This window comes from Neobacillus drentensis, assembly GCF_021560175.1.
Lineage (GTDB): Bacteria > Bacillota > Bacilli > Bacillales > Cytobacillaceae > Neobacillus > Neobacillus drentensis_A.
The window spans coordinates 2801514-2858126 of sequence record NZ_CP091110.1; the positions used below are offsets into that span (position 1 = coordinate 2801514).

Annotated in this window: 65 protein-coding genes and 2 pseudogenes (2 of these 67 running past the window's edge); 44 read left to right on the forward strand and 23 right to left on the reverse strand. The window is 36.3% G+C overall.

The window, feature by feature from the left end; all coding sequences use genetic code 11:
- Window positions 1-385, forward strand: partial view of an ATP-grasp domain-containing protein gene (locus tag L1999_RS12980; RefSeq protein WP_235743923.1) — the 3' end only. Its footprint begins 830 nt before the window's first position; the window shows 385 of its 1215 coding nt (coding positions 831-1215); its start codon lies beyond the left edge, outside the window; the stop codon is at window positions 383-385.
- 113 nt (window positions 386-498) lie between these two features.
- A complete protein-coding gene (locus L1999_RS12985) occupies window positions 499-1527 on the forward strand; it encodes a YheC/YheD family endospore coat-associated protein (RefSeq protein ID WP_235743924.1) in 1029 nt (342 codons plus the stop codon).
- Window positions 1528-1771: 244 nt separating this feature from the next.
- On the opposite strand, the gene L1999_RS12990 is transcribed toward L1999_RS12985, so the two are convergent.
- Together L1999_RS12990 and L1999_RS12995 are read right to left on the reverse strand one after the other, a co-directional pair.
- Window positions 1772-2692 carry an alpha/beta hydrolase gene (locus tag L1999_RS12990; protein WP_235743925.1) on the reverse strand — a complete coding sequence of 307 codons (921 nt, stop codon included), beginning with the start codon at window positions 2690-2692 and terminating at the stop codon, window positions 1772-1774.
- A gap of 285 nt (window positions 2693-2977) precedes the next feature.
- Window positions 2978-3634: a YczE/YyaS/YitT family protein gene (locus tag L1999_RS12995; protein WP_235743926.1), complete on the reverse strand. Its 657-nt coding sequence runs from the start codon at window positions 3632-3634 to the stop codon at window positions 2978-2980.
- A 243-nt stretch (window positions 3635-3877) separates the two neighbouring features.
- Here L1999_RS12995 and L1999_RS13000 point away from each other — a divergent pair, with 243 nt between their 5' ends.
- The 3 genes from L1999_RS13000 (at window position 3878) to L1999_RS13010 (ending at window position 5214) form a co-directional block, all read left to right on the forward strand.
- A complete protein-coding gene (locus L1999_RS13000; RefSeq protein WP_235743927.1) occupies window positions 3878-4129 on the forward strand; it encodes a hypothetical protein in 252 nt (83 codons plus the stop codon).
- 143 nt (window positions 4130-4272) lie between these two features.
- Window positions 4273-4662, forward strand: a complete 390-nt coding sequence (locus tag L1999_RS13005) for a cupredoxin domain-containing protein (protein ID WP_235743928.1) — start codon at window positions 4273-4275, stop codon at window positions 4660-4662.
- A 231-nt stretch (window positions 4663-4893) separates the two neighbouring features.
- Complete coding sequence (locus L1999_RS13010; RefSeq protein WP_235743929.1) at window positions 4894-5214, forward strand: hypothetical protein; 321 nt, start codon at window positions 4894-4896, stop codon at window positions 5212-5214.
- Window positions 5215-5812: 598 nt separating this feature from the next.
- On the opposite strand, the gene L1999_RS13015 is transcribed toward L1999_RS13010, so the two are convergent.
- Complete coding sequence (locus L1999_RS13015) at window positions 5813-6619, reverse strand: alpha/beta hydrolase (RefSeq protein WP_235743930.1); 807 nt, start codon at window positions 6617-6619, stop codon at window positions 5813-5815.
- Window positions 6604-6798, reverse strand: a complete 195-nt coding sequence (locus tag L1999_RS13020; RefSeq protein WP_235743931.1) for a hypothetical protein — start codon at window positions 6796-6798, stop codon at window positions 6604-6606. The genes L1999_RS13015 and L1999_RS13020 overlap by 16 nt, the downstream gene beginning before the upstream one ends.
- A gap of 369 nt (window positions 6799-7167) precedes the next feature.
- On the opposite strand from L1999_RS13020, the gene L1999_RS13025 reads away from it, so the two are divergent.
- Window positions 7168-7467: a hypothetical protein gene (locus L1999_RS13025; protein WP_235743932.1), complete on the forward strand. Its 300-nt coding sequence runs from the start codon at window positions 7168-7170 to the stop codon at window positions 7465-7467.
- Here L1999_RS13025 and L1999_RS13030 read toward each other — a convergent pair.
- Entirely contained in the window at window positions 7418-8767 is a 1350-nt protein-coding gene (locus L1999_RS13030) for an MFS transporter (RefSeq protein ID WP_235743933.1), read from the reverse strand. The two genes, L1999_RS13025 and L1999_RS13030, sit on opposite strands and share 50 nt — an antisense overlap.
- Before the next feature lie 436 nt (window positions 8768-9203).
- Here L1999_RS13030 and L1999_RS13035 point away from each other — a divergent pair, with 436 nt between their 5' ends.
- A complete protein-coding gene (locus tag L1999_RS13035) occupies window positions 9204-10049 on the forward strand; it encodes an STAS domain-containing protein (protein WP_235743934.1) in 846 nt (281 codons plus the stop codon).
- Window positions 10050-10228: 179 nt separating this feature from the next.
- On the opposite strand, the gene L1999_RS13040 is transcribed toward L1999_RS13035, so the two are convergent.
- Entirely contained in the window at window positions 10229-10720 is a 492-nt protein-coding gene (locus L1999_RS13040; protein ID WP_235743935.1) for a CBO0543 family protein, read from the reverse strand.
- A 1304-nt stretch (window positions 10721-12024) separates the two neighbouring features.
- Here L1999_RS13040 and L1999_RS13045 point away from each other — a divergent pair.
- Window positions 12025-12309 carry a hypothetical protein gene (locus tag L1999_RS13045; protein WP_235743936.1) on the forward strand — a complete coding sequence of 95 codons (285 nt, stop codon included), beginning with the start codon at window positions 12025-12027 and terminating at the stop codon, window positions 12307-12309.
- Between the two features lie 48 nt (window positions 12310-12357).
- Here L1999_RS13045 and L1999_RS13050 read toward each other — a convergent pair whose 3' ends face one another.
- Window positions 12358-13809, reverse strand: a complete 1452-nt coding sequence (locus L1999_RS13050) for a MocR-like pyridoxine biosynthesis transcription factor PdxR (RefSeq protein WP_235743937.1) — start codon at window positions 13807-13809, stop codon at window positions 12358-12360.
- Between the two features lie 131 nt (window positions 13810-13940).
- Between L1999_RS13050 and L1999_RS13055 the strand changes: the two genes are divergently transcribed.
- Together L1999_RS13055 and L1999_RS13060 are read left to right on the forward strand one after the other, a co-directional pair.
- Complete coding sequence (locus tag L1999_RS13055) at window positions 13941-14558, forward strand: LysE/ArgO family amino acid transporter (RefSeq protein ID WP_235743938.1); 618 nt, start codon at window positions 13941-13943, stop codon at window positions 14556-14558.
- A gap of 151 nt (window positions 14559-14709) precedes the next feature.
- The gene (locus L1999_RS13060; protein WP_235743939.1) at window positions 14710-16071 is read left to right on the forward strand and encodes an MATE family efflux transporter; all 1362 of its coding nucleotides are present in this window, start codon (window positions 14710-14712) and stop codon (window positions 16069-16071) included.
- Window positions 16072-16188: 117 nt separating this feature from the next.
- Here L1999_RS13060 and L1999_RS13065 read toward each other — a convergent pair whose 3' ends face one another.
- A complete protein-coding gene (locus tag L1999_RS13065; protein ID WP_235743940.1) occupies window positions 16189-16440 on the reverse strand; it encodes a hypothetical protein in 252 nt (83 codons plus the stop codon).
- Between the two features lie 325 nt (window positions 16441-16765).
- On the opposite strand from L1999_RS13065, the gene L1999_RS13070 reads away from it, so the two are divergent.
- Window positions 16766-17410, forward strand: coding sequence for a hypothetical protein (locus L1999_RS13070; RefSeq protein WP_235743941.1), 645 nt, complete (start codon window positions 16766-16768; stop codon window positions 17408-17410).
- A gap of 190 nt (window positions 17411-17600) precedes the next feature.
- Window positions 17601-17729: a hypothetical protein gene (locus tag L1999_RS29600; RefSeq protein WP_275677612.1), complete on the forward strand. Its 129-nt coding sequence runs from the start codon at window positions 17601-17603 to the stop codon at window positions 17727-17729.
- Between the two features lie 225 nt (window positions 17730-17954).
- Here L1999_RS29600 and L1999_RS13075 read toward each other — a convergent pair.
- Window positions 17955-18356 (reverse strand): annotated as a pseudogene (locus L1999_RS13075) (staygreen family protein); the annotation flags it as partial.
- A gap of 573 nt (window positions 18357-18929) precedes the next feature.
- Here L1999_RS13075 and L1999_RS13080 point away from each other — a divergent pair.
- The 3 genes and pseudogenes from L1999_RS13080 to L1999_RS29850 form a co-directional block, all read left to right on the forward strand.
- Window positions 18930-19163 carry a hypothetical protein gene (locus tag L1999_RS13080; protein WP_235743942.1) on the forward strand — a complete coding sequence of 78 codons (234 nt, stop codon included), beginning with the start codon at window positions 18930-18932 and terminating at the stop codon, window positions 19161-19163.
- A gap of 141 nt (window positions 19164-19304) precedes the next feature.
- The gene (locus L1999_RS13085) at window positions 19305-20222 is read left to right on the forward strand and encodes a DMT family transporter (protein ID WP_235744339.1); all 918 of its coding nucleotides are present in this window, start codon (window positions 19305-19307) and stop codon (window positions 20220-20222) included.
- A 132-nt stretch (window positions 20223-20354) separates the two neighbouring features.
- Window positions 20355-20533, forward strand: a pseudogene (locus L1999_RS29850) (IS110 family transposase); the annotation flags it as partial.
- Between the two features lie 460 nt (window positions 20534-20993).
- Here the strand turns inward: L1999_RS29850 and L1999_RS13090 are convergent.
- A complete protein-coding gene (locus L1999_RS13090) occupies window positions 20994-21419 on the reverse strand; it encodes a MarR family winged helix-turn-helix transcriptional regulator (protein ID WP_235743943.1) in 426 nt (141 codons plus the stop codon).
- Window positions 21420-21666: 247 nt separating this feature from the next.
- Between L1999_RS13090 and L1999_RS13095 the strand changes: the two genes are divergently transcribed.
- Entirely contained in the window at window positions 21667-22191 is a 525-nt protein-coding gene (locus L1999_RS13095) for a nitroreductase family protein (RefSeq protein ID WP_235743944.1), read from the forward strand.
- A 141-nt stretch (window positions 22192-22332) separates the two neighbouring features.
- Window positions 22333-22740, forward strand: coding sequence for a hypothetical protein (locus L1999_RS13100; protein WP_235743945.1), 408 nt, complete (start codon window positions 22333-22335; stop codon window positions 22738-22740).
- Window positions 22741-22846: 106 nt separating this feature from the next.
- On the opposite strand, the gene norA is transcribed toward L1999_RS13100, so the two are convergent.
- The gene (gene norA / locus L1999_RS13105) at window positions 22847-24049 is read right to left on the reverse strand and encodes a multidrug efflux MFS transporter NorA (protein WP_235743946.1); all 1203 of its coding nucleotides are present in this window, start codon (window positions 24047-24049) and stop codon (window positions 22847-22849) included.
- A gap of 119 nt (window positions 24050-24168) precedes the next feature.
- Between norA and L1999_RS13110 the strand changes: the two genes are divergently transcribed.
- Window positions 24169-25002, forward strand: coding sequence for a MerR family transcriptional regulator (locus L1999_RS13110; RefSeq protein WP_235743947.1), 834 nt, complete (start codon window positions 24169-24171; stop codon window positions 25000-25002).
- 45 nt (window positions 25003-25047) lie between these two features.
- Here the strand turns inward: L1999_RS13110 and L1999_RS13115 are convergent, their stop codons facing one another.
- Both L1999_RS13115 and L1999_RS13120 read right to left on the reverse strand, forming a co-directional pair.
- Window positions 25048-25761 (reverse strand): AAA family ATPase, encoded by a 714-nt coding sequence (locus L1999_RS13115; protein ID WP_235743948.1) that lies wholly within the window; start codon window positions 25759-25761, stop codon window positions 25048-25050.
- 237 nt (window positions 25762-25998) lie between these two features.
- Window positions 25999-26748: a hypothetical protein gene (locus L1999_RS13120; RefSeq protein ID WP_235743949.1), complete on the reverse strand. Its 750-nt coding sequence runs from the start codon at window positions 26746-26748 to the stop codon at window positions 25999-26001.
- Window positions 26749-27241: 493 nt separating this feature from the next.
- Between L1999_RS13120 and L1999_RS13125 the strand changes: the two genes are divergently transcribed.
- Window positions 27242-28030, forward strand: a complete 789-nt coding sequence (locus L1999_RS13125) for a hypothetical protein (RefSeq protein ID WP_235743950.1) — start codon at window positions 27242-27244, stop codon at window positions 28028-28030.
- Window positions 28031-28035: 5 nt separating this feature from the next.
- Window positions 28036-28494, forward strand: a complete 459-nt coding sequence (locus L1999_RS13130) for a hypothetical protein (RefSeq protein ID WP_235743951.1) — start codon at window positions 28036-28038, stop codon at window positions 28492-28494.
- A gap of 170 nt (window positions 28495-28664) precedes the next feature.
- Here L1999_RS13130 and L1999_RS13135 read toward each other — a convergent pair whose 3' ends face one another.
- Window positions 28665-29078, reverse strand: coding sequence for a VOC family protein (locus tag L1999_RS13135; protein WP_235743952.1), 414 nt, complete (start codon window positions 29076-29078; stop codon window positions 28665-28667).
- A 162-nt stretch (window positions 29079-29240) separates the two neighbouring features.
- Window positions 29241-30449, reverse strand: coding sequence for a multidrug efflux MFS transporter (locus tag L1999_RS13140; protein ID WP_235743953.1), 1209 nt, complete (start codon window positions 30447-30449; stop codon window positions 29241-29243).
- A gap of 143 nt (window positions 30450-30592) precedes the next feature.
- On the opposite strand from L1999_RS13140, the gene L1999_RS13145 reads away from it, so the two are divergent.
- The 6 genes from L1999_RS13145 (at window position 30593) to L1999_RS13170 (ending at window position 35262) form a co-directional block, all read left to right on the forward strand.
- Window positions 30593-31474: a LysR family transcriptional regulator gene (locus L1999_RS13145; RefSeq protein ID WP_235743954.1), complete on the forward strand. Its 882-nt coding sequence runs from the start codon at window positions 30593-30595 to the stop codon at window positions 31472-31474.
- A gap of 241 nt (window positions 31475-31715) precedes the next feature.
- The gene (locus tag L1999_RS13150) at window positions 31716-32678 is read left to right on the forward strand and encodes an aldo/keto reductase (protein WP_235743955.1); all 963 of its coding nucleotides are present in this window, start codon (window positions 31716-31718) and stop codon (window positions 32676-32678) included.
- A 48-nt stretch (window positions 32679-32726) separates the two neighbouring features.
- The gene (locus L1999_RS13155; RefSeq protein ID WP_235744340.1) at window positions 32727-32840 is read left to right on the forward strand and encodes a DUF3658 domain-containing protein; all 114 of its coding nucleotides are present in this window, start codon (window positions 32727-32729) and stop codon (window positions 32838-32840) included.
- Between the two features lie 221 nt (window positions 32841-33061).
- Entirely contained in the window at window positions 33062-33676 is a 615-nt protein-coding gene (locus tag L1999_RS13160; RefSeq protein WP_235743956.1) for a hypothetical protein, read from the forward strand.
- A gap of 189 nt (window positions 33677-33865) precedes the next feature.
- Window positions 33866-34408, forward strand: a complete 543-nt coding sequence (locus L1999_RS13165; RefSeq protein WP_235743957.1) for a hypothetical protein — start codon at window positions 33866-33868, stop codon at window positions 34406-34408.
- 293 nt (window positions 34409-34701) lie between these two features.
- Complete coding sequence (locus tag L1999_RS13170) at window positions 34702-35262, forward strand: CBO0543 family protein (RefSeq protein WP_235743958.1); 561 nt, start codon at window positions 34702-34704, stop codon at window positions 35260-35262.
- 154 nt (window positions 35263-35416) lie between these two features.
- On the opposite strand, the gene L1999_RS13175 is transcribed toward L1999_RS13170, so the two are convergent.
- A complete protein-coding gene (locus L1999_RS13175; RefSeq protein WP_235744508.1) occupies window positions 35417-35596 on the reverse strand; it encodes a hypothetical protein in 180 nt (59 codons plus the stop codon).
- Between L1999_RS13175 and L1999_RS29605 the strand changes: the two genes are divergently transcribed.
- Window positions 35523-35750 (forward strand): YjcZ family sporulation protein, encoded by a 228-nt coding sequence (locus tag L1999_RS29605; protein WP_275677613.1) that lies wholly within the window; start codon window positions 35523-35525, stop codon window positions 35748-35750. The genes L1999_RS13175 and L1999_RS29605 overlap by 74 nt on opposite strands.
- 447 nt (window positions 35751-36197) lie before the next feature.
- Here the strand turns inward: L1999_RS29605 and L1999_RS13185 are convergent, their stop codons facing one another.
- Window positions 36198-36851 (reverse strand): carboxymuconolactone decarboxylase family protein, encoded by a 654-nt coding sequence (locus L1999_RS13185; RefSeq protein ID WP_235743959.1) that lies wholly within the window; start codon window positions 36849-36851, stop codon window positions 36198-36200.
- Window positions 36852-37081: 230 nt separating this feature from the next.
- Here L1999_RS13185 and L1999_RS13190 point away from each other — a divergent pair, with 230 nt between their 5' ends.
- Window positions 37082-37837, forward strand: a complete 756-nt coding sequence (locus tag L1999_RS13190; RefSeq protein ID WP_235743960.1) for an alpha/beta hydrolase — start codon at window positions 37082-37084, stop codon at window positions 37835-37837.
- 201 nt (window positions 37838-38038) lie between these two features.
- On the opposite strand, the gene L1999_RS13195 is transcribed toward L1999_RS13190, so the two are convergent.
- Window positions 38039-38677 carry an NAD(P)-dependent oxidoreductase gene (locus L1999_RS13195; protein WP_235743961.1) on the reverse strand — a complete coding sequence of 213 codons (639 nt, stop codon included), beginning with the start codon at window positions 38675-38677 and terminating at the stop codon, window positions 38039-38041.
- Between the two features lie 207 nt (window positions 38678-38884).
- Between L1999_RS13195 and L1999_RS13200 the strand changes: the two genes are divergently transcribed.
- From L1999_RS13200 to L1999_RS29855, 5 genes are all read left to right on the forward strand, one after another.
- Window positions 38885-39319 (forward strand): Rrf2 family transcriptional regulator, encoded by a 435-nt coding sequence (locus L1999_RS13200; protein ID WP_235743962.1) that lies wholly within the window; start codon window positions 38885-38887, stop codon window positions 39317-39319.
- Between the two features lie 230 nt (window positions 39320-39549).
- Window positions 39550-40374, forward strand: a complete 825-nt coding sequence (locus L1999_RS13205; protein WP_235743963.1) for an ABC transporter permease family protein — start codon at window positions 39550-39552, stop codon at window positions 40372-40374.
- Window positions 40375-40408: 34 nt separating this feature from the next.
- On the forward strand, window positions 40409-41080 hold the full coding sequence (locus L1999_RS13210; RefSeq protein ID WP_235743964.1) for an ABC transporter permease subunit: 672 nt from the start codon (window positions 40409-40411) through the stop codon (window positions 41078-41080).
- Window positions 41071-41406 (forward strand): hypothetical protein, encoded by a 336-nt coding sequence (locus L1999_RS13215; protein ID WP_235743965.1) that lies wholly within the window; start codon window positions 41071-41073, stop codon window positions 41404-41406. The genes L1999_RS13210 and L1999_RS13215 overlap by 10 nt, the downstream gene beginning before the upstream one ends.
- A 283-nt stretch (window positions 41407-41689) precedes the next feature.
- Window positions 41690-42742: a hypothetical protein gene (locus L1999_RS29855; protein WP_430540019.1), complete on the forward strand. Its 1053-nt coding sequence runs from the start codon at window positions 41690-41692 to the stop codon at window positions 42740-42742.
- A gap of 144 nt (window positions 42743-42886) precedes the next feature.
- Here L1999_RS29855 and L1999_RS13225 read toward each other — a convergent pair whose 3' ends face one another.
- Together L1999_RS13225 and L1999_RS13230 are read right to left on the reverse strand one after the other, a co-directional pair.
- Window positions 42887-44371 carry an aldehyde dehydrogenase family protein gene (locus tag L1999_RS13225; RefSeq protein ID WP_235743966.1) on the reverse strand — a complete coding sequence of 495 codons (1485 nt, stop codon included), beginning with the start codon at window positions 44369-44371 and terminating at the stop codon, window positions 42887-42889.
- Between the two features lie 394 nt (window positions 44372-44765).
- Complete coding sequence (locus tag L1999_RS13230) at window positions 44766-45086, reverse strand: hypothetical protein (RefSeq protein WP_235743967.1); 321 nt, start codon at window positions 45084-45086, stop codon at window positions 44766-44768.
- 207 nt (window positions 45087-45293) lie between these two features.
- Between L1999_RS13230 and L1999_RS13235 the strand changes: the two genes are divergently transcribed.
- Window positions 45294-45743, forward strand: a complete 450-nt coding sequence (locus tag L1999_RS13235) for a hypothetical protein (RefSeq protein WP_235743968.1) — start codon at window positions 45294-45296, stop codon at window positions 45741-45743.
- A 139-nt stretch (window positions 45744-45882) separates the two neighbouring features.
- Entirely contained in the window at window positions 45883-46758 is an 876-nt protein-coding gene (locus L1999_RS13240; protein WP_235743969.1) for an MBL fold metallo-hydrolase, read from the forward strand.
- Window positions 46759-46841: 83 nt separating this feature from the next.
- Here L1999_RS13240 and L1999_RS13245 read toward each other — a convergent pair whose 3' ends face one another.
- Window positions 46842-47738: a CPBP family intramembrane glutamic endopeptidase gene (locus tag L1999_RS13245; RefSeq protein WP_235743970.1), complete on the reverse strand. Its 897-nt coding sequence runs from the start codon at window positions 47736-47738 to the stop codon at window positions 46842-46844.
- 231 nt (window positions 47739-47969) lie between these two features.
- Here L1999_RS13245 and L1999_RS13250 point away from each other — a divergent pair, with 231 nt between their 5' ends.
- Both L1999_RS13250 and L1999_RS13255 read left to right on the forward strand, forming a co-directional pair.
- A complete protein-coding gene (locus L1999_RS13250) occupies window positions 47970-48446 on the forward strand; it encodes a hypothetical protein (RefSeq protein WP_235743971.1) in 477 nt (158 codons plus the stop codon).
- A 165-nt stretch (window positions 48447-48611) separates the two neighbouring features.
- Window positions 48612-49619 (forward strand): DUF3231 family protein, encoded by a 1008-nt coding sequence (locus L1999_RS13255; RefSeq protein ID WP_235743972.1) that lies wholly within the window; start codon window positions 48612-48614, stop codon window positions 49617-49619.
- A 118-nt stretch (window positions 49620-49737) separates the two neighbouring features.
- Here L1999_RS13255 and L1999_RS13260 read toward each other — a convergent pair whose 3' ends face one another.
- Window positions 49738-50019, reverse strand: a complete 282-nt coding sequence (locus L1999_RS13260) for a DUF1450 domain-containing protein (RefSeq protein ID WP_235743973.1) — start codon at window positions 50017-50019, stop codon at window positions 49738-49740.
- 1634 nt (window positions 50020-51653) lie between these two features.
- Between L1999_RS13260 and L1999_RS13265 the strand changes: the two genes are divergently transcribed.
- On the forward strand, window positions 51654-52223 hold the full coding sequence (locus L1999_RS13265) for a dihydrofolate reductase family protein (RefSeq protein WP_235743974.1): 570 nt from the start codon (window positions 51654-51656) through the stop codon (window positions 52221-52223).
- 177 nt (window positions 52224-52400) lie between these two features.
- Here L1999_RS13265 and L1999_RS13270 read toward each other — a convergent pair whose 3' ends face one another.
- Window positions 52401-52796 (reverse strand): DUF3224 domain-containing protein, encoded by a 396-nt coding sequence (locus L1999_RS13270; RefSeq protein ID WP_235743975.1) that lies wholly within the window; start codon window positions 52794-52796, stop codon window positions 52401-52403.
- A gap of 278 nt (window positions 52797-53074) precedes the next feature.
- On the opposite strand from L1999_RS13270, the gene L1999_RS13275 reads away from it, so the two are divergent.
- From L1999_RS13275 to L1999_RS13300, 6 genes are all read left to right on the forward strand, one after another.
- Entirely contained in the window at window positions 53075-53641 is a 567-nt protein-coding gene (locus L1999_RS13275; protein ID WP_235743976.1) for a hypothetical protein, read from the forward strand.
- Between the two features lie 333 nt (window positions 53642-53974).
- Window positions 53975-54520: a signal peptidase I gene (gene lepB / locus L1999_RS13280; protein ID WP_235743977.1), complete on the forward strand. Its 546-nt coding sequence runs from the start codon at window positions 53975-53977 to the stop codon at window positions 54518-54520.
- A gap of 407 nt (window positions 54521-54927) precedes the next feature.
- Window positions 54928-55077: a hypothetical protein gene (locus L1999_RS13285; RefSeq protein ID WP_235744509.1), complete on the forward strand. Its 150-nt coding sequence runs from the start codon at window positions 54928-54930 to the stop codon at window positions 55075-55077.
- 187 nt (window positions 55078-55264) lie between these two features.
- Window positions 55265-55702, forward strand: coding sequence for a VOC family protein (locus L1999_RS13290; RefSeq protein WP_235743978.1), 438 nt, complete (start codon window positions 55265-55267; stop codon window positions 55700-55702).
- 232 nt (window positions 55703-55934) lie between these two features.
- Entirely contained in the window at window positions 55935-56357 is a 423-nt protein-coding gene (gene fosM, locus L1999_RS13295) for a FosM family fosfomycin resistance protein (RefSeq protein WP_235743979.1), read from the forward strand.
- Window positions 56358-56581: 224 nt separating this feature from the next.
- Window positions 56582-56613: the 5' portion of a MaoC family dehydratase gene (locus L1999_RS13300; RefSeq protein ID WP_235743980.1), read on the forward strand. It continues 394 nt past the right edge of the window; 32 of the gene's 426 nt are visible here — the first part of the coding sequence; it begins with the start codon at window positions 56582-56584; its stop codon lies beyond the right edge, outside the window.

The following is a 56613-nucleotide window of genomic DNA, read 5'->3' on the forward strand; positions in this document are numbered from 1 at the left end:
AATTAACCCGCGAATCTCAGGCGGAGCGATGAATCGAATCATTGAAGTGGGATATGGAATTAATTTAGTAGAGGAAACCATTCAATTAATGCTAGGAAATGAGCCTTGCCTTACTAAAAAATACAGTAAGTATGTATACGCACATTATTTTACCGTTGGTTCTAGGGGAAAATTAATAAAGGTAACGGGGAAAGAACTCAGTTCTAATTATCCAGGTGTCGAAGAGGTGTATATAAAGCCCCGAAAAGGCCAGATCGTACGACCGCCTTTATCAATGGGAGATCGCTTGGGATATATTTTGGCATCCTCAGATAATAAAATAGAGGCGGAAAAAATTGCCATGCAAGCAGCCAGCAATATCCGTTTCTACCTTGAATCTCTTTAACATTTCCGAGTGATAAATAATGTGTATGATGTTCATCGTGAGCTTTAATGAATGAACAATGATTATCGTCTTTTTATAAGAAACAGAACTTGGAGAGGTGGAGAAGAAGCAAAATGACGTTAATAGGCATGCTTCATCATCGTAAAGATCCAAGTAAAGTAAAGAAAGCATATGCATATGCCGCTGTAGCCAAAGCAGAAGGTGTAACCTTTTTTTACTTTACCCCAGGGAAGGTGAATATAAAACAAAAGAAAATCTTAGGAAAATCCTATGAAAATGGACAATGGATTGAAAAGGAATTTCCTTTCCCTGATGTCATTTATAATGCAAGTTATAAAGAAACTGAGAAAACTAGACCGATCTTTGATTATTTGTATGAGCGGATTCCGTTTACAAGTCATTCGATTGGGGACAAATTATCTGTATATAACAGAATAAAAAGAGCAAAAAAATATAAACAATATCTTATTCCTTTTTATGAATTAACAAACATTCAGATTTTTACAGACATGATCAATCGTTATCAAAAGGTGATCATCAAGCCATTATCTGGCCATCAAGGCGGCGGCGTTGTTTTTATTGAAAAAGATGGTTCTAATCATTATAAAATCAATGAAGCCGGAGAGGAATCATCTATTAATGAAAAACAAATGCTAGACTGGTTATCGCCAAAAATAAGAGAACAAGATTACGTCGTTCAACAGTTTATTACGAGTCAAACAAAATCTGGACATGTTTTTGATTTCCGGTTGCATGTACAAAAAAATGGAGAAGGAAAATGGGTGATTACTTCTATTTATCCAAGGATCGGGCGTTTAGGGACGATCACTTCTAATATGGGGAGTGGAGGTTATAGTACTTACCTGGATATTTTTTTAAAACAAGAGTTTGGTGACTCCTGGTATGATATGAAAAAGTATCTTGAACAGTTTGCAATCAGTTTTTCAAATCATTTTGATTCTTTATATGACAGTGAATTGGATGAATTAGGGATTGACGTCGGAATAGATGCAAATCAAAAACTATGGCTTTTTGAAGTGAATTGGAGACCAGGCCCACCTAATATATATAGTCTTGAATTAGATGTAGCCAAAAATACAATTTTGTATGCTAAATATTTAGCTGATAGAAATAAACTCTAAGTGGAAAAATTCCCGAAAAGTTTCATGGGATCAAAGGTTTCTAGTGCAACTGGGCAGGTAGACACGAATTGTAATAAGTAGGGATGATGATAAGCAAAAGAAAAGCGATGACAGACAGTGGTGTCATCGCTCTTTTTACATCTGTATCGTCACAAGAGAGAGAAGGAGAAAATTAGATAACGCTAAATTTGGAAAATCTAAGAAAAGCTTGATGTTTAAAAGAGATCCCTCTGCTGTTTACTGCCTAGCCAAGTTTTAAGTGATTTTCCAGGAATCGGAGTACACGGTGTGTATATTCTTTTTTATTTAAAAGATAGGAATTAATGTGCTGACAATCTTTCGTCAGCCACAATTCTTTATGGTTATCAGATGAGATCGTTTGCACGATTTTTTCACTCTCTGCATAAGGAATCGCTTCATCCGTTTTACTATGAATAAGGAAAAACGATTTTCCTTTCGTATTTCTTACATGTTCAATGGGTGATACTTCAGTGGGGTCGATTTTGAGGAGTATTCGCATCGAGTGATAGATTATCGATGTAAAAGGTCTTTTGGGCAGCTTGGTCCAGTGAGAAAGATTTTCTTTTAAAAAAGGTCCTAATTCACTAAAGGGACTATCGGCAATGATGGCGGAAACAGCAGGATGTTCACATCCGGCAATAAGAGCAGCAGCAGCTCCCATACTCCAGCCGAGGAGAGCAATCTTTTCCTGATTTTTTTCTTGAATGGCATAGTCAATCGCTGAATACAAATCGTGTCTTTCGAAATATCCAATCCCTGTGGTTCTTCCCTTCGACTTGCCTGCATTACGAAAGTCAAACATCAGGACATTATATCCATGTTCCGCGAGAACTTTGGCGAGTTGTAGTCCTTCAATTCCTTCCATGGCTCGTTCGTTCATATATCCGTGAGCCGTGATGACCGTTTTCTTGCTTTGGTTGGAAGCTGCTGGAATCCACCAGCCAGAAAGCTTAACTTGATCTTTTCGGCTGAAAAATTCAATCTCTTCGAATTCAAGACCGTATTCCTTCGGTGTTTTCAGGGTTTTTGCCGGGAAGGGATGTGTTAGATACAATCCGATGGAAACAGGCGCAAGAAAAAATAAAGCAGGTGCTGCCAATAAGGGGCGCCAAATTGATTTTCCTTTTTTCTCCTTGCTCAACATCCACTCCTCCTTTCCGTTTATGCAACCGATACTTTATGGTATGCGGATGAGCACAAAAACGGAAAAGTTCTAGAGTCCCATTTTACGTACTTTTTTAAAATGGTCAACGGCAGATGTATTGAAGAAATGCATTTAAATAAAAATGCAATTTAAACTCGAGCAGGACTGGCTTGGATCAAGATAAGTCCCGCATTCGCCGATATTGTCAAATCATGCGCTTGCCTAGGAAATGAGGGCCTTGCATCCCAAAAAAACCTCTATTTTGAAATAGAGGTTTTTCAGCCATTATTTAGGAAGGTCAACTGACGCTGGTAAGGCTGCGTGATTATTTCGTAACAATGGTTCTGCAAGCTGCTTCCGGAAGTATTGGACAAGAGGGCCGGTTCCAAATGCCATGATGACGGTGGCAATCCCCACAATGGCCCCGAAGGAAAAACCAATCACTACGCTTATTACATCTGCCATCATTCGAGCGAGGACAAATGGTATTTTGTTACGCGATAATTTTTGAATGACTAGCGGCATAGCATCCCATGGAGAAATGCCCAAATCGGAAGTCATATAAAGGGCAACACCGATTCCAATCAAGACTACAGCAATAAGGAGGAATATAATTTTTGTAATGAACAGCGGAGAAGGGCCGAGTAGCACATGGTAACCATTTACAAAAAAATCGGAAATGAAACCAATTCCAACCATGTTAACAATGGTACCAAACCCAATGGCATTCCGAACAAAAATAAATTGAATAATAAGTATGAATAAATTAAAGATTAATTGATAAACACCAAACGAAATATGTAAAAATCCACTTACCCCTAAATTCATCGTGCTAAAAGGGTCAGTTCCAAAATGACTTAAACGTAATAGGGAAACGGCAATTCCGATACATAAGTTTCCAATCACCGTCATAAAAATTCTTCTTATAGTAAATACATGCATAATTATTCCTCGCCTTCAACGCACTGTTAAAATTTTACCTACCTTGTAATAATAGTCTTTTCATAGAAGAGCTTTCAACCTATTTATTTTTCCTAAATAACTTGACGATACGTTGAAGTACCGAAATAAGTAATGAGTATGGGACAATAGCCAATAAACCTATTTAGAGAATACTTCCAGTTATTTATTATATACTATATAAGAACATTTGTTCTATAATAATTAAGAAAGAGGTGTTCGGATATGGAGTTTAACTTAGAAGTACATTTAAAAATTGAAGGAACAGGGCTATTTGTTAGAGGAAGATTTTCAGCACGGAACAAACAAGACATCCCAGCTGTTGCCCATCAATACATTCAAAGCATTAAACATGAAACGGGGTATCGGAGAACATTAATTGAAGAGGTAATGGTGAACGGATCAATTGACATAACAGAGGAAGTAAAAGAAATCGAAAATCAACCGATTCCACCTATGGACGATATCTTTTGGTAAGAATTTGACTGATGCTTGTGCATAAGAAACGGTGTATAGCTGTTTTAGATACCTGCTGCTGCTAGTTTTTATTGTGAACCCAACCTTATCTAATAATATTTTATAAATAGGAAAAAAATAGTCTTAGGAAAGGAGGGATAGAAATGTTTTTGAAAAAGTGGGTAACTGGCTTGGTCGTTTTGTTCGCGATGATGGTGGGTGTGACAACTACAAGCTCACTCCGTGTAACTGCGGAATCTGAGGTCGTAATACAGCCTGCTCAACCAGTAACAGCGGTTCAGGTCGAGTTGAACGATGATTACTTTAATCCAAAATCGATCACCATTCCGAATGGAAAAACGACAACGTTGATATTGAAGAACAATGGTAGGAAAGAGCACACCTTCACTGTGGAAAAGCTCCGAATTGACGAAGAAATCCAGCCTGGAAAAGAAAAAACCATTTCCGTGAGCCCGACAAATTCTGGTACATATGATCTGATATGTCGGTACCATTTCCAAGAGGGGATGGTTGGGAAAGTAATAGTCAAATAAGAAGTGGGCCGATTGGCCTTGCTTATAGTTTGTTCATTTTCCTTTTAATGACCTCAAAATTTGATGGTATTTGGTTCATTTTTTGAACTGAAAAAGCAGATGGCTCAGTCCGGATACTGAGCCATTTGCTTTGAACTTTGAAACTGCCTGGCTTGGATTTGCTTTGTGGTGGTATAAATCCCAACTATCTTTAATAGATTCTAGTAAAGAACTACTTAAGGGGTTGGTAGAATGTATCCGGATAAGGTAGTAAGGGAAATGACTGGTGTCAGCAAATCATTATTAGCGGATCTTAGAGACGAGTACAGAAAATATGGTTTAATAAAGGAATTTGAATATTTAAATGATACTCATATTGCTGATTTAGAAAGAGTCCAGCAGATGAGACAAGATGGGAGATTAGTTAGTCAAGCCATAAGAAGAGTAGTCAGGGAAAGAGCATTGAAAACTCTACTACAGGAATGTAAGCATGGGTTTGAGGAATTACATGAAATGATTAATAGATTTGAAGTGAAGTTGGAAAGATTGGAAAAATTCGCTGATAGAGAGTAGATAGAAAGGGTAATGGTTTAGCCATTACCCTCTTTTGATGGAAACTGACTGCATGGTAGAACAGTCCATTACTTTACGACGATTTTATTGGATACTGTTGGGGGAAGATAAAGAGAGTTTATAACCCATGTACGGTCTAAGAAGGAAGAGCTCCGACAGATAAGAAGGGTTCATAACCCCTGTAAGGACTAAGAAGGAAGAGCTCCGACGGATAAGAAGGGTTTATAACCCCTGAACAACTCAAGAAAGAAGAGCTCCGACAGATAAGAAGGGTTCATAACCCATGTACGCAACAGAAAGGAAGAGCTCCGACAGATAAGAAGGGTTCATAACCCCTGAACAACTCAAGAAAGAAGAGCTCCGACAGATAAGAAGGGTTCATAACCCCTGTACGGTCTAAGAAGGAGGAGCTCTGACAGATAAGAAAGGTTCATAACCCCTGTACGCAACAAGAAGGGGGAGCTCCGACAGATAAGAAGGGTTCATAACCCCTGTACGCAACAAGAATGATGAGCTCCGACAGATAAAAAAGGTCTATAACCCCAGATTTACAGATTTGTAATTAAGACTTTAGTCAAAACCATGATAAATAGTCTCTCTATTTGCCAACAATCTGCTTGCTGTCAATATCTCTACCCATAATATGGTCGCCCAGCCACGCGGACAAGCAATTCCTAAATTCTTCTGGAAGAGGCTCTTCTAATAACTGCTTATAAATTTTCAAAGGGTTAGAGGCGTCCATGATGCCGGACCAGCTTTTTAGAATATGAGTCATATCTTTGATGACATGAAGTTCCACCTCACCTGACACAGAAGGAATGACTTGTTCACAGGCAGCGAGCGGTACCTGGCAATCCTTTTCACCGGCTATAACAAGAACAGGGCAGGTGATTTTACGGAGGTCTGCAAATACATCATATTGGTAAAACTCTCGCAGCCATTTAGCGGGAAATTTCTTTCCGAATACCCTCATGGTCTCCGCAGTGCTGTTCAATACTTTTCTATCAAATTTAGCATTTGTCTTTTTTGCTTTTTCTGTTGCATGTAATGTTCGAATCATCCATCCCTTAAATCCGCCAAGTTGATTTAAGGCATCATACGCCTGTTGGCGCTGCCAGTTTATGATTTCCTGCATAGGCATCGCCCCACCACATAAAAGGATCACTCCGGCAGAAGGCTCCTGGGCGTAAACCGCTGGTGAAAGCTGTGCCCCTTCACTGTGGCCAAGGATAATGGTTTGGTTTTCATTTACTTTTGGATGCTGTTTAAGATAGCGAAGGGCAGCGGTTGCATCGTTTGCCAAGTCCCGGAATCCACGTGTATAGGCGTCACCCTCACTCTGGTGGGTGCCGCGTTTATCATAGCGGAGTGTAACAAAACCGAGGCCTGTTAGGAAATCAGCCAAATCTTTATAGATCCCCATTTTGAATTTTGGGACGTTCCCATCACGGTCACTCCACCACTTCCGGGGATAATCAGGACAGCAGGATAAACTTCCTCTGTTCCAATCGGTATGGTAAGTGTACCTGAAAGTTTTACTTCACTGTGAATTACAGCATTCTCTTCTTTGATTTTATAACTCATGAAATCTGCTCCTTTTCTACGCATCCGGAATCTTAAATGTTGTAATCGTCCGTATTTAGCCTTTACCCGGTGTATTATAAATGTATTTCTGAAACAAAACTACAAGTCCTTTCAAATCAGATGCAGGATTAAATTTGCCTTTTTGTTCTTATCATCACTTAGTGCTTAATTTATTATCATTATTAATAATGATAATAAAATATTTGTGGATAAATGTAAACTGGTTTTTAAAAAATTTACGATTCTAGAACGTAACTTATTTCAATGAGGTGTTGAATGCTTATTATTTTATAGTTTCAACAAAAAGACCGAATAGTTTCTTAGTCAAATTATCTTGTATTGGAATTTAATTCCGGCTTTAGCTTTAGCATGTTAGGCACAATTCCGATTAATTTTGACCGTTCCGGCTTCTGGTTTAGCGTGATAGGCACAATTCCAATTAATTTTGACCATTCACGTTTCAGCTTTACCATATTGGGAACAATACCTGTTTATTTTGACCGTTCCGGCTTCTGGTTTACCGTGTTGGGAACAAATCCTGTTTATTTAAACCGTTCCGGCATCCGCTTTTCCATGAATTCAGTTATCCAAAAGGGGACACAATTCGGTGTCCCTGTTGCTATTGCCTCTGCTTCTGTAACTGTGGCATCCGTAGTGTTAACAGCATAATCAAAATTCCAATGATCACACAGATGACCGCCATTACATGAAAATGGCTTGTTGAAAAATCCTTCCCAAACAGAATACCCAATAAACTAGAAGAAAAAATCGTTCCTATGTATCGTGACGTCATAAAAAGCCCCGAAGCCGCACCGGTTTCGGCAGGAGGAACAAAGGAGTAAAGGGCCGTCTGCAAACCAAGATTGTTGAAGCCGTTGCTTAAGCCAAGGACCGATAATGAAAAGAAGATCCATGCCGCCGTCGATGAACCGTGAATAGTAAGAAGAAGCAAGGAACCTGCAATCATGCAGGATGTCCCTGTGATTAAAGCAGGTTTTGAACCACGTTTGTCAATCCATCGGCCAGCAAGTGGCGACACGATAATTCCGAAACCGGCAATGGAAAGCATAATAAGACCCGTCGTCTTGGAATCGAAATGGCGAACATTTTGCAGATAGAGCGGCACCCCAAAGAAGATCGAGTAGAAAATCACATTGACCAGGATAAACTGCACATACACAAAACTCATATTCCGGTTTTCTTTAAGAGCTACTACATTGATAAATGGGTGCGATTGTTTGCTTTCGTATTTATAAAAAACGAAGATAAAAATCAGGCTTACCAAAAGTTCACCCCAGTTAACTCCAATTTCCCATGACAGCAAAAACAAGAGCAAACTTAAAATGGACAAGGCAAACAGAAGGATTCCGACATAATCAATGGTGACTTTCCGGCTTTGATCTCTTTTATCTTTTGGAAGAATAAAAAGCCCCAGAAAAAAGGCTGCCAAAATAAATGGAAAGTTAACCAAAAAGATTGCTTGCCAATCCCAGTAGTGGGTGAGAAACCCACCGATAGAGGGACCCAATGCAGCCGACACGGATGAAAAAATCGAAAGGACCCCCAGTGCCTGTGCTTGGTTTTCCGTGATGGATTTGCGGATAATTCCCATTCCTGCCGGGAAAAGAGCTGAACTTCCGATGGCCTGGATAATCCTGATTCCAATCAGCCAGCCAAAACTCGGGGAAAAAGGAGCCGCACAGGATGCGGCGGCAATCATAATCAGACCGAGTAAATACATTTTCTTAAGGCCGAACGCATCGCCGAGCTTCCCCATTACCGGCTGACCGATACCACTGGCAAGATAATAAGTGGAGATCAGCCAAGATGCATCCGTAAACGAAAGAGAAAATTGATTTTGGATGCGGGAAAGCGCAACGGCAATCATCGACGAATTCAATGGATTCAACAATATTCCCAAAGCAACAGCAGTAATAAAAAGAAAGCGATTTTTGTTAGGGTGAGACATAGTTTCTCCTCCAGTGTATTTCTTCCTTGCAATTTTCCCTACTCATTGGTTTGAGTTGTACATTTGTATCTAAATAAGTATAAAAAGAGACGGACTTCCCCGTCTAACTATTATGTTTGTTTTGGGTGTCTGATTCATAGAAAATGCTTTAGATTACATCATATTTGGGATAAATACGTTTGTAAAGAAATAATAACCAAGTGCACCGACTACTACACCAACAAGAAATAAAAGTATGGCGAAATTATTTTTCTTCACCATCGCTCTCCTTTTTCCTGAATACTAAAATAAGAGGCTTGGACAAGGTTAGAAAGAGAAATTTTATACGAACATAGTAGGTAAGTACAACAAACAGATGCATGCAGCAAGACTTAAATGATAAGATAAGGTAAAATTTACTTACTATTAGATTGAATTGATGGAGGGGGTATTGAAGTTGCATAAAAATAAAGAATTACACTCGTTTCTATTGGCTAAGGCAAGAGATCTAACAGAGGAATGGTATAATTCTCTAGATAAAAAAGACTCTTCAGGAGTATATGCCTCGGATGACCCTAAAGTAATCAATACTTTAAAAAAACAAAACTTTGATTTCCATTTACATCTTTGTGAGGTTTTTATTAAAGAAGAAACAGAGTTCCTAGAAGAATTTCAAAAATGGATCCTTTCGATTGCGCAAGATCCGCAGCATTTAAAGACCCCCATCCATTTTATGTTAAGAGAATTTTTCAGGGTGCGGGAACAGTACCTCGATTATATTAAAGATTTTGTCGTTTTACATATGGATGAGTATTCCAATGAAGTGATCGATAGCTGGAATCGAGTGATTTTAAAAGCATTTGATAAAGTTATGTTAGGATTTGTTGAAGAGCATCAATACTATCTACAAAGAAAACTATCTGCGCAAGGGGAACTTATACAGGAGTTGAGTTCACCAGTTATTTCTCTCGATAACGAGGTAGCGTTACTTCCTTTGGTAGGTGAAATAGATACTAGACGGGCAAGGGTAATGCTTGAAAAAACATTGAGCCAGTGTGCCCATCTGGGAGTGGATTTTCTTGTTATTGATTTATCAGGCGTCCCCATGATTGATACAATGGTAGCACAACAGATTTTTCAACTGATAAAAGGATTGGAATTAATGGGGGTAACATCTACTCTTTCAGGAGTTAGACCTGAGATCGCACAAACAGCAGTACGGCTAGGACTCGAATTTAATGGTGTTTCTACCTATTCCACTTTACGCCAAGCACTGAATTCGATGGGAATCGTCAAAAGATAGATTTTTTTGTTTGTCGATTAGCTACCACAAAACGGTAGCTTTTTTATTTAAATTGGCTATGTTAAAGAACAATGTTGATTTCTTATTGAACTTACGGAGCAGGTTAGCTGAAGAAGGAATTGCATTTGAAAGAAAAGAAGGCATAAATATGAAGCGTTGAATAACGCTTCGGATGTAAACTATTGTGTGTTTTCTGTTTGTTTCTTTGATAATTTCCTAATTAACCCCATAAGATACCTGACCATAATAAAGGTTGTGGCAATTGAAAAAAAACTATGTATTGATGTCCATGATTTTTTATAGCTAATTAACTTTGTGTTTTTTTCAATCCAATCCTCTGCTAATGCAGATGGGGCACTAAATAATAACGCCTTAATAATAATACCTAAGTTACTTGATTTTCTGGTCAATTGATTAAAGTAAATACAGCTTACAGGGAAAAGTAAGTAACTAAATAAAACACTAATGTCAAAAGTTTTAAATAAATTAACTGGATATTTAAGGTAGCCTTTTTTTACTAGAAGATTATCCAATATTGAAGCAATGTAGCTTTTTAATAAAAAAATGATCAACCAATCTTTTAATGGTGGCTTTCTAACTAAATTTATAAATGTGGCGATTCCAAAAACAAATAATATCCTTAAAACCTTTTTTTCAAATCGGTTAGCCATATTTTGTTCTCCTGTTTCAGTTTATAGTAGTTTAATCCAAATTCATAAATTTATTATTACGTCATCTTTCGATGATATTGTGAATCAATGTACTTAGGCTAAATGGCAGTTTAGTTGAAGAAAAAAATTTTAACTTGTTCCACAATCGGGCCAGATTGTGGAGTAACTCTTTTATTACGTAGTAGACCTATACAGCGCAGCAAGGATATCTCATTTTTAGAGAACATTGTGAAGGAATGAACTTGAACTATTGAAGTTAGTTGAATAATCATTAAAAAAAGGACGGTACTCATTTACATTAATTTTGGTACTGTCCTTTTTCATGTCGCTGGCAGCTTTATTGTTGAAAGGGCAAAATAGGAGAAAATTTACCCGCTATTAGTGATTGCACAGGGACTACCACATCTTTTGCTGGGATGTTTTTTCTATACTGATACCAGTGTGTTAGGACCCTAACATGCCTGTAATATAAAATTCAAAATGAATTCAAACTCTTGACTATCAGGAGAAAACGTCAGATTTTCTCGCACTATAGGCTTTAATGTGTCTTTGGTTTTTTGTAGAAACATGGGGTTCCCGCTAGAACTTAATAAGACGGACACATATTCTCTCTCCTTTCACTTCATAAAAGATGCGATTGCATCGAGAAATTCTTCGAAAGTATAACTTTACACATTCTCTACAATTTCTTTTTTACAATATTGAAGTACATCATTCTCCAATTGCTCGAGTACGTCATAAACATCTATAATTCAATAAAAAACAAAACACAAAATCAAAATTTAGAGGGTTAACAATAAACAAGCCGTTTCCTTTTGGGAAACGGCTTGTTTTGGCACAACTTGGTGAAAAAACGCACTTAAAGTAACTGAGGCAGGATGGTTGAAGAAAGAAGGTAAAAATATATTGGAAACCGAATAGGATAATTAGGAAATCATACCAAAAAGTTAGGGGTTAGCCTATGCCTATCGTTCTGTTCTTTTTATGGTTTGTACTACCTATGTTAGGAGTTCTGTGGTTTTTAAATCTCGTTTCCTTGTTAAAGAAAATAAAAGAAGAAAGAAATACTAGGAACCAGACAATATTTGGTGCGGTTCTGACCTTCTTTTTTGTTTTTACATTTATGTATGTCTTTGCTGACTTACATTAATAATTATGTCTTGTAAAGCTAACGGGGTATGTTATGACAACAAGTGAGACACTAATTTCTTTTGAGGTAACGTACAGTTGAGTTGAGCAAGGATTGGGCTTTCTGGTAATTATTTTTTTACTTCGGAAGGGAACGGATTCAATTGAGAGTAATCTTGGAATTTATTCGTATTATAGCAATACTTCTTATTCTTGGTGGTTTAATGGGCGATATCGTAAAGTTAAAATATGCAAGTTTTGGAGTAAATGTAGATAATACCAATGGCGCTTTGTTAGTTGGATTTTCAATCCTGATTTTACTTTTTGTATTGTATAGAAATAAACTCCAATTTTCAGGATTTTACAAATCAGCAGGGAGGGAAAAGCTCCCGAAAAAAGTGGGTATTTCTCTGGTTTTTTGTTCATTCATCATGCTAATTTTAGCACCCATCTTCCACTAACGGGGGGCAACGGGTGCTTTACTGAAATAAGGGCTTCAAATGAAGCCCTTATTTGGCTATTAATTTGATTATTTTTGATAAGCGTTTAAGACCATCTTCTATACTTGTAAGAGATGCAAATGCATAGGAAATACGAAGAAACTGTTCGGCTTTATGATCATAAACATTTCCTGGATTCAGTAAAATTCCTTCTGTAAGGGCCATTTCAAATAATTTTCTCATCGAAATGGACGGTAACAACCGCAGCCAAATATAAAATCCTCCAGTTGGTTTATCCCAAACGGCAAGATCAGAAAAATACTTATTCAAAGTATTTAATGTAAAATCTCGTCGAGTTTTCAGTTGTTTTCTTACTTCTTGAAGATGTTCATGGTAAAGTCCACTGGAAAACCATTCAGCAGCTGCCCATTGTGATAAAGAACTAGACCCATAATCAGTTTGCATTTTAATATCTGCTAAGTGCTCCACTACTGGTTCTGGACCCACAATCCAGCCGATACGAAGACCGGGACTTAACGACTTCGATAAACTTCCCAAATAAAGGACAAGTCCATGTTTGTCAAAAGCCTTAATGGGTTTAGGCGGATTCTCATCCAGCCATAATTCTCTGTACACATCATCTTCAATCAGGGGCAGTTGTTCTTGTTGGCAAGTATCTAGTAATTGTTTACGTCTTTCGAAAGTCATTAAGGTCCCAGTTGGATTATGAAATGTTGGGATGGTATAGAGTAAAGCAGCATTTTGTTGTTTTTTATATGCTGGAATTAGCTTGGTTTGAATTCCTTCTTTGTCCATAGGAATCCCCATTAAACGCATACCTGCTGACTGAAAGACATTTAAAGAATGAAGATAGGATGGCTTTTCTGTTAGTACGGTAGAACCCCTATGTAATAAACCCACACTTATAAGCTGTAGTGCCTGTAATGCACCTGACACGATTAAAATGGAAGAAGGAGAAGCATGGACCCCTATGCTCTTCAAATAAATTGCGATTTGTTCTCGTAAGGGCAGCAATCCCTTTGGTTCTTCATAGCCATAAGAAATTTCTTTATTTGACAATTGCTGAAAAATTTTTTTCATAAATTGACTAGGGATTAGATTTGGAGATAATTCTCCAGTTCCTAGACGAATAATGTTCGGAGTAAATTCTGCATGATTTATTTCCTGAATTGTTGGCAAGTTTGGCTGGTGAGTTCCGAACTTTACATACGAATTCCAATCAGGAGGCGGGGTAGTAGCTAACAGGTTCCACGTGTTGTTTATGACTCTTGTGCCACTGCCGCTTTTTCCCTCGATAAGTCCTTCGGCTATTAATTCGTCATATGCCGTTACAATGGTGCTTCGATTGACTTCTAAACGTTTGGCCCACGTCCGCTGGGGAGGGAGCTTATAGCCGATTGTCCACTCACCATTGGCTATTTTTTCTTTCATAAAGTCTGTTATTTGTTTATGTAGTGGTACTGGTGATGATTTATTTGGTTTCCAATCGGTGTTAAACATAAGATGGTTCTCCTTTTTGTTTTTATTATATAACTTGGTTGGTTTGAATTCCATCCAATTGGTTGGAGACAAAAGCAAAATTTCCTACTAAAATAAGACTCGTTGATCGATATAAGAAAGGGCGAAATTATATGTTAGAACCATTTTTTCATGGATTTATTCTTGCGCTAGGGCTGATACTTCCTCTTGGTGTGCAAAATGTGTTTGTTTTTAATCAAGGGGCCCTACAGCCGCGATTTGTTCAGGTGCTACCAGTTATCCTAACAGCTTCTTTGTGTGATACGCTATTAATCTTGGTATCTGTTTTGGGTGTTTCATTTCTGATTTTAGGTTCATTTTGGATCAAAATGATCTTAATTGGGGCAGGTTGTATTTTTTTACTCTATATGGGATGGATTACATGGAATAGTAAACCAAGTAATGAAAGAGAAGGAAGCAGGGATAAATTTTCCTTAAAGAAACAAGTAGTGTTTGCAGCATCGGTTTCCTTACTGAACCCTCATGCCATCATGGACACTGTGGGTGTTATTGGCACAAGTTCATTAAGGTATCAAGGGGAAGAGAAAGTAATCTTTGCTTTTGCTTGTATTTTGGTTTCATGGCTTTGGTTTTTTGGACTTTCACTGATGGGACGTTTGACTGGAAAGCTTGATCAATCAGGTAACTTTTTACTGATGTTAAATAAACTATCAGCCCTAGTCATGTGGGGGGCAGCAGTCTTTCTTTTGTACACTTTAGTGAGTAAATAGAACAAGTTAATAGGAACCGTGTATAGAAGGAATTATGGATACATTATAGAATATCTATTATATAGGGAGTGGATCATCGCTTAAATGGAAAGAGCAAGATGGTTTCCCTAAATTGTAAAGTTCATCTAAAAAAACATAGGGGATTAACAACATGTTGAAAGAATGGAAAAAGATATTATTGCTTGCCATACCTTCGATTGCTTCATTTGCTTCCTCGACACTTACCGGGACCATCAATCTGATATTAGTTGGTCAATTAAGTGCTCTGGCGATTGCGATCGTGGGGGTTTCGAACATTATTATGTATAATGCCTGGGCATTATTTTCAGGCATAGGACATACGACCAATTATTTAGTGGCTCAAAATTACGGATCCAACACTATGAAAAAAGGTGTGGAACGGACCTATATCGCTTTTTATCTTTGTATAGTGGCTGCGACACTGGTGTTAGTGGTTGGTTTACTATTTCCAGAAGCGATTTTTAAGCTGTTGGGCAGTTCACCTGAGATGATTAGACAAGGGAAAAGTTATCTTGAATTTCGTTTTTTTGCGATGGTATTTTCGATCTTCACTTTTGTTATTCATGGCTTTCTCCGCGGGATTGGGGATACCAAAATTCCGATGATCAGTACCATATTCGGTGGAGCCGTCATGATTTTTCTTACTTATGGGCTAACCTATGGACATTTTGCTCTTCCAAAATTAGGTTTAATTGGGGCAGGGATTGCCTTTTTTACGGGTGAATTGGTTACGTTTCTTATTTGCGCTTACTTCTATTTCATAAAATTACACCAAAAATATGAAACTCGCACAAGAATTGCCTTCGACCGAGCAGAAGGAAAGTTAATTTTCGGAGAAAGTGCCAAATTAGGGATACAGGAATTTTCGATGGCTATGGCCATGTTTGTTTTTACAGCATTTGTGACGAGATTAGGGACCAATGCGTTAGCAGCCAATGAAGTGGCCTTAAGTGTCATGAGTCTTGGATTTATGCCCGCTTTTGCTTTTGGATCAACTGCAACCATTCTGGTTGGTCAAGAAGTCGGGCGAGGTAATCCACAATTAGGAAGAAAAGCAGGGACAAACACGGCCATTTTAGGGTGTATTTTTCTGATGATTTTAGGTGTGATTGAATTCTTTTGGGCAGTACCGATCGCGAAGATTTATACCCACGATGCCCAAGTCTATAAAGTAGCCGCAGAATTAGTGATGATATCGGCATTTTTACAATTGTTTGATGGATTATTAAATTTTTATGCCGGTGGTCTTAGAGGAATTGGGGACACATCGTTTTTATTAAAAATCTCTTTGTTATTGGGATGGTTATTTTTTGTTCCACTCAGTTATATTTTCACGTTTATGCTCGATTGGGGCAGTATGGGCGCATGGATCGCCTTATACTCGTATCTCACGGTATTTGGAGTAAGCGTGATGATTCGCTTTTATCGAACCAATTGGGATTCGATTCAGTTAAAATCGGTTAAAAAGGAATACCAGGACAATGTAATTTAAAATCGGAAGAGTTTTTCCTTCAAGCAATAGCCAAATAGGGAGTTGATAAAATATGTCAGCTCCCTTTATGGACCATAACTTCACTGAACCATCAACGATATCCGTTACCATGATTTACTAACAGGCAACACCCTTATAACGAAGTAAATAATTCTTAAAGCTAGGATGATTAAATTCTACCTCAAAAGCCTTTTCACTAATTGCTTTTCCTCCAAATTCTCTAATACTGCATTCAATATTTAATGCTTCGGAATAATTCTTTTTTGTCACCAATTCAATTGTTATTTCCTGTCGTTTTTCCTTTTCCCAAACCTTATGTTCCCACACTTGAACAGGACTGATTAATTCTTCGAATCCGAAATGATTCAATTTTAGTTGGTCAACTAATTCTTGTTAAGCATCTAAGTTATAAATATAGAATCTGGGTATCTGCGGCTTGTGCCATTGATAGCCCAAGTAAAAGCCTGGTGGTTTTTGAAAGTCATTCGGGTCTACCAGGCTTTTTTAAAATAATTAAAATTTTCTTATTTTATTTTGCTTGTTTAATTGACTAAGTATTACTGATATATGTAAAATACATATATAGTAATTTCGTTAAATAAAAGCATAACCAAGATTATTGGACTCTACATACCTTCGTTTCATAGGAGGAAAAAATAGAGAAATTTAACAAAGAACATGAGGAGGAATGAAAATGGCACAAAAGGTAATGGAACCAAAAGAAGAAGTTCAAAAAAAGGAAGTAAAAAAAGTAGAGGTTACAATAGTAGAGGGGCCAAAAGTTGAGTTCCAAGAAGTAGAGTCGCAAGGAGAAACAAGCTATGTTTCAGAGTCATTTATTGAAACATTTTGGGATCAATTTGAAGGTGCAATATCTCGTAATAGAGAATTTAGAGCACAAGGCCAAGATCTTTTCCTAAAAGCTATAAAGGAAACAACAAAGTTCAATGGTGTATACCGAAATACGTTAAAGGGCCTTTTTGAGCAAACGACAGAAATTAATAACGATTTGCGGAATGGCTTAGTCCAAAACTCAATGGTTAAAACAAATGAATTAATTCAAGAAGTGACTGAATCTTTTAATGGTCAAGTAAACGAGGTAGCTAAAAAATTAGAGGAGTTGTATTTAACTCCAATTAACACTGCCTTTGACTTAATGGAACAATCCGAGCAGCTTGTTGAACAAAGTAGTGAGTCATTCATTGAATCTACAAATGAGGCATGGAACGCTTGGGAAGCTATCACAGACAATTATTTAAAGCAAACTAGAAACATTCATCAAAATATTGCTCAACGATTCGAAGATAGTTTACGTATACTGATTCCTGGAAATAAATAATGTACTAATTTAAAGAAAAACAATTCTTAAGTAGATGAATTCTTCCTGTTAAGTAATATTCTTTTGGCACAAAAAAAGCAGCTTTACCTTCACTGGCACGCTGCTTTTTTTGATACATTAGAAAGTCTTAAAAATAAAATCAGTTGGATTAGGTTAAGACAGATAGAATAGTATATTGGAGGTTTTTGTTGTGAATGAGCAAGAAGAAATGTTGATTAATAAAACATCTATAATACTAAATAAAGATACAAGTAAGATGTCCTTGAATGATATTATTGAGGAATTGGTTACTATCATTGAACAAAAAGTGAATGGGTAATGGAGTGGATTTGAAGAATAATCCTATTCATCATGTCCATTGCTACCATGATAAAAACATCTATAAAAACAAATTTAAAAGCAGTGGGTTTCGAGAGTGAAATCGCACTGCTTTTAACAATTTATTAGGAATTAATATATCAATTGGGTAGATAAAAGGCACGAATAGGGAGCCTTTGAGATGGATAAAGTGCCTTTGTTAGGTGTAACATACGATCTTAGATAATTATCTGTATGAGTAATGGTGGAAGGTTCCCCAACTTTCTTGTCTAGCAACCTGAGGATAGGCGGACATAAAGTTAATTATGAGTAAATATTTTTCTAGATTAGGGTATGTGTCGAATAAGAACCTGTCGCCGTATCGAATAGCTGTTAATGCAAGTGGTATTTCACGTTTAAATATTTCATTGAGTCTTGCAGATCCATCTATAGAATATTCCCCTTGATCAATATATAAATAAACATAAAAATGCAGGGAACTTCCATCTTGTTTCCATGTCCCTAATACTTCATCTCGATTAGGGTTGATATTTTTCCAGGCATAATGAATTTCAATTGTTAAAAATAAATCTTCAGTAAAATCAGAGTGAGTGAGCGTGTAGCATCTTGGTATAATAGGTTCCGTAGCCGTAACCCTACTGCTGTATTAAAGGCTAGTTTTGCAAAGATTGTTGTTTATCGTATAAGGTTATCAAACCGTATAAATAGATGCTTCGTGGCATCTTTTAGTAAGAACTTTTTCGAAAATTGCCTAGAAAATTAGTAAGTGACCCTTAACTTTATACCAGAAGCAACAAAGATTACGAAAAGAGCCTTATAAAAAAACTGGCCGATAAGAGTTGGTGGCCTGAGCAATTTTAAACCAGAGAAACTATTTGTGGCATAAATATGTTCATTTTCTTTTGTTCATGCTGCTATGTAAATAGGAACTTTAAAAAACTGCCGGTTAAGAGGAAACGGTGAGCCGTATTATAAATAGAGGCAGCTTAAATATCGGTTCAACATCGGACAAGGGAATGCTAAAAAGGCAAGATTATGTCCAAAGTAGAGCCAACTTCAGACAAGGATGAGTCAAAAGAGCTAGGTTGTGTCCGAAGATGAGCCAACATCGGACAAGGAAGAGCCAAAAGAGCGGGGGTGTGTCTGAAGTTGAGCCAACATCGGACAAGGAAGAGCCAAAAGAGCGAGGTTGTGTCCTAAGTTGAACCAACTTCAGACAAGAAAGAGCCAAAAGAGCGAAGGTGTGTCCGAAGTAGAGCCAACATCAGACAAGGCAAAGCCACAAAGTGCGATGATGTCCGAAGAAATACCAAATAACGCTGAAACCCATGAATTTAATCGTGGGAGGTTCATAAAGAAGAATTATTTGGGAGAGACGAAAACATATGTTATTATGAAAGAACAATGCTTCTTAAAAACTGCCAAAACCTATTAAAGGTATGTCGGAAAATTAATTCCGTTACTAATTATCGTTGAATGATCAATGAAAACTGTATAGAGTAAATCGTTCCCGTCTCTTTACTTTTTAAGAGGCGGGATTTTTTATTTAAAAGAAAAGGGGAAACAACTTTTGAAAATGACAAAATCCATGGCAAACCTGCTCCTATTGATTACCTCGGCACTTTGGGGATCTGGGTTTGTTGTTACAAAAATAGCTCTAGATGCACATGCGTCTGCTGGATTCATCAATTTTTTCAGAGGCTTTCTCTTTGTTGTGATGGTCCTTATGTTTTTTTATAAAAAGATAGTTAAAATGACCTTTAAGGACTTTAAGATTGGGCTAATTGCGGGATTGCTTAATTTTGGCGGCTTTATCACACAAACGATTGGCATAGAGTACACGACTCCATCCAATAACGCCTTTATTTCATCCATATATGTGGTCATTATACCTTTCTTGGCTTGGGGTATTTATCAAAAGAAACTTCCTGTAAAAAGCTTTGTTTCCATTGCCTTTTGTTTACTTGGAATGATGATCTTAGCTGGAATATTTAACCACGCAATAACCATTAATATCGGCGACGTATATTCTTTTATTTGTGCGTTTTTCTATGCAGCCTCTATTGTATATCTCAGCTACGGAGCAAGAGAGACCGATGGAAGCATTCTAGCTTTTATGCTTGCAGTTGTGCAAGGTATAGGGGGGATGTTTTTTTTCTTCTTTGTAGAGAAAGGACAGCTTACAACTATCCATTGGTCTGTTGCCATTGTGCCATTGTTATATATGGGAATAATTTGTTCGTTTGTTGGTCAGACTGTTCAGGTTTTAGCTCAAAAGCATACTACTGCAACTACTGCGGGATTAATAATGATGCTTGAAGGAGTTTTTGGAAGTATTTTTTCAGTAGCGTTTGGTTTTGAAGCTGTTACGGTAGAGCTATTTGTTGGAGGGATGCTGATTATGTTATCGCTTATTCTGTTAGAAGTGGACTTTAAGCAGATATTCCTCAGACCACGCAACAGCTCAGAGAGCAATAATATCACCAATTCATAATGAAAAACAAAACGGGTCTGCATCATAATTCGAATGCAGACCTTTTTAGTTTACTCAGAAATTATAGTTAACTAAAGTATTATTATGTAAACTAAAGAAGAGTGGGGAAAAAGGACGACTTTCTTCGTGATTAAAGCAATACATAATTATTTTACTAAACTTCCAAATAAAAAAAGATGCAATCGCTGATTGCAATATGTAACAAGCTTATACGAATTTTGTTTACCATTGGTACAAAACAATGTGAATTTAGTGAAGAACGAATGTTAAGGGTCATTCCTCATATGGCAGTATTACAGGTAGCAGCTTAATTATTCTTGAGATGATTTATTTTATTCGGTAACTTGCCTCCGCCAATATGAAAATGCAATTGTTGTTCATTTTAACATGGATAGTGAAGATTCAGATGAGATACCTGGTGATTTTCAAGCTCGTAAACACACCTGGTTTGAACTTTCTGTAGACGACGGGAAAGGGCTAAATACGACTGTTGGAACGAAGGAGGTGGAGGCTCCCGACTGGTTTTGAATGTATCATATAAATGGACAACAATTTTACTTATAATGCTATTTTCCACGTTTTGTAAGTACAGATGCTTTACTAAAGCAATGAGTGGAGTAGAGGTCATTTTATCAGCTAATTATAAACTAGATGCATTTCCAGCAAGTTACCCATAAAGTGAACAGGATAAAAAAAGTACATTAATCGTGGATTAATGCACTTTTTTTAATCTTAAGCCATTTAGGTAATCAACGAACCATCGGTGTAACCTCAATTTATCTCTTCCTGTTGTTCTAAGAAACCATCCCGTTTTTCGATTAAAAATCCAATCTTCCTGATTTCTTCTAAATGAATCTCAGACAACCTTTGCAAAATTTCTTCTCCATGTATGGTCAATGTAATCAATACACTCCGTCCATCATCAGGGTTACTCATCCTTGTTACTAGGCCAAGCTGCGAACAGCGGTCGATCAGTCCTACACAGGCATTATGCGTAATGAATAAGCGCTCAGCAAGCTCACGGGGTGTAACCGTATTACGTCCAGGGAACCCTTTAATGGCTAATAAAAGTTGGTGCTGCTGAGGTGTCATCCCCACTTTCCGTGCCTCGGAATCACTAAAATGAAGAAACTTCTTCAATTGATATCTGAATTCAGCCAATAATTCATAGGTTTCTTTATTTAAATTTTCTGACATAAAAGTCCGCCTTTCATGTTGATATTTATATCTTAACACGATATAATTTAAATACAATAAATATATCCTAATACGATATATCACAACTAATTTTAAAGTGGGGGATTATAATGGAATGGATTGATTACTTATCACCGAACACGGTTTCTGGCATTGTATTTTATAGCCTTTCATTTGTCGGGGTCATATTTTTAAACATAAAGGTTTACAAGTTTAAGAATTAACTACATAAACTGGAGGTTCCTTTATGGACGTAGTAAAAGCCATTCAAACACGACGTGAGATTACTAGTTTCCAAGACAAACCCGTTCCGAATGACATACTGGAAAGTATTCTTGATGCAGGCTACCTGGCTCCTACTGGCAATAATCTTCCGTCAAGAGAATTAATTTTAGTGACAAATAAGCAGAACCTCGAGACGCTGGAAAAAACAACCCCCTACATGGAGTGGTTAAAAGAAGCTTCTGCCGCAATTGTCATTACAGGTCGCCCAGACGTAAGTAAATACTGGATTCAAGATGGGTCCATTTCTTCCTCTTTTATCTGGTTGCGAGCAACAGAGCTTGAAGTGGGTGTTGGCTTTGGGGCGGTTTACAATTTTGAAGATGCGAAAGAATCGGCCAAACGTGAGGAATGGGTTCGAAACGCACTACATATCCCTAACGATCGGCGCGTATTAGCGATACTCGGGATTGGATACCCAGAAAATAAGCCTAATGCTAAGAAACTTCCTTCTAAAGAAGAAATTATCTATTATGAATCCTTTAAATAAATGACAGATTGCCTTTCTTCATTTGGCGAATAGTAAGCACTATTCGCTTTTCTTATACACACCCGGTGATGCCAAGCACCAACCCTTTTTTTTCTCATATACATGAAAAGATTTAATGAAGAAAGAAAGGGGGAGGCTGCATTGTACCCAAATGATCCTTACCAGTCTTTCTATCCATATTACTATGACTACAGACAAGGACTATTTCAAAAAATTCTTGCTTGTTATCAGCAGAAGCGGTGGATTCGATTATCTTTTCGAGATGGAACAACTGTGGAAGGTTTTATAAGGACCTATGACCTTGCAAGGGGAGTATTAATTTATGTACCAATGCAAAGTTATATGATTTCATGTGAAGGTGTAAGGGTGGATTCTCTTCAAAAAGCACAGAACTGCATAGGTAAAAGGGCCACTTTGACACTTCCCAACCATATTGGCCTGTCTTTTACCATAGAAGATGTCGACCAATCACAAAATATTGGTGGATGGGTGAACATAAATGAACTAATGTCGGTATCCGGACAGGTAGTGGACACGAATTGTATTTAGTTGGCACGGTCTTGCAACACAGAAAATTCAAACATAGCACAAAAGGAAGCACATCGAACGTGTGCTTCCTTTTGTTTTCGGATCATTTAAAAACTGTTTCATGAGTTTAATTTGACTTATTCAGTAGACTAGCCTTCACTTTGATAGAAGAATCACTTGCCTGCTTCTTCCAAAACAAGGTAATCGCGATTCCAAGTGTTAGGATCACCGATGCAAAATAGTAAGGGTAGTTAATATCGATATCAAATAATATCCCCCCTAGAATGGGTCCGCTAATGTTTGCTAAACTTGTAAACATGGAGTTCATCCCACCAACGAAACCTTGTTCGTTCCCGGCTATATTGGAAAGATAGGATGTTATGGCTGGACGGAATAAATCAAATCCAACAAAAACAATAAATGTGACGAGTAAAATAGAGAAATAGGAATGAACAACCGTCATTAAAAAGACAAGTAAGGTTGATAAAATTAAGCAATATCGAAGCAACTTAATTTCACCCCAAATTCGTGTAAGCCGATCAAATAATAGGACTTGTGCAACTGCGCCAAAAATGCCACCGCCTGTGATAACAATCGCTATATCGGATGGTTTAAATTGAAATTTATGGTCCACAAATAGACTGAAGAAAGATTCAAAAGCGGCTAAGCCAAATGAGGCGATAAAAATTAAAATAAACGCAAGGAAATATTTAGGGGCAATAATACGCTTAAAGCCAAACTTACCATTGGAGACTTGTTCATTTTCATCTTCGTTACGATTCGGCTCAGATAATAAAATAATAGAAAGTATAGACGCAATCGTTCCAAGTGCCCCTGCAAAGAAGAAAGGTATACGTGTTCCAAACTCCGCTAAAAATCCACCAATGCCTGGACCAATAATAAATCCTGTACTAATGGCAGCTGACATAAACCCGAGTGCCTTTGGGCGCGAATCCAAATCGGTAATATCAGCAATAAAGGCAGTAACAGCCGGCATGATGAACGCAGCACTAATTCCACCCAAAATACGGGAAATAAATAGCATTTCAATTCCTTTTCCAATCCCAAATAAAAATTCTGACATACCGAAAATAAATAAGCCAATAACAATCATGATTTTCCTGCCGAATTGATCTGCTGCTTTCCCTGCAAGTGGTGAAACAAGCAATTGAGCGAATGCAAAAGCTGCTGTTAAATAACCTACTGTTTTCCCCGTGATCCCTAATTCATCCATCAGTGTAGGTAAGACTGGGATGACGAGACCAATTCCCAAAAAAGCAATGAATAAATTCATTAATAATAATCCTAAAGTGACGTTACGAGTCTTCATCTTTCTACTGCTCCTTACTAAAACTAAAATTGAAAACAAATCTGGGGAATTTATCAGTTGTTTACAATTTCTATCCTAGTGTATATAGTTACTATATAGTCAAGGGCGGTGTTGGAAAAATGAATAAAAAAAATGAAAAATATTTAACCACAGGCGAATTTGCTAAGCTTTGCAAAGTAAACAAACAGACACTTTTTTATTATGATCAAATTGGGCTTTTGTCTCCAGAATTGAAAAATGACAAAGGGTACCGCTATTACTCCATTCATCAAATAGAACTTTTCTTTGTGATTGATTTATTAAAAGAACTTGGGATGTCGCTGAACGATATTCAACAATACATGGGAAATAAATCTCCGGAAAGTTTTTTATCGTTAATGTATCAAAAAAAAGAAGAGATTGTGAAAATGCGACAGGAAATTGATCAGAAGGAAAAAATGATCAAGGCAAAAATCACCTTAATGGAAGAGGCGTCACAAATTGATTTTCAGCAAATTACGTTTGAACCATTACCAGAGGCAACACTTTATTTAAGTAGAAACATCGAAAATATAACAGATGAAGAATTTGTAGAGGTCATTTCGGATTTTATTAATGAATTGAGCGTTTCTCAATTGGATTCAGGCTATCCAATAGGTGGTATAACCAAACGGGAGCAGGTAATAAAAGGAGAATTCTCTAATTATAGCTATTTATACATTGAGCAACCGAATCCAAAGGTAGGATATCCGTATTTTCAGGCTGTAAAGGGTGATTTTCTGATTGGCTATCATGTTGGAGATGAGAAAACAATTAGTGAAACGTATCAGCGACTTTTTAAAGAAATGGAACGTTTAAATTTAGCCTTAAGTGAGTATGTTTTTGAAGAGTATATTTACGATACGGTAGTAATGAATCATAAGGAACATTATGTTACTAAAATTATGATACAAGTCTCTCCAATAGATCGTTAATTTTAGAAATTCTTGTATAGAGGAGCTAGGGGGAAATTCTAGCTCTTATTCCAGAAGATGTCGAAGCATTCGTTTCGGATCATTTAAAAACTGTTTCATGATCTGAAAATGATTGGTTTCTTCAAGCTTTTTCTCTTGTATTCCATCGTCACTTAATTCATATATAATGGAATCTGGATACGACATAATGATGGGGGAATGGGTAGCAATAATGAGTTGGGAGTGTTCATTCACTAAGTCATGTATTCTCGTAACCATTGACATTTGCCGTAAAGGAGAAAGAGCAGCTTCAGGTTCATCCAGTATATAAATCCCATTTCCTCCAAACCGATGAATAAAGGTTGAGAAAAAAGCCTCTCCATGTGATTGTTCATGAAGGGATTGTCCGCCAAAAGAGTTAATAATTTTCGGAGCCCCGCCACCCTGGTCCAATTCCTCAATATTGGAAGCCACATTATAAAAGCTTTCAGCACGTAAGAAGAAACCATCCCTTGGCTTATCAATACCCTTTATCAATTTAAGATAGTTTGTTAATTCAGAGTGGGAATCAAAGGTTGAGAAGTTGAAGTTAAAAGACCCTCCTTCTGGATTAAATCCTAAGGAAACCGCAATGGCCTCTAATAAGGTGGATTTTCCCATTCCGTTCTCACCGACCAGGTAGGTAACCTTGGGATGCAAGGTAAGCTCAGTCAGCGTTTTTATACTTGGGAGATTAAATGGATAGGTAGAAAATGCAGGCACATCTTCTCGGTTCAACATGACACTTCTAACAAACGGGGAATCTATCACAATTGATCAGCTGCCTTATTTTAATATTTTATTGATTTCCAATGAGCAAGTGCAGGAAGCGTATTTAGCTTAGAAGGTTCATCAAGTTTGGCAAAAATCATCGTACAAATAGGTTTATGGCGGTTTTAGATTTGTTATCAGACAAAAAAGTTTGAGGAAGAAGGGATCATCCTCAAACTTTACTATGTCTTTAACAAAGAGCTGTTATTAAGCAGTTTGCCTTTTATTTCTTTTTGGTTGGTCTTCCGTTTTATTTTTGTTCGATTTTTTTGACTTTGACACTCTAAAGAATAGAATTAACCCGGCATTAAACATGAGCGTCCACACGAGTGCAAATTTATTACCGTTAAAATAGATTCCTGCTATAGGGATCAATAGTAAGATGATACTTTTCAAATAGTAATTTACCTTAGGGTTTACCGCCATCAATACGGAAAGAAGAACAAGAATCGAAGGGATGAGGTTATCCCCCAAAAAGGTAAGATTCGGATAATTCACATAGAAATAATAAGCAAATGATCCGATAATGGCCATTAAAGAAAGATAAAATCGGATAATTGGATTCTTATAAAAGAGGATCCAAACGGCCATAAAATTTATTGCTGCACGAAATACAACGACAGATACTATCTTTGTAAAATCACTAAACGGATTTTTCGCAAAGTCTAACATATAGTAGATGTTGTAACAAACAATGGCTACTACAATGATTTTAAAAAGAAGTTTTACCCAAGACAGCTCCAATTTCTTTTTCTTTTTTGACGAGCGGAACCTAGAGGGTGAGCTACCTCTCCCTTTGGCCTCATGACCTGTATTTTTCCGATTCTTAAACCACTTTTGAAATCCGCTATCATCTATTTCCTGTTCGGCTTCTAATCTAGTAGTAGATTCGCTTGTTTTATATTCTTGGTCATTGCCTTGTTCACTATGTTGTTCTGACTCAGATTGAAAATCCAATTTATCTTCACCTCATGCATTTTTTATCATTATATCTTATTTTGATAGAAGTAGTTACTAGAAACTCTTTTTAATAGAATCACTGTAAGGAAATTTTTTGTTTGGACAAATTGAAAAATTAGCAGAAGAAACTTCAAGCGGTCTAATATATCTTGGACTTTTATATTCCTCTTCAAAGGGATATGAAAAGGCTTCTAATCTTTTTAATAAGGCATTGGAATAATGAAAAATGAAAAGTTTAAGTACAGAGGAAACTTTAAAAAGATATTCGAGACGTTTATCAAAAATGCAAATCAACAAAAGGCACAATATTGGCTGGATAATCTGCTTCAACGCCAGAGTTATGATAAAAAATTCAAAAAACTAGATGACCTCCAAAGAAAAATCGAACAGAACATTTATTGAGTTAGCGGGGCAGGTTCGCATAATAGGACTTGAATAAATATATCCCACATTAGGAAATATATAATAAATCATTTCTGAAGGGGATTAGATGAACAACTATACAAATGATAATACTGCCAGACGGTATAAAGCACATGTTAGTATTTTAGGAACAACCCAATTGCATTTAAGAAATCCTTACATCATCGCATGGTGGTCTGCTGCGTTTCCTGGATTCGGGCATTTGCTATTATCTAAATATCTTAGAGGATATGCATTATTTATTTGGGAAGTTGTTGTAAATGTTAAATCAAATGTTAATTCTTCCATGGTGTATTCCTTTCAGGGGAATATTGATATGGCAAAAGAGGTATTAGATCCAAGATGGCTTCTTATGTATATCCCTGTTTACCTTTTCGGTATTTGGGACAGTTACCGGACAACAGTAGATATGAATAAGGTCTATCTATTGACCGAGCGAGAAGAACATCGTTTTAGTTCATTTTCATTAGGATCGTTAGAGATTAACTACTTAGATAAGCGAAATCCCATTCTTTCCCTTATGTGGTCGTTGTTTATCCCTGGGCTTGGGCAGCTTTATATACATAGGATTTTAACTGCTTTCTTTGTAATCATATGGTTAGTGGTGTTTTTTTATTATTCTCATGCACAAGAAGCTGTTATACTTTTGTTTTTAGGAAAAGTAAAGGAAGCAACATCTGTTTTAAAGTCAGAATGGCTTCTTTTTATCCCTTCACACTATGGGTTTGCAGCTTATGATTCGTATATGAATACAGTTGAGAATAACAAACTATTTGAAAAAGAGTTAAGGAATCATTTAATCGAGAATTATCAATCAGAGGGTTTTAAAATTCTAAAAGGACAAAAAGTGAAGTGATAGATTTGCAGTTATTTTCAACATTTGAAACCACTGGATTTTTAGAACTCGCAATTTCTACGTTAGAAAATAAGGGGATCAAAAAAGATAGTATATTTGCTGTCCCTCTGGATAATAGAGCGGAAGAACGTAAAATTTTTGATACCCTACATCGGTCAGACGGAACAAGCCTGATTGATATTGGAATGGGGATTGGTACTGCATTTTCTGTTATTGGAGCAAGTATTGGGTTTAAATTAGCTTGGGGACCGATTTATTGTGGACTGATAGGTGCGTTTGTTGGATTTGTTCTGGGATTTGCTATTCGTCTTTTTATGGAATTGGTTATAAAGAAAAAGAAAAGAGTTTTAAAAGGAAAACATTCTGAAGTAATCTTAATAGTTGATTGCAAAGAATCACAAGCTGAATTAGTAGAAGATATACTTTGGAGCCACTTTGCATTAGGAGTAGCAAAAGTAAAATGATTCATTATTTCATGTATAAGTACCACTTGTCAGGGAGTTTGTAATTGTTTCACTAACTGTCTTCAAAGTATGGGTAGCATTTCTAACAAAAACGTTCGGCTGCTTAAAAAAGCAGCCGAACGGGAGAGGTTAATCAAAGAAGCGAAGGTTGTGGACTTCATTTGAATAGACTAGGCTTCTGTGGACGGATGTTCACACAGGAGCATCCAGGATGTTCCAAATTTGTCTCTCAGTTGAGCATAACGCAATGCAAAAAAGGTTTCTTCCATGGGCATAAAGATTTCTCCACCTTCAGAAAGCAAGCTATAAAGCCTCTCCGCCTCTTCTGCACTGTCAACTCGGAGTGTCAGATAGACACTCCTTATTGGTTCAGCGTTAGGGATGTCAGCTCCTCTAAGCACCGTTTCCCCAATCTCGATAGTAGCATGCAAAATGTCATTTTCCCGACCTTTCGGAACGTTCGTCGAATCTGGCAGTTGGTTGAAAGCCATCATCGATGTGATTTTGCCTCCGATATGCTGTTCATAGAACCGAAAAGCCTGTTCGCAGACTCCTCGATAGTTAACGTAGATATCAAGTTTCATTAAATAATCACTCCCTTTTTATTTTGGTTGCTGGTCTTGATAGATATCTTATCATTCAGTATAAACGGCATATGAATGCCTATACAATGATGGATTTTATGAAGTCGATATTTAAATATAAATATAGAAAAAAAGAAACACGCTGAAATTTCAGTGTGCTTCTTAATGACTATGTGACATGTTCCTTCTACTAATACCAATAGGATTAATACTGTAAACCCATAAAGCATTTAGCAGTAATAAAGCACTTGTAGTAAAGAACACATAATGAATGCCATAGAACGCGGCCATTTGCCCGCCTAATACCGATCCTCCGAGCGTACCAATATACTGTGCAGATTGATTATACCCGAAAATACGACCAACAATATCATCTGGGGCACTTTTTCGGACAAGGTTGTTAATGGATGGCAATAATCCGGCTGTAGCAAGTCCAAGACAGAAGCGCAGTCCCATGAGTTCCCATGGTGTTTTGACAAATGCTTGAGGAATAAAGATAATTCCGGCAGCAATAAGTGCTCCGATCAATATTTTTCTAGAACCAATCCGGTCAGCAAGCTTACCTAATCGTGGAGCAGCAATAATATTGGCAAAGCCGGCAGCAGCCACCACCATTCCTGCGATCATCGATAAATGGGCTGCATGTGGTGATAATTCTTTTACATAAACCGTAATTAATGGCTGAATGGACATATTGGCAATTTGCAAAATAAAGGTGCTAGCAAACAATGAAATAAGCAATCTCGTATCAGGAACTCGCTTCCAAACTTGGCTGAAGGCTAACGGTGTCTTATGAACAGGTGTAAATTCTTCTTTTACCAAAATAAGAACGGCAATGAAGCCGATTAACAATAACACGCTTGTTACCACAAAACAGCTTCGAATTCCAAAGAATTCTGTAATGAACCCTCCCATTAAAGGACCTAGAAGTCCGCCACTGACGGAGCCTGTTGAAAGTGTTCCGAGTGCCCAGCCTGAATTTTTCTTCGGTGTTTGGGTTGCAACTAATGTAACCGCTGCAGAAATGTAACCGGAAACGGCTCCCATTAACATCCGTAACGCGAGCAATTCATAAACATTTTGGACAAATGCCATCATAAAAACGACAATGGCCATACCAAGGCTTGCACGGAGTAACATGAGTTTTCTGCCCTTTTTATCTGCAAGTTTTCCCCATATAGGTGAAACAATGGCTGAGATTAAAAAAGTTGAACCAAAAATCAATCCAGACCATTTTTCAATATCTGTAGTTGCGTGTACCCCTAGCTGATCGATATATAGTGGCAGCATAGGGGAGATTTGACTCATCCCAGCGGCAGTCACAAATGAACCGAACCAACAAACAAATAAATTTCTTTTCCAAATCTCCATATAAACACCTTTCTTATCCGTTAAAATTTATTTCGACTTCCAAAATAATTGATTTCCTCAATCATACTCCAAATTATTGATAACGACTAATATATATATTACTATTTACTAATAGGTTAAGGACTATCAATAGAGGTGAACAAATGGATTTCTTACAATTAAGGTATTTTCAAACGGTTGCCAAGTTTGAACATATGACAAGGGCTGCCAAGGAGCTTACGATTGCACAGCCATCACTAAGCCAAACCATTTCTCGTTTAGAGGAAGAGCTGGGTTTTTCCCTTTTTGATCGTGAGGGAAGGAATATTAAACTCAATCAATTTGGGAAAATTTTTTTAAAAGGAGTAGATCGGGCTTTTTCTGAATTAGAATCTGCCCAGCAAGAGATGGCGGAACTCGCAGGAGAGAGCAGAAACCAAATTTCCCTTTCGGTCATGCATATCCCCTTATTGCCGAATATGATTAGTCAATTTCGTAAGACCTATCCATTCGTCAGTTTTCAAGTAAGTTTGCATTCTCCTTTGCGACTTGTCGAACAATTGGAAAAAGGGGAAATTGATTTATGTGTAACTTACTTTCCTATTGAGAAAGAAGGAATCAGTTGGATTGATCTTATGGAAGATGAAGTATTCATCGTAGTCCCGGAAACCCATCATTTGGCTAAGAGGGACAGCATTCAGTTAAAGGAAGTGGCAGATGAACAATTTATTCACAGAGAGCCGACAAATCCATTCCGAATGCTAACGGATGGTTTTTGTGAAAAAGCAGGATTCACACCAAAAATCGCCTTTGAACTCGAAGAACCAGGATCCATTCATCACTATGTAGAGGAGGGATTAGGGATATCCTTTTTAACCGAACATACCCTTCGCTATTCACACTACGAAAAATTGGTTCCATTGCATATTGAACAGCCTGTCTGTAAACGAACGATCGGAATGGCATGGAAAACGGAGCGGTATACGTCAAAGGTCGTTCGGGATTTCCGGGAATTTATGATTGGTTATTTTAAGGAATTAAGCTAAATGAAGCATGTGTATACGAAGGGGAATTGAAGTCAAGAAGTACTGACGGTCCCTGTATGTATCACTCTGCTATTTTGGTATAATCTAAAACATCTTTATATAGAAAAATGATAGAGACAACGGATTGGATGACAGTTTGATTTTTGATAAATAAATAGTTGGGTAAACAAGTATCAGGTGAATAACACGTTAGCAAGAGGAAATAAATAGAGTATTCAAGTTTTAAGAGGAGTGAAACTTTATGAATTATATCAAATTGCAAAATGAGAAAATCCCTCCGATTGCCCTTGGTACATGGTCTTGGGGGACAGGTGCGAACGGTGGGGATGCTGTTTTTGGAAATTATATGACAGAAACGGACTTAAAGCCGATATTTGACGCGGCGATGGATGCTGGATTTAATTTATGGGATACAGCGGCTGTTTATGGGATGAACGCTTCAGAAAATATTTTGGGAAGTTTCATTAAAGGCAGGGAGGATGTGCTAATCTCCACTAAATTCACTCCACAAATGGCAGGAGACAATGACAACGCCGTTGAGGAACACTTGAACGGAAGCCTAAACCGGCTCGGCGTGGATCATGCTGATATTTATTGGATCCACAGCCCGGCAGATGTGCAAAGATGGACCCCAAAATTGATCCCTTTAATGAAAAGCGGAAAAGTAAAACATGTAGGGGTTTCCAATCATAATCTCGACGAAATTAAATTAGCAGCCAGCATCTTGGCGGAAGCAGGACTAAAAATTTCTGCTGTCCAAAATCATTACAGCTTACTTTATCGTTCATCGGAAGAAGCCGGAATTATTGATTATTGCAATGACAATCATATCGTTTTCTTTTCTTATATGGTATTGGAACAAGGTGCATTAACGGACAAATACAATCCGAAAAATCCTATGCCAAGTGGCACCAGAAGAGGCGATGCATTTAGTCCCGACGTACTTGCCAAGATCGAAAGCTTAATCCACGTAATGAGAGAAATTGGCAGCAAACATGATGCATCAACTGCACAAATTGCGACTGCTTGGTCCATTGCAAAAGGGACAGTACCGATTATTGGTGTTACGAAAATCTCCCATATTGAGGATGCTATTAAAGCTGCTGAGGTAAATTTGTCAGCCCAGGAAATCCTCGAACTTGAAAAAGCGGCAAAGGAAACCGGCGTTGAGGTCAAAGGCGCATGGGAAAAGCCCATGCATTAACATAACTCAGTCGCATAAGTGGCATTTTGGTTATCAGGGACAAATGAAGTGATTAACGCTTTCTTCTTAGAATATAGGATTCGGTATTTAATATATAGTCGATTCCTTGAACTAAAAGGAATACCAAAATCAATGAGACATTATAGTGTTAAACCACGGTGAGGAGTAATGATTGATTGATCTCTTCCATAAATCGGGCGTTTTCCTGCAATAAGGAAAATGCCTTTTCCATTTTAGGGCCATAATCTTGCATAACAAGCAAAAAGAAATTTTAAATTATAATGTTTTTCACTTGCACTAACCTGGCATGTTAGTACAACAAGGAATTCTGATTTTTTGTATCGAATAGATAATCAAAATATTTTTTTAAAAAAGGAGACCTTATGCTTTTTCATTATCATTTTTGGACCCCTTATGTAGAAGAAACAGAAAAATTTTATTTAGAAAATGGATTCCGTATTTCTCAACGTATAGGAAAATACAATGGCGATTTTCAGGCCTTTAATCCTCCATTAAATTGGAATGATTTTCGTGAAAAAAAGATTCTTTTTCGTATTATAGAGGCAAGAAAAGGGGCAGTAAATATTACTTTTGGTTTTGGAAAGAAGATTATGTTTGACCATATTGGCTTTTTAGTTTCAAAAGAAGAACAAGGTGATTTATGTGAAAATGCAGCAAAAATGAATTGGGAGGTTGATAAAGGGGAACGTCGAACCTTTATTGCAACACCATACAATTTTAGAATTGAACTTCAAACCAATGAAGATGCAGTAGATGCCTTTAACCACCAGGTAAAAATCCAGGAATTAAAATTAACAACAAAAAAAGCAGGATTAGAAAGCGACCTTTACTCTATATTCGGTAATTCTGCATCTAACATTAGTTCCGAAGTTGGAGAAGTGGTTACAATCAAACAAGTGGTAATAAAAAACCTCATTTCATCACCTATTGTAGACCCTAATGGAGTTGAAATTATTACAAGTGACCAAGGTTTTTAGTTTGTGAAAATATGTACTTAAACAGACTGGGTGCTTTCCTTAAATAAAAGTTACATGGGATAAAGAGAGGAGATTACGATGGTTAAAAGTAAATTGGCACTGACTAGTTCAGTGATTATTTTAGGTAAATGTATGTATTTATATTTCCCGTTTCCTAACAATATAATGGTAGGAGCACGTTCTACATTCATGTCGTTTCCAATTAGCAATCAAGATGGCTATATTTTCCTTGGGATAATTGGGTCCGTTTTGTTTATAATCGCCATGATTTTACTTGTCATTGGTATGAAGAAATATCAATTTCGAACAATAATAGTAGTTGTAATCGTATATGGACTTTTACCCAATCTTCTAATTATGATATATCAAGAAACGTTAGCAAGTGGCATTGCAGCAATTTCATACGATGGGAATGGCAAGTGCAAATTTGAGTCTGTGAATAAAGACTTATTGAATGGGGAATGCAATCTTGTATTACATAATCGAAGTAATAAGGCAGTGTCATTTGAACTAGAATTTATAGATTCTTTTTTCATGGAAGACGAAGTCCGAATGGAGTCACTTATGAATCTAGCTGGTCCGAAAAGTATTACGATAGAAGCTAATCGTAAAAAGTCTATCCATTTGAAGGAATTACTCGAATTATCAGATGTTCCAAAACATATTGAAGAAGGAACATCTGAAAATATTCATTTTAAGTTAATTGACGGGGAAACTACACGCACTTTATAGTAGATGTTTCACTCTTCTTAAATAGAGAAACTCACGCCTATTGAAAATTTAAAATAAAGTGAACGGTGTAAAGCTTAGAACGATTGGGTGTTTGTGTGAAAGATCGATTTTAGGAAATGATCGCTGCGGCGGTCATTTTTCCTTGTTGAGCAACTTTTAGCCTTATCAGAAATATTAACCAACCTAAAATAACGTATGGTATGCTCGTTCCCGATATAAATAGTCCCCCTACGCTAACATCATAATAAGAAGGAAAGAGGGAATTATAAGGAAAAAATAAGGAGTCCCTAATAATGATACATCCTTCCAATCATGTACAGAAATTAATAAATGAACAATATAAAGCACTTGATGTTGCGCATTCTCGATTAAGCGGAATTTGGCAAAAGGATATTCTATTCTCTTTCGGGTGGATGACAACATTGCTTTTAACAATAGTTCCATGGATTGTATGGTTTATTTTTCGGAATAAAGAAAGTTCAACCCGCTTAATGTTGGGTGGGTTGTGGGCAATGCTTATATCTTCTTGGCTGGATTACGTTGGGGTAACTCTAGGACTTTGGCGGTACTATAACAAATTAATTCCGTTAATCCCAGACTATATTGCATGGGATTTCGCACTTATGCCAGTTACCATTATGTTTTTTTTGCAAATCAAGCCTCAGGTAAGTTCAATCATTAAAGGGCTAATCTTTGCGGGCATGACAGCATTTCTGGCCGAACCACTTTTCTTATGGTTAGGTTACTATAAGTATCCTGGGTGGAACTCGGTTTTGTCATTTCCATTCTTTTTTGTCATTTATCTTATAGCACATAAATTGGTTCACAGTCCGGCAATTAAACCCCTTTTATAGCTGAAGGGAATATTTGTATTACTACAGAAGATATACAATAAGACTGATTTCTTCACAATGTTGACACTGTTCATTTAGAAATAAAAAGCTTCATTTGAAATCCATCGCCTGCCACTATATGGTCCTTCCATTACAAAAGGTAACCTTCACTGTTTCATGCCCATATATCATATAGACGGGCTCCAATTTCCTCTCTGAGTGTAATATATAGTGTACTGTCATAATAGGACTTCTTACATTCGAAAGGAAGTGTTAAAAAAATGAATAATGCTATACCAAATGCAATACCGAATGCAATACCGAATGCAATACCAAATGCTTTGCCAAATGCCATACCAATTACTCCTCTTCCCCAGCCATTGTCTTACTCCTATGCGGCTCCTGTTTATGCAGAGTGTTTTCCTACACATGGGTGCGGTGATTTTATTCTCATAGTAGTGTTGTTTATTTTGTTAATCATAGTTGGGGCAGTTTGTTTCTGTGGTTAAGAGAAGTGACTGGATTCGATTAGATAATCCTCATTCTATTCCTGATGAGGGTTATTTTTCTTAGATCTTCCTTAAGACTAAAATAAAAATCTATCTTTATATTTAACTGAGCCTAAAATTTAATTTCTATCCCGTTTTCGATATAGATTGTGTTTTGTAATTCGGTTTGGTTTAGTAAATAGTCAGCTGTTAAAATCGAAGTAATCAAATCAGTGAATAAATATAATATTAGTACTCAAAAAGACCTACTAACCGTTCGTTAGTAGGTCTATTCTTTATTTTTTTATCTTTAATATAAATTATACTGTTGGTAATGGTAAAACTGTCCTTTTTCTATATGAATAGCTGCCATAATATCGGAACTGATGTCGTCTGATAGCCTTGAGTGTATGAGTTTTCTAGCTATTCGTATGTTTCCTTTTTTGGAAGACTTAATACTATATACCCTCAGTCTTGGTAACTTTGAATCATATTGGCCATGTGTGCAAAGCAACCACCTGCGCGTAATGCGGAAGTAACCATGATCGCTTCAGCAAGTTCTTCACTTGTAGCACCGAGTTTTTCGGCTTTTTTCGTATGAACATCGATGCAATATGGACATTGACTGGCTACTCCAGAAGCAGTTGCGATAATTTCTTTAAATTTAGCAGTGAGTCTTCCTTCTTTAGTGCTGGCAGCACTAAATGCTGAATATCTCTTGAACCCCTCAGGAGCAAATTTACCCAGTTTGCTTAAATTTTTTAAATTGGAACGAGCATATAGAACATCTGATGCATCGACATTTTTTGCGTTATGTACATGCGTACTATGAGTAACCGCACCACCTGCTTCCACAGCGGTAGCAACAAATACAGCTTCAACAAGTTCTTCTAATGAAGCTCCTGCACTTTTTGCTTTCTTAGTATGAGAGTCAATGCAATACGGGCACTGAGTAATATGAGCAATTGCCACAGCAACGATTTCTTTCTCTCTTACAGTAAGAGCACCTTCTTTAAATACTGCAACATTAAAATCATTAAAAGCTTTTAATTGTTCAGATGCTAAATCTTTTAATTGAGCTAAATTTTGAGTGTTTTCTTTTGCATATAGATTGGATGGCATTTTCAAAACTCCTTTTAAACTTTTAGGGTTAGTTTAACCTTAATTAAATAAAATAATTTTACCAAGCGTTCGGTATAGGTATGGGATCACTGAGGTTAAAATTACTCACGATCTGCAAATCGTTTTCTCAATCTACATTTTTGGAGGCTAGTTTAACACTCAAGAATTGTAATAGATGAACTATATGGTAAATTTAAAAATATAGGAGTAAACGCAAAGGGGGAATCATTTTGTTAGAAATATTTCCTGTATATATCACTTCCTTCAAACAAGATAGGCAGATAAGAGTCTATTTACCTAAGAATTACAACGAAGGAAGTAAAAAATACCCCGTCCTATATATGCATGATGGACAAAATATTTTTAATGATGACGATGCGATTGGTGGCGCATCTTTAGAACTAGAAAACTACTTAGATAAAAATGAAATAGAAGTTATTGTTGTGGGAATAGACCAAAATACAAATGACCGAATAAATGAATATTGTCCTTGGGTAAATGGGGAATATTGCAAAAAAATACTAGGATACGTTAGTACATCTGGGGGAAGAGGGAGGGAGTATGTTGACTTTATTGTGAATGAACTAAAGCCATTTATAGACAATAAATACCGTACCTTAAAGGACAATACTGCAATGGCAGGTATCTCTTTAGGGGGACTTATTACCACATATGCTATGTGTCGTTATCCTCAAGTATTCAAAAAAATATTCGTATTATCTTCTGCTTTTTACCGGAACCAAGAGGAAATTGAAAAGCTGATAAAGGATTCTGATTTGTCTTTAATTGAAAAGATTTACTTAGACTGTGGAGATAAAGAATCTGGATATACTGAAAACATAAATAAGGAATTTATAGCTTCAAATAAAGCCATCTTTGATAGGTTAAAAGAGAAAGTAACGAGTACAGAGTTTGCTATTATTATAGATGCTGAACATAACTATTCATTTTTTAGAGAAAGAGTATCAAAAATTTTTTCTTTTTAATTAATAATTTATGTCAGATGGTGAAGGTTGGTACTTAAACAAACCGGTTTTTCTTAAAGACGGAATAGCTGCTTAATTGGCATTGCATAATTCCTATTTTGCAAACCCGACCTTTTTAAGGGAAGAAGGTCGGGTTAAGCTAAGTTGAATGATGCTGATTAAAAAATGGTTGCTTTCAAACCTTTTTTACACCGTCACTACTTATTCTGATTCGCCAACGACAGTAAACCGTTCGTTTATGTGCTGTGGATGTTCAATTTCATCTAAAACTGCAATGGCGTAATCGGCATAACTGATATAGCTTTCACCTTTTGAATTTACAAGAAGATGATCTTTTCCTGACTTATACGTTCCAGTTCTTTTTCCTTCCGCATCAAATACAGCAGAAGGACTAATAAATGTCCATTTAACGTCAGTTGTTGTCTGTAATTCTTGCAAATTTCGCCCTTGACCTTTTGCTGTTGGCTTCACAATATCTGGGAATTCTGGTGTATCAATTAACTGAACCGTTTTATTTTCATCGACATAAAGGCTTCCAGCGCCACCGACAATGATACCTCTTGTAGTAGTTCCTTTTAAAGCCTCAATTAATGCATGCCCAGCATCCACATGTGATTGCTCTTCTCCAAGTGGAGCACCAAAAGCATTTACTACTACTTCAAACTGCGTAATATCATCCTGTGTAAGGTCTAAGATGTTTCTTTCAATCACCGCCACATTCGTGTCTTTCAGTTTTGACTTATCTCTTATAATAGCTGTCACTTCGTGTCCTCGACTAACTGCCTCTTTTAAAATAACACTTCCTGCTTTACCACTTGCTCCAATAATTCCGATCTTCATTTTATGTTCCTCCTGTTATTTAAGTTTAATCTGTAACTAATATGATTACATGTATTCATATTAGTTACTTGTACTCTATTTGTCAACAGGTAGAATACTATTTATTATTTTGGTTGTAATTTGGTATAATAAACTTGTAATCAAATTAATTACATGGTGAAGAAATAAAATTAAATAACGCATCGTTAATAGGGGTGGTGACTGAACATGTCCATCAGCAGCCGATTCGCTGTCGGAATTCATATATTGACTCTAATTGAAATAAATAAAGAAGGAATAACCTCTTCTGAATTTTTAGCTTCAAGTGTTAACACGAACCCAGCCGTAATAAGAAAACTAATGGGGATGCTAAAAAAAGCTGGTTTGATCGAGGTACATCCAGGTATTGCAGGAGCTAAACTCGCAAAGGAATTAACTGATATTACCATGTTTGACGTTTATAAGGCAGTTAATGTTGTACAGGAGAAAGAATTGTTTAGCATACATGAAAATCCAAATCCTGATTGTCTTGTAGGGAGGAACATCCAGAATACAATAGAACAAGTATTCACAGCAGCACAATTTGCAATGGAGAAGGTTTTAAGAAATGTTACTTTAGAAGAAATTGTGAAGGATATTGCTACTAGAGAAAATATCTGTTAAAAAGGGCATTCTAAAGGAATGTCTTTTTTCTTTGTTGTTCAACTAACGCACCCATTAACACAATAGGTGTATTTGTCTAAACATATATCTGAGGAATATTTACTCTTTAGACAATAAATTTGTTCTATAAAAATAATGATTATTGAGAATATAATGCTAAAATGGAGAAAAAAGGAGAAGATATTATTTTACAAATAATTTAAAACGAGGTAAAAGAAATAAAACGTTTTTTGGAATGGCCGATCAGGCTTGCACTCATATTAGCAGGTTTTCTATTTATTATTAATCTTCCATTTTTATTAGGCATAGGAAAAACAACGATTTTAGTAAACTTCGAACCGTTTTGGGCTTCAGTAATAACAGATTTTCAACGATTGTTAGACATCAAGAATTCACAGGCTTTCGATCTTTTAAGGGAATTAACTTTATTTGAAAGTTATAGCTACACAATGAAGATATTACTAGGATGTCTATTGGTTGTAATGATTCTTTCAACTGTCCTATCGATTTTGGTTATGATGGCACCAAGTAGAATCAGGACTGTTTTAAAAAGGATGATTGATTTTTTTGAGGCAGTACCTGATTTACTGATGATCTTCTTTATTCAATTTTTCGTTATTATGCTCTTTAAGACAACTGGGGTTAAGTTAATGCAACTCTATGGGGTTTTCGGAGCTAGACCATATTTTGTTCCAATTGTTACTATATCCTTTCTGCCTCTTTTTTTATTAACACAATTTCTTGTGAAAATTTTGGCGGAGGAGCAGACACAATTGTATGCATTGTTCGGTACGGCAAAAGGTTTAAGTCGTATGAGAATTTTACTGGTACATATTTTTTGGAATGTTCTCCCACTTTTTGTTTTGCAGCTGAGGACAATTGTTTGGGTAATCCTATCAACTATTTATCTTGTAGAATATATGTTCAATCTTCCAGGTTTTACGAGATTTTTCGAACTTATTCTATTCCGAGGTGGAGATATTGTTTCACTTATCATCTGTTTACTGATGTTTATGTTTCCACTCCTTATTATTGAAGTGCAGGCTAGTTCGTAACTAAACTCATCCGGGGAAAGGTAGATTTGAATATATGAGAAATTACAAAAAAACAATAATCGGCTCTGCCATCCTACTCGTGCTATTATTAGCTAGTTTGTTATACACTAAATTTGCCCCTTTGGATTTTAATCAACTAACACTTATTACTGACTCCAAAGGAAAGGTAATTGGTAGAGCACCTTTTCCACCTTCTAAGCATTTTTGGATAGGAACGGATCGAAACGGTAAAGATATCCTTTTACTACTATTATATGGTGCTAAGTTTACTCTAATAACAGCCTCTGGAGTAGCGCTGTTAAGAGTGCTGTTTGGTGGTGTTTTTGGGATTTTTTTGTCCCTGTGGGCACCATTTCTAAAAAAATATTTCAGTGACTTTTTTTTGATTTTTCGTTATATACCATCTGTTTTGATTGGGATTATTTTGATGCTGCCAATTGTCGGTGGATTTACTGATGTTGCCATTTCTTCGATCGTAACCTATCAAATTATTATTTTAGTGTTCATTGGATTTCCTTCGGTGACGATATTTACCGCAGATTTAATGGACGAATTACTGAGAACAACCTTTGTGAAGAGCTCTTTACTAATGGGTGCCAGCAAATTGCATATCGTTAGAAAACAATTAATGCCATACATTCGATCCTATGGGATATTATTTTTCGTTCAGCAGATATTGGCACCCTACAGATTACTATGCATCTAGGGATTTTTGGCTATTTTTTAGGAGGACTAAATAGAGGGGGAGTACTGGGATTCGATCGACCAGAAAAGAGAGCAACGTTATCAAATGAGTGGGCAGGATTAATCGGTCAAAATTTTCACGATTTTGTTCTTATAACATGGTCTGTATTTGGTCCAGTTTTGGGATTTTTCTTTGTCATTTTTATCGTGAATATGATCAAGAAGGAATTGGAAGAAAATATTTCTGGAATGCAAGTTAGGAAGAAGAAACGAGAGAAAAACAGGGAGGCGATGACTTCAGTTTCTCCCATGAAGCAAGGTATGTTTGATTTCGTTCACAAGTTATAAGGTAAAATTTATGAAACTTCATTTCCTTTCCAAAAAAAGAGGTTTAAAAACGCCAGTCATGTTATTCCATTAGAGGGCACAATTCTTGAAAAGGAATTGTGCCTTTTTCAATAATAGGGCTAGGTTATAGAGCAGCTTTCTTTAAAGAAAGTTGTTTTTTTTATAACCATGAACCCATTCTTTTAAATATGGGCTTGTAGATCTAGTTATTAAACCAGCCACAAATAGGAATATTACATAGGTTAAGTCTAACATTACGTTTTAAAAATGAGGAGAATAAGCTATGCACCAGTATTGGTATGTGAATTCAAGAGGGAGCGAAAAGCTATATCATAACCAAATTTCAGTACCATTATATTCACAGCCCCAATTACCCAATCTTGGAGGAATAATGGGTCTTGGTATTCCCGAAGGTTGGAGTGGTCACGTCTATCATGCTGGGTGGAAGAGGCCTGGGGTTTTAAAGGGTTTTGATCATATGGAAATGCCAGATAATTGGACTTCTAGCGTCCGCCAGGTGAGTTTAGTACAAGAGTCTTCTTCTAGTTGGACAACACCGGCCGACCATAAGGGCTTAACACCCCATGTACACACCGGGAAATCGGTGCCGCTGGTGGATGATGACGATTGGGAGGTGAAGTTGCAGCCAACAAAATGGTCGCAAACGGCGGACACTGAAGGTTCCACGTCTCAAAAACAACTCGGAAATTGGTTGCCGCTGGTCAATCATGACGATTGGGAGTCACATGAACAGTCTGACGATTGGCCGCAGCTTCCCAAACATGCAGGTGTTATGTCTCAAGAACACAAAGGAAATTGGCTGCAGCAGGTCAATCCTAAACTATGGGAGTCACAAGTTCAGCCGGCCAACTGGCCGCATTTTCCCGGAAATCCAGGTTTTATGTCTCAAGGGCCTTCTACTCCATGGGCGCAGCCGATTAACCATGCAGGGATGTTCGCACAAGGGCAGCCTCATGGTTGGCCGCCATCAGCCAACCATGCGGGTTACAATTTCCAAAAACAGCTTTTCCCTTGGGCAAAGCAGGTCAATCATGCGGGGATGTTCGCACAAGGACCTCTCGCCGCTTTGCTGCCGCCGTCCGTCAATCCTTTTGGCTTTAAAGCCGGTGGGCAGCAGGCGAAGTGGGGCGGTTTTGGAAACCCTGGGGGCTGGGGTGGACATGTAAATCCCCTGGGATGGGGGAATAACAATAGCAATGGTAATGGTAATGGCCAGCCGGGCATCCTTGGAAGCTTACTTAAAGCGGGAAAAGGCACCATGAATGGAATAGGAATTATTAGTAGTCTAATCGGTGTGGGAAAGTTCCTATTTTAGTGAAATAGGTCGAAATATTGTAAGTGTGATTAGCACAATATAAATTTTCCTGCTTCAATAACGGTGCGATGCTTTAATAATAAGGATATAAAAAAGAAGGTTACTGGATTCAGCACCTTCTTTTAGTGTGACTAATAAATATTTTTATTGCATTGAAATCCAGACACTCTTAACCTCTGTATAGTTATTAAGGGCATAGGATCCCATTTCACGTCCAATACCTGATTGCTTATATCCGCCAAACGGTGAAGCAGCATCAAATGCATTGTAGCAGTTTACCCAAACAGTTCCAGCGCGGAGCTTGTTTGCAATATAATGGGCATTAGCAACATCGCGCGTCCACACACCTGCTGCCAACCCATATTCGCTATTGTTAGCACGATTAATTAATTCATCTAAATCATCATATGGCATAGCAGAAATAACAGGTCCAAAGATTTCTTCTTTGGCAATCGTCATTTCATCACGTACATCTGCAAAAATAGTAGGGGAAACAAAGTAACCTTGTTCCTGAGGCTTATTTCCGCCCACCACAAGCTGTGCACCTTCATTTAGTCCTTTCTCAATATAACCTAATACACGGTTTTGTTGCTCGACTGAAACAAGAGGTCCAATTTCTGTATCAGCATGAAGTCCGGCACCTTGTCTAATCGATTTTGCATGTGTAGCCATATCTGCAACTACATTATCAAAGTGTTTCTTTTGAATGAACACGCGTGAACCTGCACAGCAAACCTGACCTTGGTTAAACATAACACCGTTAAGCGCACCAGGAACTGCCTTTGTTAAATCAGCATCAGGAAGGATGATGTTTGGTGATTTTCCTCCAAGCTCAAGTGTCACTCGCTTCAATGTTTTAGAGGCATTGGCCATGATCATTTTTCCAACTTCAGTGGAACCAGTGAAAGCAATCTTATCAACTAAAGGATGGTCAACAAGCGGTTGACCTGCCGTTTCTCCAAAACCAGGAACGATGTTGACAACACCTGCTGGGAATCCGGCTTCCTGAATTAATTCAGCCAAGTAGAGCGCTGATAGTGGGGTTTGCTCAGCTGGCTTTAGAACAATGGTACAGCCAGTTGCAAGAGCAGCTCCTAGTTTCCACATTGCCATCAATAGTGGGAAATTCCAAGGGATAATTTGCCCAACTACGCCCACAGCCTCGTGACGTGTATAGTTTAAGAATGGTCCATTGACAGGAATTGTCTGTCCAACAATCTTCGTAGACCAGCCTGCATAATATCGCATATGCTCGATTGCCAAAGGAATATCGGCATTGGTTGTTTCTCGGATCGGCTTGCCGTTATCCAAAGTCTCTAGCTGGGCTAGTTCCTCACTGTTTTCCTCCATCAAATCAGCAAGCTTGTACATCAGCCGGCTCCTAGTAGAAGCGCTCATTTTTGACCATGGACCTTCATCAAATGCTTTACGTGCAGCTTTAACAGCCAAATCAATATCTTCTACACCTGCTTCATAAACACATGCTAATACCTCACCTGTTGCTGGATTATATGTATCGAAGGTTTTTTGTGACTTACTCTCCACGAATTCACCATTAATAAATAATTTTTTCTTCCCACTTAGGAACCTTTCAACCTTTTCTTTTAAAACTACTGTTAATTGAGTCATCTAATTCCTCCTAAAATATAGTTTTTTTTGTTTATAGGAAAGCCCTGGTAGCGCTTTCCATAAAGATGATAACATTATGAAAATATGAAAACAATAACTAGTAATACAAATATTCTGATAATATTCGCCATAAACTGTCAATTTCGCTTGATTAAACTTCTAAAACTTTCAAAAGACAAATAGGTATCAACAAAACTTAATAAAACTTTACGAAATCCAACAAACTAAATAAGACGTACTAAAGTCAAGGGGCGCCACTTTTCTAAGCAGGTTAGTTCAAGTACAATTCTTCACAAAAATTCAAAGTGGAGAAATAAACATCTATTTTCAAACCAACCAGATGAATAGTAACCATCTAGTTGGTTTGCATCGTTTGTGAACGATTGAGGGTAACCTAACATGTAATTTCTTTCCCGTTTTCGATATAGATAGTGATTTGTAATCCGGTTTGGTTTACTACATAGTAAAATACATCTTTTGCCGTGCCTCGGACTATCTCGCTTAGACCTAAGTTGTCAAACAGGCGTGCATAGCAGCGGATGATCAACGTATCCTTTTCTTTAAACAGATGATAATAGACTGTTTCCTTATGTATTTTCGAATAACAATGGATAAATAGATATTCATCTGTTGGTTCGAGCCCTTTTATAAAAAGTTCTTTTTGAATGATTCGTTTTATTTCCGCGATTTGTTGCTCGGATAATTTTACCCTCATACCAGCACACCTTCTTAGCTATTGATTGGAAGTTCATATTAATTATTATACGAACAAGCGGGGACACCTGTCACAAAAGAAATGGATGCCACAGATGATCTCTATAAAAGATTTACAGCTCTTTCTTATTGAAATAACGAGGAAGTATAATGGGAGAAGTAGTAATAGTATATTCCATTCGATTTAATAGTTAGAGGAAGTGATAACATGTTTTTTTATTATTTTATGCTCATACTTGGAGCCTTATTTGCAATTGGTGCTGTAATTGCCTTAATGGTTATGTATGGTACGACAGACTTTCGATTCTTAAATATAATGAAATGCCTTGGAATCTTATGTATTGGTGTTTTACTTTTAGGGTTTACTCTCCCAAGTCTGAAATATGTAGTGCTAAAAAAATATGATGTCGTAAGTGGAAAATGTGTGATCGATATCGATTCATCAGGTCGTTCTTCTGAAGCGGACATTAATATGCTAGATACCGATGAAATGTTTACCTTTAAAGATATTCCTAAACTTGATGCTTATGGAAAGTCCATCCCATATTATTGTGAGGTAACAGTTACAAAAGACCATATGTTTGAAATTAGTTATAAAATATATGAAGCCAAAACACGAAAGCTAATCGTAACAAGTAAAAATCATATCATTCCATGATAGGATATTTATTGAGGCGACTATTTGCAATGCCATTCCATTTTTATAGGAAATAATTTATCTACTATGATTTTGTTATATATCATTGTGTAAAAAGGGATTATAAAACATAGATGAATGAAGAACAAGGGGGAGTACCATGCAAACAATAAACAAAATTGGAAATTCCTTTTGGTATATGACACCAGTATCGGAGACCGATCGACCGATAGTAGGAATGGTAGTGGGAAAAGAAAAAACATTAATGATTGATGCAGGTAATTCAGAAGCCCATGCCCAACTGTTTTTAGAAATGCTGGGAGAACAAAATGTCGCAAAACCGGATATGGTTGTGTTAACACATTGGCATTGGGACCATATTTTTGGACTTTCTTCCTTAACGGAAGCGGTGTCCATTTCTTCAAAAGCAACAAAGCAAGAAATGGAAAAACTAATCCCTTTATCTTGGACGGATAAGGCTTTAGATGAGCGGGTAAGGGAAGGTACAGAAATCGAATTTTGTTCGAGCTGTATAAAAAAGGAGTTTAAGGATCATCGGGATATTCAAATCACTCTCCCTACAGTTGTATTTGAAGGTGAACTCGAGATTGACCTTGGTGGAGTAACTTGCTTGTTAAAGCATGTTGGCGGGGACCATGCCGCAGATTCTGTGGTCATCTATCTTAAAGAAGAAAAATTATTATTTTTAGGCGATAGCATCTATCCAGATATTTTTTCTCCCAAACCGAACTACACAACAAAACGAACAAAGGAACTGACAGCCATTCTCGAACAGTTTGATGCGGAGACGTATATCCTTTCCCATTCGAAGCCAATATCCAAGGATGAGTTTAACGCTGAAATGCAGTTACTAAAGGCGGCAGCCTATTACATAGAAAAATGTAATGGGAATGCAGACCAAATAAAATTGGAATTTGCACGAGAATTAAACCGGGAGTTAAATGAAGAGGAATTGGAAACGATTGAGTATTTTGTAAATGGATACATGGCGGAGTTGGACAATCGAGTGTTGTAACTTCATTTTCCATTTTTTAAAATTTCGTTTCATTAAAAAAAGATGTCAGTTACCTTGCAAAAATAGCAAGGTGGCTGGCATCTTTAGTTAAGTCTCGTCAATTTGTATTTTCTCAACGAAATAAATAAGAAAATGCCAAGAGAAACAATTGTCCACATGAGTGAGACAGCCGGATTAATATTGGTGACAACAAATAAAGAGGGAAGGTCACCTAAGGCAGAATCATTCATCGTGAGGAACCATCCCAACAGCATATTATTTGCTGCGTGCGCTCCGATCGACAATTCAGCACTGTTCGTTTTTGCTGTGATATAACACCAAATAAATCCAGTTAGCAAATAATCCGCTCCAACCAATATAGGGGAGTATCCCATTTCGGGATTGGTGAAATGGAGGGCACCAAATATGGACCCTGCAATAAGAGATAAAAGAAAAGGAATACGAATCCATTTTCCAATCATCTGCATGAGATATCCTCTGAAAAATAATTCCTCACAGGTCGTTTGAATGGGAGTTAAAACCAGCACCAGCACAAATAAAATCAAAAAATCAGAAACTTTGACATCGTTTAAGGAGTAATCCCCAGGGTTTACCAGGAAATCAATGATCGTAGTCAGAGCTAAGATGACAAAATAGGTTATAAATCCAAAGCCTATTTTCTTCCAATCTATTTTTCTATTTGGTGTAATGAGCGATGTGAATTTCCGTTTATGAATAAATCGAATCGCGACATAAAGCCCCAAAAGCCAAAACAAAAATGGTGAATTCATCAGGGTAAAATAGAGTAACGGGTTGATCCCCACATAATCCTCTTTAACACTATCATAATAGGTATGGGGGTTTCCATCCGTATTCACAATCCATTCACTAATGATGGTATAAGGCAGCGCCCCAACAACAATAAATAAAATAATGACAATCAAGGAACATAAATACCTCTTCCAGCTATTCTTGCCTTTTACTACTCTTATAAAGTCCAATTATATTTACACCAACATTCTAGTAGATTTAGATGATGCGTACAAATTCGTACATTATTGATTATATTAGTCAATTACTTACATTATTACCAGGTACTTTTTCATATAAATTGTTTATAAAAATACCGAGAAAACGGAAAGATCCACTTGAATCGCTTGTAAACTTTTATATGAGTATAAAAAGTGTCATATTATGGATAATAAATTTATAACAAGCGGTTGGAGGACTATATGATAAACAAGAGAAAAACACTTTCATTTTGCACATTGGTCATACCTTGGTTGACAATCCCTTTAATTGGTAAGAATACTTTTATCCGCTTTATGCCAGTTGCGACTTTTATTGGTTATTTTTTCGGACTTTTAAGTGAGACCGCTGACAATAATAAATGGTGGAAGGTTAAAAATCCTTTATTCCCAAAAAATCGGCTGGATATTTCTTATTTACTTGGGCTTTTTTTTATTACAACCATTTGGGTATTTAAATTAACCTTCGGAAACTTTTTTAAATATCTTGCAACCAATATTATGATCGATTTAGTCTTTTCATTTCCTATTGCAAAATTGTTCACCAAGGTTGGGGTTTTTGAGTTTAAAAAAATGAGACCTAAACATTTTTTCATTTTGTCTGTTTTTATGGCAATCATTATTTATTTGTATCAATTATTAGTAGAGCAAGCTATCTCAAAAGAATCTAACCAAAATTAATAAGATTGTGAATATTTGTACGTAAGCTCTAACGGGCAGAAATGGTTAGGAAGTAAATTGTTTAGCTTACTGTATAAAGCAGCAGGCTTTTTCATTTACATATTGTTAGGAAAAATAGGGAAAATTGTAAATATAAGGATTGTTTGGTAAGATGGGGGTTTATTTATGGAGGAAAGCAATCATGTACAGCTTACATCAGCAGAGATAACAGCTCTTTGGACATCCTATATGAATGATACTGCCATTGCTTGTCAGTTTAAATACTTTTTAACCATAGTTGAGGATGAAGAGATTAAAGCATTAGTCAAACATGCTTTTGAAATTGCTCAAGGAAATCTTAAAACACTAACTGAGATTTTCAACAAAGAAAAATACCCAATACCTTATGGATTTAATCTAAATGAGGATGTAAATGTAAATGCTCCTAGGCTGTATTCAGACACATATTTTTTGAATTACCTCCATCAAGCATCACAAATAGCTCTGCAAGGATACAGTATCCATCTGCCAGTATCAGTTAGGGCAGATGTTTACAGTCATTTTAGTGAATGTATTTCACAATTAATAAATTTTCTTAGGGATGTAAAAGAGCTTTTATTATCTAAAGGTCTTTATATCAGATCTCCTTATTTACCTATACCGGATGATATTGATTTTGTTAAAAAACAAAGTTTCCTTAAAGGCTTTTTTGGGGAAAAGAGACCATTACTAGGTACAGAAATAACAAACCTCTATGTTAATTTTCAAAGAAATGCTTTTGGAGTTGCAACCTTAATAGGATTTAGTCAAGTTGCACAGTCAAAAGAGGTAGCTAAGTTTTTATTTAGAGGTGTAGAAATTGCAAAAAAGCATTGTGAAGTTTTTGGAGCTATCCTTAGAAAGGATTACCTTCCAGTACCTATGTCATGGGATTCAGATGTAACTGAGTCTACAGCTTATACTTTTTCAGATAAACTTATGATGTACTATACTACATCCCTTATTGCTCTAAGTATTGGATTTTATGGTACAAGTATGGCGATGAGTCCTAGAAAAGATTTAGCTCTGCATTATGTAGGACTAACTGCTGAAATAGCTATGTATGCTGAGGATGGGGCTAATATAATGATTAAAAATGGATGGCTAGAACAGCCTCCTATGGCTCCTGATAGAGATGAATTAATCAAAAAATAAAATCCATTATAATCCATATTCAAGTCCTTCTGCATTAAAACAGAAAGGGCTTATTTTATTATGTAAGGGTATAATGGAGGAATCTTTAACAAACAGATAGCTAGATTTAAGGTTCAGCCTATTCTTTCCTTTTACGTTCAATGAATTGTTGAAGAGCTTCTAATAATTCCTTTGAATTTTCTTTTGAGATAAACTGACCATCGATTATCGCATATGGAGACTGCTTACATTCTTTACATCGACTTTGACACTCATACTCTTTATAGTTGATGTACTTTGATTGTAAGAAAGAATCGTAATCAGAATAGTTTTCCTCTGTTAGAAATATGTCAAGATTTTTTTGACAAAATTCTATATCTATCTTGAATTGTTTGTTAAATAATTTATTTAATAGCTTCATTATTGATACATCCTTTTTTACTTAAGTCCATTGATGAAATAACTATATCCTAAAAACAAAGCTTTAATTGTAATAAAACGTATGTACAAAGGGATTTCAATTTGAGATAAACTTACACCCCCCATGTTTATCCTTTTTTGATGGAGAAAGGCATTTAAATGAACAATCTAATCTAAAATCTCCCAATAGCTAATAGTCAATTTAGACAACTTTGCTTGTTTTTCTAGGGATGATCTTACTTGGTATAACAGCATCCAACTATTATTTAATCTTTTTTCTATTTGCATTGGTTGCGGTTCCTGATGGATGTGCCAATCCCGATAAGAATGACATTGATTCCGCATTATGTAACTTCTGAAGAGTTAATAAAAGCTAATGGAATTGCCGAAACAGTGACTCAAATCATTCAAGCAGCAATGTAGTTCGTGGGTAGTTTGCTGTTGCTTATTTTAAGTCCTCAGCAACTTATTTGGATAGTTGGATGTTAGTTTGCAATATCTAGTACTTTACTATGTTTTTTAGAGAATGTTATCGACCTGTGTGGGGGTTATTGGGCAAACAAAACATATTCCTCAACAAACGGGAGCGTTGCTAAAAATATAGACTTCAAAGAAGGAGTTATAAATGTTGAACAAAATATTTTTAACTTAATCCATAAACGGCTTTGACAACCTCTTCTAAAGATGGATATTGATGGAGAAGTTTTATATAATATTTTGAAATATATTGTAAGGAGGCTTTAGTTTATTACTAACAAAATAAGAGAGTGGGAAATTGCTATTATATTAAAGCGAAAAATATTAACTGCTATTCTTAGTAGTTTGTTATTTGCACTTGTTTTTTCAGTACTTGGTGGCATTGAAGTGAACCGATTTTTTAATTTATATTTAAATTTATATTTTTTAAACTTTATGTTTGTAATTACGTGCGGAGTTATTGCTTCCTTTTTTAGTGACTGGCTTAGTAGGAAGATCTCTAAAAGAGCTTATATTCGCGAAATTACCTCCTTTATAATTCATTGTTGCTGTGGAGGAGTATTACAAGTTTTTGGTCTTGGTTCTGCTATCTTATTCTTTATTATTGATCGTTTATTAGGTAGGGTGAAGATTGGATGGCTGTCAGTAATAATAGCATTATTAATCGTAGTCCTAGTATTTATAATTATGATTAATAGGTAGGGAAAATAAGCCAATTTAACTTAACTGTTAGAGATTGGAATTATGTAATTAAAGTAATGAAAGTTTTAGTTGAATAGCAAGCGATTGTGGAATATGTGTCCTTTTTCTTATTTAAATATGGGTGCGATTGTACAATAAGAGCAGCCCCATCTATTGTTCCTCTAACGGAACTGGTTACTTTAGAAAGGATTTTTAATGCTTATTGAAGAATAGAATCCCAAAGATATATTGGTGGTATTTTTGTGAATAAGAACAAATTGAGGGTATAAAGGCTGGCAATCATTAAGAAAATGTCTTCAATAAAGAAAAGCGTTTCCGCAAAGTGGAGACGCTTTTCTTTATTGAAGTAACGGGGCTAGTTAATTTAATAAACACCAGTAACTTTATTTAGAAATTAATACTGTTGATAATAAATATTAGCGGAACAATGTCTTAATAAAAAAGGAGCAAGAATTTATGTCCGATAACGTAAGACCAAGAAGAATAATTTTAGATTTAGCGGTTACTTTAGATGGCTTAATTGAAGGTAAAAATGGAGAAGTTGATTGGTGCATTATGGACGCTGAGATGGGGTTTATTAATTTTTTAAATGAAATTGATACTATTTTATATGGAAGAAAAAGCTACGATTTATGGGGACAATATACTCCAGAAAATGATGCAACTGATACGGAAAAAGAAATGTGGGAATTAGTTCATAGTAAAGAAAAATATGTGTTTTCTAGAAAGCAAAAACAGACTGAAAATAAAACAATTTTCATAAATGATAATATTATTGAAGAAGTAAATAAATTAAAGAATAAGCCTGGCAAAGACATCTGGTTATATGGCGGAGCAAGTCTTATTACAACTTTTATCAATTTAGGGCTTATTGATGAATTTAGATTATCTGTTCACCCAATTATTTTGGGAGAAGGAAAACCTTTATTTATTGACATAAAACAGAGAACAAATCTAAAAATGGTTAAAACAAGAAAGTTTTCTTCTGGCGTTGTTCAACTAATATACCGTTTGAACGGAAGTTAATAATATTGTATTCCAAAGATAATATTGTTACTTTGTTCTACTAACTGGTGCAAGAGTTAAAGATTGGGATGGCTGCGATCCCTTTTTTATTGCACTAGCGGGGCAGGATAGTTGAAGAAGATCTTTCGACGAAAAGGACATTCCTGGTAGTACAGAAATGCCCTTTTTACTGCTTTGTTAGAATTTAAAGTCTAGAACCATCTTACTGGTTTCACCTGTAAACTTATAGTTATAGGACCCTTTCAAGCTCTCTAAGTCACCGGTAGCTTTGATGATTGTTGCTGGACAATCTAGATTTCCTTTATCAAATATTCCTTGCTCTAAAGCAGTAAATGTCCCCTGTTTTCCCTTGTAAGTTCCTTCAAAATGCAGAAATCCGGAAATTTTAGAAGTGGCTAAGTGACCATCAACTATAGTAGAGTCTATATAAAATAATAAATATTCAACAAAAGCTTTTCCTGTTAATTCACCCTCAATATCATATTCGACATGGGCAATATTTATAGGGAATTCTTTTCTAGTGTCGTCTACTGGATTTTCATCCCATTTGCTAACTGTAAATGTTACCTCCATGGTAAATCTCCCTTCATTATTAAATGGTAATTCACCTCTAGTATAATATCCAAAAAGTACCATTATCAATAATAGAATTGGATTACTTTTATTAATTTTTCTTTACTAACTTTGTGAAATATTACACTTAAAGTAACGCGTGCGAGTGTTAAACAAATGATTGCTGCGACGTTCTTTTTCTTGTTGAACTACCGGGCAGGTTACTTGAAGGAAAAAACGCTTTAATCCGAATCTTAAATGTATTGCAAACGTATTATCTTTAAAAGGGAGAGGGTGTAATGTCAACAAATAATAACAAGACAATATCCATTATTTTTTTAAGTTTAATGTTGTTAATGTTAGGGTTCTTAATAGTTGCTTGCTCAAAGGCTGCAGATGCAGAAGACACAAATAAAGAGGCAATTAAAAAAGTTCTTGAGCATCAGTTTACTGGTCCAGATGAGGAGTTTATGGATCTAATGTGGAATCCTAAATATAGGACTGTTGTGAATAATAAAGAAGAGAACAAAGAGTTTGATAAGTATGTAGCAGAGGTATACGGACCTTACTTTACAGATTCTGGGCTCGATTCATTCATAGATGCATTTGGTACTCAATACCCAACCTTTGCTTACAACACTGGTTATAAGTTAAGCTTTAAGGGTGTCACGATTAAGAAAAGTGAGAAAATTCCTTATCGTTATACCTTCATAGCAAAGGTCGGTTATCAGAAAAATGGAGACGAAGAAAAAACTGCAAATGTAGAAGGTGAAGTTCTCTTCTCTACAAAAGAAGAAGGAAAAATCGGGCGATTCGAATACGGAGACGACCACGGTTTGTCGGATATTTTAAGAACAAGCAATTGAACAATTGAACAAGCAAGCACAAAAAGGACCTAATTCGGTTCTTTTTTTATGATTGAAATTACAACACTTTTATTATATTGCCATTCCAAAAAAAAGTTTGTGAACAAATGTACTTAAATTATCGGTTGCATTACCAGAACAGCGGTAATGCTTTTTTCCTATTCAAGTAACAGGGAAGTTTAGTAAAAAAAGGAATTTCCACCAACTTTGTGGTATATATTCCTTGAAGCAGCTTTCCTAAGTATTCTAATTACAGGAGGAATCTAGTTATAAGTCCACAATATGAGGTTGAAAATGCAGAAGTAAATGACCATTTTGAGAGGATGAAAGTAAATGGCAAAAGATAGAAATGAAAGTTGGGAATGGATTAAGGCACTTCTTATTGCACTATTATTTGCTTTTATTATCCGAACCTTTTTCCTTACACCAATTGTAGTAGAGGGTGCATCTATGATGCCTACATTACGAGACCAAGACCGAATGGTTGTATCAAAAGTAGGAGAACCCAAAAGATTTGATATTGTTGTTTTTCACGCTACAGAAAATACAGATTATATCAAACGCGTAATCGGTTTGCCTGGAGATCGTATTGAGTATAAAGATGATACTCTATTTGTAAATGGTAAGGCATATAAAGAGCCTTATCTGGACGAATACAAAAGAGAAATCGAGACAGGTCCACTTACAGCGTCTTTTAAACTGGAGGAAACGGCAGTCGGCAGTGCGACTGTTCCTAAAGGGCAGTTGTTTGTGATGGGTGATAATAGAAGAAAAAGCAAGGACAGCCGCCGAATAGGGGCTATTCCAATGGATAAGGTAATAGGAACAACGAAAATAGTTTATTATCCTATTAAGGAGATAAAAATTATTGGTAAATAAATATTCTCGATGACAGATTAGCATAATCATTGTTCAACTAACATGGTGCTTTTATTGATGAAGAAATAGAGGTGAAATGGTGCCAACGCCAATTATATTACTCTTGTTACTCATATCAATTTTAGTTTTTAGAGGCGTACAAAACGGAAGGATAAAATTTACTGTTAAGAAGTTTATATTGGGTTTGATTATAACGATCCTATTCATTAACGTGATAATGTTTTTCATCTTATAAAATACGATGAAAATTACTGTACTTGAACTAACAGGTAGTAATTCTTCCATAGCGAAAGATCGCTTTTTCCTTCTTTAAGGAATGGATAGTTTAGTTTAATATAGAACAATATGATAATAAAGAATTACCTAAATCTGGTTATTGTTAATTTATTATTTTAAGTGAAGTTGGTGTGAAAATGGATTTGCTGGTGGGATTCCTAATATTGGCGGCAATTTTTTCAGTTTTTGATGCTCTACGAAAAGTGAATAATAATATCTTAGACCAAACAGAAGAGATAAAAAAATTACGTGAAGAATTAGCAAAAGGTACTAAAAATTAGAAGTTCCTCTTCAACTATCGGATGCTTGAGTTTAACAAAGAGTAGTAGCTGCACTCTTTTTCTTGTTCCACGAAAGGGTTCGGTTTGTCGAGGAAGGATATTTTCTTTTTTAAGCGAATTATAAATTCAAACAAACCTTACATAAATACAGGTATCGAAAATAACAGGAATATAGGTGGTATGAGAAATGAAGATCAATAGAATTGATCATGTGAGTATAAACGTAAATGATCTTTCAGAGGCTAAAGCGTTTTTTCTTGATTTAGGACTTGAAGTGCAAGCAGAATGGGAATTGGATGGAGAACAATTGGACAGAATAGTTGGGCTTAAAGATGTTAAAACGGCATGTGTAGGAATGGGGATGCCAGATGGTCAGGCATGGATAGAGCTAGTCAAATTTTATACGCCGTCAGATGAAAGAAATAATCAGAAACCTTTTGCAAATACGCTGGGGATCCGACATATTTGCTTTGCTGTTGAAGATCTTGAAGCTATTGTTGCAAAATTGAAAAAGAGGGGTACAGAAATTTTTAGTGAGATAGAGCAATATGGAGAAAGTTATAAATTATGCTATGTTCGCGGTCCAGAGGGAATTATTTTAGAGTTGGCCGAGAAAATCAGTTAAATATTGAATCGGACTTGAAATGATTTAGACCTCCAACTTTAAAGACATCATCTTAAACGATTGGTACTTATGTTAAAGATGGGATATCTATGTGTATCCCGTTTTTTTGTGCTAATGGTAAGGCTAGTTAGAGAATTACACTGATATTAAAGATACACCTATACTAATGGGAAAAAGGTAGAGATAAATGGTTAAGGGAAGTTTGTGAAGTATTACACTAAGAGGTGTTATTATGTCGATAAAAGGTCTTAATCATTTTTTATTTTCAGTATCAAATTTAGAGAAATCGATAGAGTTTTATAAAAAAGTGTTTGATGCAAAGTTGTTAGTCAGGGGCAGAAGTACAGCTTATTTTGATTTGAAAGGTATATGGCTTGCTCTAAATGAAGAAACAGATATTCCCCGCAATGAAATCAGACAGTCATACACTCATATTGCTTTTTCAATAGAAGAAGTTGAGTTTAATGATATGTACCGTAAACTTGAGGGATTGAATGTAAACATCCTTTCAGGTCGTCCCAGAGACGAAAGAGATAAAAAATCCATTTATTTTACTGACCCTGATGGTCATAAGTTTGAGTTTCATACAGGTACTTTACAAGATAGGCTCGATTATTATAAAAAGGAAAAAAAACACCTGGAGTTTTACACTTAATAATTTCTGTTCAGATAAATACTTACTATCGAAAGGAAACAGGTGAGAATCTTCAAGAAGAGGTCGCCTTTTATCTTTTTATACAAGAAATAGTGTGATATTTGTACTTGAACTATCTGGTGGGTTAGCTTAAGAAAACTTTGAAATTTTCCACTGGTTGAGTACCTAGTGCTATAATAAACATGGACAACAACGACTACAACAACTAAATTGAGGGTGTAAGAATGAAGTTAGATAAGTTTACAATTGGACAGAA

Coding starts and splice junctions, on each gene's coding strand:
- L1999_RS12985 (WP_235743924.1), top strand. CDS start 499: ATGACGTTAATAGGCATGCTTCATCATCGTAAAGATCCAAGTAAAGTA.
- L1999_RS12990 (WP_235743925.1), bottom strand. CDS start 2,692: ATGTTGAGCAAGGAGAAAAAAGGAAAATCAATTTGGCGCCCCTTATTG.
- L1999_RS12995 (WP_235743926.1), bottom strand. CDS start 3,634: ATGCATGTATTTACTATAAGAAGAATTTTTATGACGGTGATTGGAAAC.
- L1999_RS13000 (WP_235743927.1), top strand. CDS start 3,878: ATGGAGTTTAACTTAGAAGTACATTTAAAAATTGAAGGAACAGGGCTA.
- L1999_RS13005 (WP_235743928.1), top strand. CDS start 4,273: ATGTTTTTGAAAAAGTGGGTAACTGGCTTGGTCGTTTTGTTCGCGATG.
- L1999_RS13010 (WP_235743929.1), top strand. CDS start 4,894: ATGTATCCGGATAAGGTAGTAAGGGAAATGACTGGTGTCAGCAAATCA.
- L1999_RS13020 (WP_235743931.1), bottom strand. CDS start 6,798: ATGAGTTATAAAATCAAAGAAGAGAATGCTGTAATTCACAGTGAAGTA.
- L1999_RS13025 (WP_235743932.1), top strand. CDS start 7,168: ATGTTAGGCACAATTCCGATTAATTTTGACCGTTCCGGCTTCTGGTTT.
- L1999_RS13030 (WP_235743933.1), bottom strand. CDS start 8,767: ATGTCTCACCCTAACAAAAATCGCTTTCTTTTTATTACTGCTGTTGCT.
- L1999_RS13040 (WP_235743935.1), bottom strand. CDS start 10,720: ATGGCTAACCGATTTGAAAAAAAGGTTTTAAGGATATTATTTGTTTTT.
- L1999_RS13050 (WP_235743937.1), bottom strand. CDS start 13,809: ATGTTTAACACCGATTGGAAACCAAATAAATCATCACCAGTACCACTA.
- L1999_RS13055 (WP_235743938.1), top strand. CDS start 13,941: ATGTTAGAACCATTTTTTCATGGATTTATTCTTGCGCTAGGGCTGATA.
- L1999_RS13060 (WP_235743939.1), top strand. CDS start 14,710: ATGTTGAAAGAATGGAAAAAGATATTATTGCTTGCCATACCTTCGATT.
- L1999_RS13070 (WP_235743941.1), top strand. CDS start 16,766: ATGGCACAAAAGGTAATGGAACCAAAAGAAGAAGTTCAAAAAAAGGAA.
- L1999_RS13085 (WP_235744339.1), top strand. CDS start 19,305: ATGACAAAATCCATGGCAAACCTGCTCCTATTGATTACCTCGGCACTT.
- L1999_RS13090 (WP_235743943.1), bottom strand. CDS start 21,419: ATGTCAGAAAATTTAAATAAAGAAACCTATGAATTATTGGCTGAATTC.
- L1999_RS13095 (WP_235743944.1), top strand. CDS start 21,667: ATGGACGTAGTAAAAGCCATTCAAACACGACGTGAGATTACTAGTTTC.
- norA (WP_235743946.1), bottom strand. CDS start 24,049: ATGAAGACTCGTAACGTCACTTTAGGATTATTATTAATGAATTTATTC.
- L1999_RS13110 (WP_235743947.1), top strand. CDS start 24,169: ATGAATAAAAAAAATGAAAAATATTTAACCACAGGCGAATTTGCTAAG.
- L1999_RS13115 (WP_235743948.1), bottom strand. CDS start 25,761: ATGTTGAACCGAGAAGATGTGCCTGCATTTTCTACCTATCCATTTAAT.
- L1999_RS13125 (WP_235743950.1), top strand. CDS start 27,242: ATGAACAACTATACAAATGATAATACTGCCAGACGGTATAAAGCACAT.
- L1999_RS13135 (WP_235743952.1), bottom strand. CDS start 29,078: ATGAAACTTGATATCTACGTTAACTATCGAGGAGTCTGCGAACAGGCT.
- L1999_RS13140 (WP_235743953.1), bottom strand. CDS start 30,449: ATGGAGATTTGGAAAAGAAATTTATTTGTTTGTTGGTTCGGTTCATTT.
- L1999_RS13145 (WP_235743954.1), top strand. CDS start 30,593: ATGGATTTCTTACAATTAAGGTATTTTCAAACGGTTGCCAAGTTTGAA.
- L1999_RS13150 (WP_235743955.1), top strand. CDS start 31,716: ATGAATTATATCAAATTGCAAAATGAGAAAATCCCTCCGATTGCCCTT.
- L1999_RS13160 (WP_235743956.1), top strand. CDS start 33,062: ATGCTTTTTCATTATCATTTTTGGACCCCTTATGTAGAAGAAACAGAA.
- L1999_RS13165 (WP_235743957.1), top strand. CDS start 33,866: ATGTCGTTTCCAATTAGCAATCAAGATGGCTATATTTTCCTTGGGATA.
- L1999_RS13170 (WP_235743958.1), top strand. CDS start 34,702: ATGATACATCCTTCCAATCATGTACAGAAATTAATAAATGAACAATAT.
- L1999_RS29605 (WP_275677613.1), top strand. CDS start 35,523: ATGAATAATGCTATACCAAATGCAATACCGAATGCAATACCGAATGCA.
- L1999_RS13175 (WP_235744508.1), bottom strand. CDS start 35,596: ATGGCATTTGGCAAAGCATTTGGTATTGCATTCGGTATTGCATTCGGT.
- L1999_RS13185 (WP_235743959.1), bottom strand. CDS start 36,851: ATGCCATCCAATCTATATGCAAAAGAAAACACTCAAAATTTAGCTCAA.
- L1999_RS13195 (WP_235743961.1), bottom strand. CDS start 38,677: ATGAAGATCGGAATTATTGGAGCAAGTGGTAAAGCAGGAAGTGTTATT.
- L1999_RS13200 (WP_235743962.1), top strand. CDS start 38,885: ATGTCCATCAGCAGCCGATTCGCTGTCGGAATTCATATATTGACTCTA.
- L1999_RS13210 (WP_235743964.1), top strand. CDS start 40,409: ATGAGAAATTACAAAAAAACAATAATCGGCTCTGCCATCCTACTCGTG.
- L1999_RS13215 (WP_235743965.1), top strand. CDS start 41,071: ATGCATCTAGGGATTTTTGGCTATTTTTTAGGAGGACTAAATAGAGGG.
- L1999_RS29855 (WP_430540019.1), top strand. CDS start 41,690: ATGCACCAGTATTGGTATGTGAATTCAAGAGGGAGCGAAAAGCTATAT.
- L1999_RS13225 (WP_235743966.1), bottom strand. CDS start 44,371: ATGACTCAATTAACAGTAGTTTTAAAAGAAAAGGTTGAAAGGTTCCTA.
- L1999_RS13230 (WP_235743967.1), bottom strand. CDS start 45,086: ATGAGGGTAAAATTATCCGAGCAACAAATCGCGGAAATAAAACGAATC.
- L1999_RS13235 (WP_235743968.1), top strand. CDS start 45,294: ATGTTTTTTTATTATTTTATGCTCATACTTGGAGCCTTATTTGCAATT.
- L1999_RS13240 (WP_235743969.1), top strand. CDS start 45,883: ATGCAAACAATAAACAAAATTGGAAATTCCTTTTGGTATATGACACCA.
- L1999_RS13250 (WP_235743971.1), top strand. CDS start 47,970: ATGATAAACAAGAGAAAAACACTTTCATTTTGCACATTGGTCATACCT.
- L1999_RS13255 (WP_235743972.1), top strand. CDS start 48,612: ATGGAGGAAAGCAATCATGTACAGCTTACATCAGCAGAGATAACAGCT.
- L1999_RS13260 (WP_235743973.1), bottom strand. CDS start 50,019: ATGAAGCTATTAAATAAATTATTTAACAAACAATTCAAGATAGATATA.
- L1999_RS13265 (WP_235743974.1), top strand. CDS start 51,654: ATGTCCGATAACGTAAGACCAAGAAGAATAATTTTAGATTTAGCGGTT.
- L1999_RS13270 (WP_235743975.1), bottom strand. CDS start 52,796: ATGGAGGTAACATTTACAGTTAGCAAATGGGATGAAAATCCAGTAGAC.
- L1999_RS13275 (WP_235743976.1), top strand. CDS start 53,075: ATGTCAACAAATAATAACAAGACAATATCCATTATTTTTTTAAGTTTA.
- lepB (WP_235743977.1), top strand. CDS start 53,975: ATGGCAAAAGATAGAAATGAAAGTTGGGAATGGATTAAGGCACTTCTT.
- L1999_RS13290 (WP_235743978.1), top strand. CDS start 55,265: ATGAAGATCAATAGAATTGATCATGTGAGTATAAACGTAAATGATCTT.
- fosM (WP_235743979.1), top strand. CDS start 55,935: ATGTCGATAAAAGGTCTTAATCATTTTTTATTTTCAGTATCAAATTTA.